Here is a 57,671-nt window from a genome sequence, read left to right on the forward strand (position 1 = left end):
GTCGATGCCGGCTCGAGCGGTGCACGGGCTTGGAACGAGCCGCCGCTTGACGAGAACGAGCGATGCCGCGTGCCTTGAAGGCGTCATCGAAGCCGTGTTCCATCTGGGAACGCGGGCTCGCGAACTGAAACGGACGGCGCTCGAACGGGCGAGCCAGGCTCGATGAACCGGCCGCCTCATCCAGCGCCGCGCACATTGCGCACGACTGACGCGCCGCGTGCGCCAACGAAATCCATCCGCGTGAGCAACCGATCGCGACGATCGACCGAACCATCCGACCGCCGACCGATTTATCACGCGCGCCGCATCGCGCGGCATTTTAGCGAAAGCCAATATAGTCACCATGTCTGATCCCGTCGCCACGAGCACGTCCACCGCACAGGCCGCCGCGCCTACGTTCGACCAGTTCGGCTTGTCCGCCGACATCCTGAGAGCGGTGCGCGAGTCCGGCTACACCACGCCCACGCCCATTCAGGCGCAGGCGATTCCGGTCGTCCTCGCGGGCCGCGATGTCATGGGCGCCGCGCAGACCGGCACCGGCAAGACCGCGAGCTTTTCGCTGCCGATCATCCAGCGTCTGCTGCCCTCGGCAAATACGAGCGCCTCGCCCGCGCGCCATCCGGTGCGCGCGCTGATGCTCACGCCGACGCGCGAGCTCGCCGACCAGGTCGCCGCCAACGTGCAGACCTACTCGAAGCACACGCCGCTGCGCAGCACGGTCGTGTTCGGCGGCGTCGACATGAATCCGCAGTCCGATGCGCTGCGCCGCGGCGTCGAAATCCTGATCGCGACGCCGGGCCGTCTGCTCGATCACGTGCAGCAAAAGACCGTGAATCTCGGTCAGGTGCAGATGCTCGTGCTCGATGAAGCCGACCGCATGCTCGACATGGGCTTTCTGCCCGACCTGCAGCGCATCCTGAATCTGCTGCCGAAAGAACGCCAGACGCTGCTTTTCTCGGCGACGTTTTCGGCTGAAATCAAGAAGCTCGCGTCCACTTACCTGCGCAATCCGCAGACGATCGAAGTCGCGCGCAGCAATTCGACGAACGCGAACGTGCGCCAGATCGTCTACGAGGTGCACGAGAGCGACAAGTCCGGCGCCGTCGCGCAACTGATCCGCGAGCGCGAGCTGAAGCAGGTGATCGTGTTCTGCAACAGCAAGATCGGCGCGAGCCGGCTCGCGCGCGTGCTGGAGCGTGACGGCATCGTCGCGACGGCGATTCACGGCGACCGCACGCAGAGCGAGCGCATGCAGGCGCTCGACGCGTTCAAGCGCGGCGAGATCGAAGCGCTCGTCGCCACCGACGTCGCCGCGCGCGGTCTCGATATCGCCGAGTTGCCCGCTGTCATCAACTTCGATCTGCCGTTCAACGCGGAAGATTACGTCCACCGCATCGGCCGCACGGGGCGCGCGGGCGCATCGGGCGATGCGCTGTCGCTGTGCAGCGCGAACGAGCGCAAGCAGCTTGCCGATATCGAGAAGCTGATCAAGCGTCCGCTCGACGTCGAGCCGCTCGAAGTGACGACGCGCGCGCGCCGTGACGGCTCGGGCTCGGGCTCCGGCTCGTCTTCGCGCCGTGACGAGCGCTTCGGGCGTCCCGAGCGCGGCGAGCATCGGCATGCATCGCGCGACGAAGCCGGTTCGCGCCGCCGCACGACCGGTACGCATGATCGTCCGCGCGGCCGTCAGCAGCCCATCGACGAGTTCTTCCTGAAGCCGTACGAGCCGTCGCCCTCGGCGATGAAGCGCCAGGAGGAGGCGGTCGAGCCCGAGCGCAAGAGCGCGCCGAAGCAGCCGCTTGCGGCGCTGCTGGGCGGCCTGGGGATGCCGCGCAAGTCGTCGTGATCTCTGTGTTCCGAATGTGGTTCGAATGAAAGAGGCAGCCCGCGCGGCTGCCTTTTTTGCATTCGGACGAATCTAGCGCCCGAAGCGCTTTGCCCATTCGGCTGTCGCGGCGCTGTAGAAAGCATCGGGCGTGGCGGCCGATACTTCGATGCCCAGATGCCGCGCCGCCTCGACGAGCGCATCGAGCGGGGCGTGCCGGTCGAGCGGCGCGGCGCCCGTCTGCTTGCTCAGCTTTTCGCCGATCTCGTTGTTGACGACCGGCACGTGCAGATAAGCCGGCGTTGGCACGCCGAGACACTGTTGCAGATAGACCTGCCGCGCGGTCGAGTCGAGGAGATCGGCGCCGCGCACGACGTGGGTGATGTCCGCGTCGGCGTCGTCGACGACCACGGCGAGCTGATACGCCCACAGACCGTCCGCGCGCTTCAGTGCGAAATCGCCGACTTCCGTGGCGAGATCCTGCGCCTGCTGTCCTTGCCAGCGATCCACAAAGCTGATGCGCGCCGCGTCGCCGTCCGGCACGCGCAGCCGCCATGCGCGCGCAAGCTTTCCGTGTAGGCCGTTGCGGCACGTGCCGGGATAGGCGAGCGTGGCATGACGCGCATGGGCGTGCACGAGCGAATCGGCGATCTCGCGCCGCGTGCAGCCGCATGGATAGATGAAGCCCGCCATCTGCAACCGCTCGAACGCGGCCTGATACGCCGCGCCGCGCTCGCTTTGCCAGACGAGCGGCTCGTCCGAATGCATGCCGAAGTGCGCGAGCGTCGCGAGGATGTCATCGGCGGCGCCGGGCATGGTGCGCGGGGCATCGACGTCCTCGATGCGCACGATCCAGCTTCCGCCGTGCGCGCGCGCATCGAGAAAACTCGCGAGCGCGCTGACGAGCGATCCCGCGTGCAGCGGGCCCGTAGGCGAGGGCGCGAAGCGGCCGCGATAGGTCATGGGGCGTTCATTGGGCGTTACGCCGCCTGACTGACCTTGGCCTCGGGATGGCACGCGGGGCAGGTTTCGCCCGGCTTGTAGAACGGCGATTGCTGATCTTCGACGCTGACCACCGCGCGGCAGCCGAAGCATTGCGCGGTCGCGGTCGGCTGCAGGTTCGGATCGAGCGCGGTGCGGTAGTCGAACACGAAGCATTCGCCCGTGTAATGCGCGCCGCCCACTTCCTCGAAATACTTCAGAATGCCGCCTTCGAGCTGATAAACATGCTCGATGCCGACTTCCTTCATGTGAATCGCGGCCTTTTCGCAGCGGATTCCGCCCGTGCAGAACGACACGACCGTCTTGCCTTCGAGGTCCGCGCGATTCTGCTCGATGACCTCCGGAAACTCGCTGAACTTCGTGATGCGGTAGTCGAGCGCTTGATCGAACGTGCCGACATCGACTTCGAACGCATTGCGCGTGTCGAGCATCACGACCGGGCGGCCGGCGTCGTCGTGGCCGCGGTCGAGCCAGGCCTTCAGCGTGGGCGCATCGACGGCGGGCGCGCGGCCGAGTTCCGGCTTGATCGCGGGCTTTTTCATCGTGATGATTTCGCGCTTCAGCTTGACCAGCATGCGGCGGAACGGCTGCTTCGCGGACAGGCTTTCCTTGAATTGAAGATCGGCGAAGCGCCCGCCGAAGAGCGCGTCCGTGCGCAGGTAGTCGATGAACTCGCGGACTTGGGCAATCGGCCCCGCAATGAAAAGATTGATGCCCTCCGGAGCCAGCAGAATCGTGCCTTTCAGACCGAGCGCGTTGCAGCGTTCGGTGACGAGCGGCCGCCAGGCGGGGCCGTCTTCGATGGTGACGAATTTGTAGGCGGAGAGGTTCAGGATGCTCATGGTCGGATGAAGCGCAAAACGGCTGTAACGGGTAAAAAGTGCGGACGGAAATCCGCCGCAAAACCCGTATTATCCCGCAAACGGCGCGCGGCTTTCCCGGATTCGCCCCGGTGCCTCGCGAGGCCTTGCGCGCGCGCAATTTCGGCGGCGCGCGCAGGCCTTATCCGTTCAGCCAACGCACGCGTGGCATCCGTTTTCGAGATGGCCCGCATGTACAATACCGCCATGTCAGATCCCCGCTTCGTTCATCTCCGCGTCCACTCCGAATTCTCGATCGCCGACGGCATCGTGCGGCTGGACGACGTCGTCAAGGCTGCCGCAAAAGACGGGCAAGGCGCGCTCGCGCTGACCGATCTCGGCAACGCATTCGGTCTCGTGCGCTTCTACAAGGAAGCGCGCGGCAAGGGCGTGAAGCCCATCGCCGGCTGCGACGTCTGGATCACCAATCCCGACGATCGCGACAAGCCCTCGCGCCTCCTTCTTCTCGTGCGCGACAAGCGGGGCTATCTCAACCTGTGCGAGCTGTTGAGCCGCGCATGGCTGACGAACCAGTATCGCGGCCGCGCCGAAGTGATGATCGAGTGGCTCGAAGAAGGTCTGGCCGAAGGGCTGCTGGCGCTGTCGGGCGCGCAGACGGGCGATATCGGCATGGCGCTCGCGGCCGGCAATGCGGCCAGCGCGCAACGCAATGCCGAGCGCTGGTCGAAGCTTTTTCCGAACGCGTTCTATATCGAGTTGCAGCGCGCCGGTCAGCCGGGCGAGCAGGGCTACGTTCAGGAAGCCGTCAAGCTCGCCGCGAAGCTGAAGCTGCCGGTGGTCGCCACGCATCCGATGCAGTTCATGACGCCCGACGACTTCACCGCGCACGAAGCGCGCGTGTGCATTTCGGAAGGCGATATCCTCGCGAATCCGCGTCGCCAGAAGCGCTTCACGCAGGATCAGTTTTTCCGCACGCAGGACGAGATGTGCGCGCTGTTCGAGGACATTCCGTCGGCGCTCGCGAACACCGTCGAAATCGCCAAGCGCTGCAATCTCACGCTCGAACTCGGCAAGCCGAAGCTGCCGCTTTTCCCGACGCCCGATGGCATGTCGCTCGACGATTACCTCGTGCAGCTGTCGAAGGAAGGGCTGGAAGTTCGCCTGCAGCAGCTTTATCCCGATGAAAGCGAGCGCGCCGCGCAGCGCGAGACGTATTACGCGCGCCTCGACTTCGAGTGCGGCACCATCATCAAGATGGGCTTTCCGGGCTACTTCCTGATCGTCGCCGACTTCATCATGTGGGCGAAGAACAACGGCGTGCCGGTCGGTCCGGGCCGGGGCTCGGGCGCGGGCTCGCTCGTTGCGTATGCGCTCGGCATCACGGATCTGGATCCGCTGCGCTACAACCTGCTGTTCGAGCGCTTCCTGAATCCGGAACGGGTGTCGATGCCCGACTTCGATATCGACTTCTGCCAGGAAGGGCGCGACCGCGTCATTCAGTACGTGAAGGGCAAGTACGGCGCGGATGCGGTTTCGCAGATCGCGACCTTCGGCACGATGGCCGCGAAGGCCGCGGTGCGCGATATCGGCCGCGTGCTCGATCTCGGCTACATGTTCACCGACGGCGTCGCGAAGCTGATTCCGTTCAAGCCGGGCAAGCATGTGACCATCGCGGATGCGATGAAGGAAGAGCCGACGCTGCAGGAGCGTTTCGATTCCGAAGACGAAGTGCATCAGCTGCTCGAACTCGCGCAGCGCGTGGAAGGGCTCACGCGAAACGTGGGCATGCACGCGGGCGGCGTGCTGATCGCGCCGGGCAAGCTCACGGATTTCTGTCCGCTCTATACGCAGGGCGAGGACGGCGGCGTCGTCAGTCAGTATGACAAGGACGATGTCGAAGCCGTCGGCCTCGTGAAGTTCGACTTTCTGGGCCTGACCACGCTCACCATTCTGGACTGGGCCGAGCGGTACATCCGCCGTCTCGATCCGTCGAAGAAGGACTGGAATCTGGCGCAGGTGCCGCTGGACGATCCGGCATCGTTCTCGATTCTCAAGAAAGCGAACACCGTCGCCGTGTTCCAGCTGGAAAGCCGCGGCATGCAGGGCATGCTGAAGGACGCGCAGCCGGACCGCTTCGAGGACATCATCGCGCTCGTGGCGCTGTACCGGCCGGGCCCGATGGACCTGATCCCGAGCTTCTGCGCGCGCAAGCACGGGCGCGAGATCGTCGAGTATCCGGATCCGCGTGTCGAGCCTGTTCTGAAAGAGACCTACGGCATCATGGTCTATCAGGAGCAGGTGATGCAGATGGCGCAGATCATCGGCGGCTACTCGCTCGGCGGCGCGGACTTGCTGCGTCGCGCGATGGGCAAGAAGAAGCCCGAGGAAATGGCGCAGCACCGCGAACTGTTCGCGGAAGGCGCGGCCAAGAACGGCCTCACGCGCGGGAAGTCCGACGAAATCTTCGACTTGATGGAGAAGTTCGCGGGCTACGGCTTCAACAAGTCGCACGCGGCCGCGTATGCGCTGCTCGCGTATTACACGGCGTGGCTGAAGGCGCATCATCCGGCCGAATTCATGGCGGCCAATATGTCGCTCGCCATGGACGACACCGACAAGGTGAAGATCCTCTTCGAGGACTGCGCGACGAACGGCATGAAGGTGCTGCCGCCGGACATCAACCAGTCGGCGTATCGCTTCGAGCCCGTCGGACAAGCCGACGGCACGCGCTCGAAGACCATCCGCTACGGTCTGGGCGCCGTGAAGGGCAGCGGCCAGAACGCGATCGAGGAAATCCTGCGCGCGCGCGAGGACGGCCCGTTCGTCGATCTGTTCGATTTCTGCGAGCGCATCGACCGCCGCGTGGTGAACCGTCGAACGGTGGAAGCGTTGATTCGTTCGGGCGCGTTCGACACGCTGCACGCGAATCGCGCACAACTGCTCGCGTCCGTCCCGCTCGCGATGGAAGCCGCCGATCAGGCCGCCGCCAACGCGATGCAGGCCGGCCTCTTCGACATGGGCGACGCGCCGCTCGCCAGGCACGAGCTCATCGACGAACCCGAGTGGTCCGACAAGAAGCGCCTGCAGGAAGAGAAGACCGCGCTCGGCTTCTATCTGTCGGGCCACTTGTTCGACGCCTACAAGGGCGAAGTGCGCCGCTTCGTGCGCCAGAAGATCGGCGAACTGAAGGAAGGGCGCGACAAGCTCGTCGCGGGCGTGATCTCCGCGATGCGCACGCAGATGACCCAGCGCGGCAAGATGCTGATCGTCAATCTCGACGACGGCAGCGGCCAGTGCGAAGTCACCGTCTTCAACGAGCAGTTCGAAGCGAACAAGGCGCTCTTCAAGGAAGACGAGCTGCTCGTCGTGCAAGGCATGGCGCGCAACGACGCGTTCACGGGCGGCATCCGCTTCACCGTCGATACCGCGATGGATCTCGAGCGCGCGCGCAGCCGCTACGCGCAGTCCGTGAAGGTCGAGATGAATGGCAACGCCGACGCGCTGCGTCTGCGCCGTGTCCTCGAAGCGCATGCTGCCGGCGCGCAAGCTGAAGCGCCGCCGCCCGCACCTGCAAGAGAGAACGGCCGGCAGCGACAGTCCGCGCCAATTCCGAACGGTCTGAACGTGAGCATCGTCTATCGCAGCGAGCACGCCGAAGGCGAGGTGCGCCTCGGCGACGCGTGGCGGGTCAAGCCCACCGACGATCTCATCACGGCGCTGCGCGGCGAATTCGCGGGCAGCGCGATCGAAATCGTCTACTGATGCGTATCGGCATATCGGCGAATGCGCTGAAGCATTCCGGCGGCCTCGAGCGCTATGCCATGGATCTCGTGCGCGGCCTCGCCGCCGCGGGATTCGACGGCAAGCAGAGGCCCGCGTTCTTCGCGCGCAAGATCGATATGTCTCTGCCCGAAAGCCGGTTGATCGAGCCGCATCGAATCAAGGTGTCGCTTCTGCCCGGCAAGCTGCGCGACGCGTATTTCTCGTGGGCGCTGAAGCGCGCGCGCAGGAAAGCGAAGGTCGATGTGCTGATCGGCTGCAATCGCGTGGAAGGGTCGGAAATCGCCATTTGCGGCGGCACGCATATCGGCTTTCTGCGCGCGACGGGGCGGCGGGAGAAGCGCTCGGACACGCGGCAGATCGCGCTGGAGCGCCGCCAGTACGCGCAGGCACAGGTGATCGTCGCGCATTCGGACATGATGCGCGACGAGCTTCGCACGCTCTATGGCATCGACGATAAAAAAATCCGCGTGCTCTATCCGCCCGTCGACGGCGCGCGCTTCTCTCCGGTCGATGCCGCGCAACGCGCGCGCCTGCGCGGGCAGTTCGGTTTCAAAGCCGATGAAACCGTGCTGCTGTTTCCGTCGAGCAGTCATGTGCGCAAGGGCCTGCCGCTGATCGAAAAGGCGCTCGCCGGCATGAACGTGGTCGTCGCGGTCGCGGGCCGCGCGCCCGAGCATCCCGCGGCGAACGTCCGCTATGTGGGATATGCGAAGAACATCGAGGATGCGTACCGCGCGGCGGATTTCACGATTCTCGCGTCGAGCTACGAGCCGTTCGGGCTCGTCGGCATCGAATCGGTGATGTGCGGCACGCCGGTGATCTTTCCCGCGTGCATCGGCTGCTGCGATGCCATCGCGGATGGCGCGAAGCACGTCTTCAAATCCGGCGACGCCGGCGACCTGCGCCGCACGGTGCTCGATGCCATCGCGGCGCGGCGCGGCGATGCGCGCGTCTCTGGCGAGACCGTGCGCTACGACACGAGCGTCGATTCGCACGTGCGCGCGCTGATCGGGCTCGCGAGCGACATCCGCCAGAAGCGCTGAAACGTTCAGCGCACTTCGTTCAGGTGCGCGAGCTTCAGAAAGCGGTAATAGACGGTCTGCGCGTTGAATGCCGCGATCATGAAGCCGGTCTTGCCGTCGAGAAAACCGCGCCGCAGCACATAGGTTCGCACGAACGCCCACGCGCCGCGCGCGAGCGCAATGCCGAAGCTGCCGCGCTTGCCCGCGGCGTGCCGCTGCTGGGCGCCGGCGCTCGAGTACGCGTCCAGCTTGCGCAAAACCGCTTCGAAATCCTCGTAAGAGTAGTGCATCAGCTTGCCGGACAGGCGCAAGACGGGCTTGCCCGTGGACAGCACGAGCCGCTCGTGCACCAGATCGGGCGAGAAGCGCGCCGTGCCGCGCCGGAACAGCCGCGGAATCCAGTCCGGATACCAGCCGCTGTGCTTCACCCACACGCCGCAAAAGCTCGAGAGGCGGTCGACCGCGTAGACGTCCGCCTGCGGATCGGTGATCGCGGCGCGGATCGAGTCGGCCAGTTCCGGCGACACGATTTCGTCGGCATCGATGGAAAGAACCCAGTCGGTCGAGAGCGCGTCGAGCGCGCGGTTCTTCTGCGGGCCGAAGCCCGGCCAGTCGCGCGCCTCGATCACGCGCGCGCGATGCGCCTCTGCGATACCTGCGGTCGCGTCGGTGCTGCCGCCGTCGACGACGACGATTTCATCGGCGAAAGAGACGGCCTGCAGGCATTGCGCGAGCCGCGCGGCCGCGTTGTAGGTGATGATGGCGATGCCAAGCGTTGTGCGGGACATGGAGCGTGGACCGGCGTGCGTGTTGGTATAATTATTGAATACTGGTGGGGCACGGCGTCATGCGAGGCATTGCGCCATGCTCAGACCAGACGTGAAGAGTAAAGAGGCCGCGGGCCTCTTTTTGTTGTCAGGGTGGATAGAGGCCGATAGTGTGCCTGACTGGCGCGCGTAGCAACAGATCGGCCGAGGCGGGTTTGGTTGCATCACAGCCGTCCTTAATGATCCGATTTTCACTTCGCGAGCCGCATTGATATCCATGAAAACAAAGCGGCCAGGCGAGCTCCACCTGCAAACGGGAGCGCGCATCGCGCCTGTCCCGCCCGCGAGCCGGGCGTGAGCAATCCTGTTCTGATTCTATGAGCCGACTCTCCGGGCGCATCCGCATCATTGCCCGAGCGCTACCCAAGCTTGCGTTCAAGGCGTTCCGCCGTCGCCCGGCCGATGTGTCGAGCATCCTGATCGCGCATCATCTGCTGCTCGGCGACACCTTGCTGCTGACGCCGCTCGTCGCGAAGCTGCGCGATCGCTATCCGCATGCGCGCATCGCGCTCACATGTCCGAAGGCGATCGTGCCGCTCTATGCCGGACGGCCCTACGGCGCCGAAGCGCTGCCGTTCGATCCGCGCGACACCGCGAGCGTTTCGGCCGTGCTGAGGTCCGGCCCGTACGATCTCGGCATCGTCGTCGGCGACAACCGTCACGCGTGGCTCGCCATCGCGGCGAAGTGCCGCTGGATCGTCGGACATGGCGACGATACACCCGCGTGGAAGAACTGGCCGCTCGACGAAGCGCATCCCTATCCGGCGCAGCCCGCCGCATGGGCCGATATCGCCGCGACGCTCATCGAAGGGCCGCCGCCGGCGCGCTATCGGGTAAAGGACTGGCCGGCGCCGGCCGGTGCGCCGCTCGCGCAGGCGGACGCAGCGCTGCTCGCGCGGCCCTATGTGGTGCTGCATCCCGGCGCGAGCACTTCCGTCAAGCGCTGGCCGCACGATCGCTGGCGCGCGCTCGCCGAGCGCGTCGAGCAGATGGGCTACACGCCGGTATGGAGCGGCGGTCCGGGCGAAGTCGATCTGGTCCGCGCGATCGATCCGGAAGGGCGGCACGCGAACTTCGCTGGCCGCGTGGGGCTCGGCGAGCTGTGGCAACTGTTCGCGCGGGCGCGCGCGATCGTCTGCCCGGACACGGGCGTCGCGCATCTGGGGCGCATGGTGGGCGTGCCGACCGTCACGCTCTTCGGGCCCGGCAACGCAATGATCCACGGCGCGGGCGAGTTCTGGCGCGATGCGCCCTTCAGGCCGGTTACCATCGTCGACATGCCGTGCCGCGACGAGCCATTCATCTTTCGACGGCGCGTGTCGTGGGTGCGCCGCTGCGACCGCAACGAAACGACGTGCGTCGCGTGGCGCGGCGATCACGCCGAATGCATGGGCCTCATCTCGCTCGATGCGGTGAGCCGGGCACTCGAGGAGATGTTGACGGAAGGTCTATGACGACAAAATCGTATCGTTTCCAGCCGGATTGGTTTCTTTGGATCGGCGCGCCCGTCATTCTCTTCGTCGTCGCGTTCGCACACATGACGGCGTTCGAGAACATTGCGCTCGGTTTCGTCGGCATCGGCACGATCGCGGTGGCGGTGACGCGCGGCGCGCCTTCGCCGCTGCGCTGGCCGCTGCTCGCGCCCGTCGTGCTCTGGGCCGCGTGGGCGCTCGCATCGGTGTCGTGGTCGGCGTATCCGTCCGAGAGCATGCACGCGTGGCTGGACGAAGTGTTGTATCCGCTCTTCGCCTTCTTCGGCTTCTGGCTCGTGGGCGCGCGCATGGCGAAACCCGAGCGTCTGGTCGTGGCGCACTGGCTCGGCTGCGCGCTCGTCGCCGTGATCAGCGTCGTGTATTGGGGGCAACTGCAGCCGCCCACCGCCGATACCTTCATGCTGCACTACTACAACCGCGTCGGTCACACAAGCACGATCGCGCTCTTCGCGATGGCGCTCTTCACCGGGATGATGCTCGGAGGCAAGTGGCGCGTGATCGGCGTGACGGGCGTGCTGCTCTGCGTGTTCATCGGGGTTGCGACGCTCAACCGCTTCTTCGGGCTTGCAGCGTTCGTCACGCTCGCGATCGCGCTGTATCCGCTCTATCGGCGGCACATGGTGCTTGCGGCAGTGGCCCTTTCGATCGTCGGCATCGCGGCGATCGGCACGCTCGAATTCAGCTCGCGCAGCCGCTTCGCTCAGTTGCCGCCTTCGCTGGCCGCGCACGGCGTGACGATCGAAGGCGATCGCGTTCCGGTGCCGTCGTTCCTGCCGGGCATCGGCGACACCATCGCAGCCGACACGCGTCCGCGCCTGTGGGCCTTCTACGGCAAGGTCGGCGAGCCGCATTCGTGGATCGGCATCGGCTTCGGCAAGCCGCTGCCGGGCGAGGTTTACAGGAAGCAGATGCCGCCGCGACTGCTCGCCGCCGAGCCGCAGGCGCTCACACACGCCCACAACCTGTTCCTGAACACCTGGCTCGAGACGGGCGTCGTCGGCGTCGTGCTGGAAGCGGCGCTTTTCGTCGGGCTCGTGATCCGCTTCTGGCGGCTGAGGCGCGAGTTGCCGTGGCTTGCAGCGGGCGGCATCGCGCTGGTCGGCGGGATGATCGCAAAAAACTCCACCGACGATTTCATGTGGCAGACCACCGCGCTCGCGTTCTGGTGCTTCGCCGGGCTGATGCTCGGCCGCGGCGAACGCCTGACGGGCCGGCTGCCGCCGCCGCGCGGCGCTGCCGCAACCGCAACCGAAACGGCTAATCCGCGGCCATAGGCGCTCCGGACGCCTTCATTCGACCGCGCCGCCCACAGGATTAGAATGGCGGATTCTCGTGTGCTGATCCGCACCGCGAATCGAACCGGCGCACTTTCACGCAAACCGAACACCGAGGAAAGATTTGAGCCAGAAGCAGACATTGCGCAAGACCATCGGCGCGGGCGAAAGCAGCTCGCCGACGGCTGTCATGAAACGGCTATGGCCGTACATCCGCCCGCTGCTCGGCATGGTGTTGCTCGGCCTGTTGACGATGGGCATCGTCGCAGCGACCGAGGCGGGCATCCCGATGCTGCTGAAGCCGCTGCTCGACCACGGCTTCGGCTCGAAGAGCAGCGATCACGCGAAATGGCTCGTGCCGGCCGCCGTCATCGGGCTTGCGCTGGTGCGCGGCGGGGCGCAGTACGCGTCGGGCTATTTCCTCTCGTACGTGACGAACAAGATCCTGCTGCAACTGCGGCTCGAGATGTTCCAGCGCATGATCCACACGAGCGCCGGTTTCTTCCAGCGCGAGACGGCGAGCACGGTTATCAACGCGATCGTCTTCGAGGTCAACCAGATCCTGAGCGTGCTGCAGAGTGTCGTCGTCACACTCGTGCGCGACTCCCTGACGGTCGTGTTCCTGCTCGGCTATCTGTTCATCCTCAACTGGCGTCTCACGCTGATCGTCGCGGTGATTCTTCCGGCGATCGGCTGGCTCGTCAGCAAGATCAACCGCCGGCTGCGACGCCTGAACCGCGAGCATCAGACCCTGACCAACGAGCTGTCGTACATCGTCGAGGAGACGGTCGGCGGCTACAAGGTCGTGAAGGTGCACAACGGCGAGCCGTACGAGACCGGCCGCTTCACGGAAATGAGCTATCGTCTCCGCGGCTACTCCATGCGCATGCAGGTGTCGGGCGGTCTCGCGCAGCCGCTCACGCAGTTTCTCGCGTCGATCGCGCTCGCCATCGTCATCACGATCGCGGTCGTGCAGTCGGCGAACGACCAGACTACCGTCGGCGGTTTCGTCGCGTTCGTCACGTCAATGCTGCTCGTGATTTCGCCGCTCAAGCATCTCATCGACATCAATCAGCCCATGCAGCGCGGCATGACGGCGGCGGAGCTGATCTTCGGCCTGATCGACGAGCCCTCGGAGCCCGAGGGCGGCGGCAAGCGTCTGCCGCGCGCGCGCGGCGAAGTCGAGTTCCGCGACGTGACCTTCAGCTACGGCTCGATCGACCGGCCGACGCTCGATCGCGTGTCGTTCAAGGTCGCGCCGGGCGAGATGGTCGCGCTGGCCGGGCCATCGGGGAGCGGCAAGACGACGCTCGTGAATCTGCTGCCGCGCTTCTTCGATCCGCGCGGCGGTCAGGTGCTCGTCGATGGCGTGCCGATCACCGAATACAACCTGCACGACCTGCGCGATCAGCTCGCGATGGTCAGCCAGGATGTCGTGCTCTTCAACGATACGATCGCGGCGAACGTCGCATACGGCCAGACGCCGGATCGCGAGCGCGTGATGGCGGCGCTCGCCGCGGCGAATCTGTCGGATGTCGTGGCTTCGTTGCCTGAAGGAATCGATACGCTGATCGGCGGCAATGGCATGCGTCTGTCGGGCGGGCAGCGTCAGCGTCTCGCGATCGCGCGGGCCATCTATAAGGATGCGCCGATCCTGATCCTCGACGAAGCCACCTCAGCGCTGGATTCGGAGTCGGAGCGACACGTGCAGTCGGCGCTCGAGACGCTGATGAAGGGGCGCACGACGCTTGTCATCGCGCACCGGCTGTCGACGATCGAGCGCGCGGACCGGATCCTCGTGATGGAGGCGGGGCGGATCGCCGAGCAGGGCAGTCATGCCGAGTTGTTGCGCAAGGATGGCCTGTATGCGCATTTGCATCGGATCCAGTATCAGCAACAGGCGGCGTGACGCGTGCTTTGCCGATGCCGCGGCCGCACGATCCAGTTCATTGTGAGAGTGGCTGGATGCGGATCTTTGTGATCTGTTAGCGGGCGGACTTCACTGTCGTATGCCAAGGGCCGCCCGGCGCGGCCTGAATGAGATACGCGCCGTCCGGCTGAATTGTTATTGCCATGGGCATGGTCGGGGCATGGAACCGCGTCGCGCCGTTGGCGAACAGCAGCACGAGAAATGCGACAGCCGTGTAACGCGACAGCTTCAGCGGACTCTTTGCGGCGGCAATCGCGAGTGTCCAGATGCATAGGACGAAGGGCATGAACGTGTATCTGGCGACGCCATCGTAAAACCACTGCACCGCCACCGTGGGTGCATCGTTTCTCACCACGCCCAGAATCCAGAGAGCCACGGTCACGGCTAGTGCAATGATATTGACGACGCGCCACCATCCTGCTGGCGAAAGCACACAAGCCAGGAAGATCGCGGTGACAACCAGCCCTATGTATGTCATCGAATCGCCCGACGTGGGAAGAACCTGCTGGATAAACAGGGACTCCATCACAAAGTTCTTCAGAAAGGCCTGCATCCACGGGTAATGGATGTACTCTGCGAACGGGTGTTGAGCGTGGCGGTCGTTCGCGAACTTATAGAGCGCCAACTGGACCAGTCCTGACACGAGCACCATGATGAACGGCGCAAGGCGTCCAAGTCCATCCGCACGTTTATATGCCGCGAAGGCGCCAAGAATGGCGAGTGGGACGAGGATGGCGCTGACCGGTCCGGTGAGCGCCAGAATCAATACGATGAAGCAGCGCGCTGCGAGGTAGTCGTTATGCTCGCGGCCGAGCGTGTCCAGCAACATCGCGATCAACAATGGTCCCAGCGTCCATTGCAGATTCGTGAGATTCAGCCAGCTCTCTCCTGTGTGCGGCAACAGAACGGGCGCAAGTGCGATCACGAATGCAGCGGGACGCGGGACATATCGAACGGCCATCGCGTACAGATAGCCGCAGACCAATGCGGTGATGACCGCGCATGTCCACGCAAAAGCTATTGCAATTCCCGTCGGATCTTCGGCGAGCACTCGATAGGCAAGGGCAACTAGCCGCGGAACGACGTGAAGGTATCCCGCGTACGGCATGAGGATGGCGTGCGCTCCCGAGTTGTACGCTTGCGCAATGAATACAGTTGCGTCCTCTGCCCAAAGATAGCCGTGCTGCAGCCTCTCCGGCATGCGATAGAACAGCAGCACGACGGCAGTGAAGAACGTCAGCGCGGCGTCCGGAGCGAGCGAAGAAAGCGCGCGATGGGATTCGCCGGCCGCTATGCACCGTTTCTCATTCAGAGGCTTGTCCATCGCGATTTCCAGGAAAATCGATTCGGAGGCTTGAGAGGCGGGGGAAAGTATAGCGGAGAGCCCCGGACGCGCTGAGCCTGCGGTATTGCGCTGTTAGCGGAATAACGCCTACTCATGGCTCGGCGCTGCCGAAGCGGTAGGCGGGGCGATGCTCGGCGGCGCGCAACCATTCGAATACGTCCCTGACGCGCTCAGCGACATTGCGCGCGGGCTCGCCGCGAGCACGAACAGTCCCAACTTAGCGGCGAAGATGTTCGGATACGACCGCAAGACGTTCAAAGACATCTGGCGCAAGTTCAAGCCGGAAACGGATTGGGGATACGCTCGCGCTTTGTTTCTGGAGGGACTATTTCGGCATTGAAGCAGACGTCGGCATTGTCGAAGGTCAGCCGCTCGTGAGGCCGTCGGGACGATCGAGCCGCGTGGGGCTTTGGGGCGTCAGGAGCAACGAGGCAATATGCAGTGACGCGCAGGAACCGCACCTCCGCTTTCTGGCGATCCGGCAAAATCCTCACATCAACACGATGTCATACTGCTCCTGACTGAGATTGCTCTCGACCTGCAGCGAAACCGGCTTCCCGATGAAGTCCATCAGCATCGCCAGATGCTGCGACTCTTCCTCGAGAAACAGATCGATGACCTGCTGCGAAGCCACCACGCGAAACTCACGCGGATTGAACTGCCGCGACTCGCGCATGATTTCGCGCAGCACGTCATAACACACCGTGCGCGGCGTCTTCACTTGCCCCTTGCCCTGACAAACAGGACAAGGCTCGCACAACACATGCGCGAGCGACTCGCGCGTGCGCTTGCGCGTCATCTCCACGAGCCCGAGCTGTGAAAACCCGTTGACGGTCACGCGCGTGCGATCCCGCGACAACGCCTTCTTCAGCTCGCCCAGCACCTGATCCCGATGCTCGACATTCTCCATGTCGATGAAATCGATGATGATGATCCCGCCGAGATTCCTCAACCGCAGCTGTCGCGCAATGGTATGCGCCGCTTCGAGATTGGTCTTGAAGATCGTGTCGTCGAAATTGCGCGCGCCGACATAGCCGCCCGTATTGACATCGATGGTCGTCATCGCCTCGGTCTGGTCGATCATCAGATAACCGCCCGACTTGAGATCGACGCGCCGCGATAGCGCCCGTTGAATCTCCGCCTCAATGTTGTACAGATCGAACAGCGGCCGCTCGCCGGTGTAGTGATGCAGACGCGACGCAACCGCCGGCGTGAACTCCGCGGCGAAATCAGCGAGCATCTGAAACGTTTCGCGCGAATCGACCTGAATGCGCGTGGTTTCGTCGTTGACGAAGTCGCGCAGCACGCGCTGCGCGAGATTCAGATCCTGATAGAGCAGGGTAGTGGGCGGCACGCGCTGTGCCTGAGCCACGATCGTCGCCCAGGTCTTGCGCAAATACGCGACGTCCGCCGCGAGCTCTTCGCTCGTCGCATCCTCGGCGATGGTCCGCACGATATAGCCGCCTTTTTCATCCGCGGGCAGCACGGCCGTCAGACGCGCGCGCACGGCCTCGCGCTCCGCTTCGCTCTCGATCTTCTGCGAGATGCCGATATGCGGCTCCTGCGGCAGATAAACCAGCGTGCGCCCCGCGATGCTCACCTGCGTGGACAAGCGCGCGCCCTTCGTGCCGATGGGGTCCTTCACGACCTGCACCATCAGCGATTGCCCTTCGAAGACGATCTTCTCGATAGGCACGTGCGGCGTCGACGAATGCGGCTCGCCCGCGATGCGCGGATGCCAGATATCGGCCACATGCAAGAACGCAGCGCGCTCGAGACCGATATCGATGAACGCGGACTGCATGCCCGGCAGCACGCGCACGACCTTGCCGAGATAGACATTGCCGACGCGTCCGCGCGAAAGTGTGCGCTCGACGTGAAGCTCCTGAACGGCGCCTTGCTGAACCAGTGCGACCCGGGTTTCCTGCGGTGTGACGTTGATCAGGATTTCTTCGTTCATGGCCTGTTTAGAATTCGACGCGCGCCACGCGCAAGAGTGCTGCGGTTTCGAAAAGGGGCAGACCCATGATACCCGAATAGGATCCGTCGATTCGCTCGATGAACTCGGCCGCGCGCCCCTGTATGCCGTACGCGCCGGCCTTGCCGAGCGGCTCGCCCGATGCCGCGTAGCGCTGCAGCGCAGCACGATCCGCGCGAGCGAAGCGCACCGTCGAGCGCGAAAGCGCGGGCTCGAGCAGCATGCCGTTGGCATCCACGACGGCGATCGCGGTCAGCACTTCGTGCTCGCGCCCCGCGAGGCGCTCGAGCATCGCGACGGCGTCTTCTTCGTGGAGCGGCTTGCCGAGGATCAGGCCGTCGATGGTCACGGTCGTATCGGCGACGAGTATCGGCGCGCCCGCATGGCCTCCCGCCAAGAGCCGCGCGCGTGCCGCGTGCGCCTTCAGCGCGCACACGCGCACGACGTACGCATCGGCGGCTTCGCCCGGCAGCTCGGCTTCGAGCGCCTCGGCGTCTTCATCGGGACGGGGAAGAAGGAGTTCGTAGCGCACGCCGAGTTGAGCGAGCAACTCCTTGCGGCGCGGGCTTTGGGAAGCGAGATAAACGAAGGGATGAGTCGGCATCGTGATTTGGATTCGAATGGCGCGCCGGGCATTCGATCCAGACTTCCCAGACTCCGAATGGCCTCACGCGCGATGATAAGGATGATTCTGCGTGATGCTCCACGCGCGGTAAAGCTGTTCGGCGAGCAGCACGCGCACCATGCCGTGCGGCAGCGTCAGGCTCGACACGCGCAGCAATAGTTCGGCCCGCGATTTCACATCGGGATGGAGCCCGTCCGCGCCGCCGATCACGAACGCGACGTCACGCCCATCCTGTTGCCAGCCGGGCAGGGCGTTCGCGAGTTGCATCGTGGTCCAGTCGCGGCCGCGCTCGTCGAGTGCGACGACGCGCGCGTTCTTCGGCAAGGCGGCTTCGATGCGCTGCTTCTCGGCTGCCATCACGCTCTCGGCATTGCGTCCCGACGAGCGCTGCTCGGGCTTGATCTCCTTGAGCTCGATGCGCAACTCGGGCGGCATGCGCTTCGCGTATTCGTCGAAGCCATTCGTGATCCAGTCGGGCATCTTGTGTCCGACGGCGAGGATGACCAGCTTCATCGAATGAAGCGGCTTCAGTGCTTGCGCGTGGTCTTGCGCGCGGGACGTTTGACCGCGGGCGCGGCGTCTTCGTCGTCCTCGTCTTCGTCCGCCGTGACGCTCGCGCCGCCGAACATGTTCGGCTTCTGCAGCTTCACGCGCACGGGCTTGTCGCCCCAGACTTCCTCGAGGTTGTAGTACTGGCGCAGCGCCGGTTGGAGGATGTGCACGACCGCGTCGCCGCAATCCACCAGCACCCATTCGCCGATCTCTTCGCCTTCCGTGCTGATGATGTCGCCACCGGCTTCCTTGACCTTCTCGCGCACGCTGTTGGCGAGCGCCTTGGTCTGCCGGTTCGACGTGCCGCTCGCGACGACCACGCGGTCGAACAGCGACGTGAGGTGGGTTGTGTTGAACACCTTGATGTCTTGCGCCTTGACGTCTTCGAGACCGTCGATGATCGCGCGTTGAAGCTTCTGAAGTTCCATAGTTACCGTGTCTTTACCGTGTCCGGTACAGGTGATGTTGAACAATATAGTCCCATACAGCCGATGGGACCTGGGCGCGGGCATCCGTCGTGCCTTTCATCGTGCGTGCTGCCTCGCGGATCGCCGTGGCGGATACGTCGAGCAACAGCGTTTCGTCGATGTGCATGTGGCCGTGCGGGCTCGCGCGCAATACGTCGGGCGATGCGCGGCGCGCTTCGAGTTCGGCGGCGACTGCGGCGGGCAACGTCGCGATGTCGAAGCCCGCGCGCGTTTCCACGCAGATGTGCGCGTAGTCGAAAAGGCGCTTCCATTGATGCCACGAATCGAGCTTGACCAGCTGATCCGCGCCCATCAGCAGCGTGATCGACGCATCGGCGCCTTCGCGTTCGCGCCAGTGCGCGAGGGTGTCGACGGTATAGGTGTCGCCGTGGCGATCGATCTCGTCGGTGGCGACGGTGACCTGCACGCCATCGAGCGAAAGCGATGCCGCCGCCGCGCGCGTCATCGCCAGCCGATGCTCCGGCGCCGATACGCCCGCTTTCTGCCACGGCTGACCGGCGGGCAGGAGCACGAGCTCGGTCAGTTGCAGCAGCTCGACGAAGCGCCCGGCGAGCGCGAGATGCCCGTTGTGAATCGGATCGAAGGTGCCGCCGAAAATGCCGACGCGTTTCGTGCGGGGCGTCACAGCCATTCGCGCCGCACCAGGAAATCGGAGTAGAGGCGCGCTTCCGGCGTGCCCGGCTCTGGCTTCCAGTCGTAGCGCCAGTTCGCGACGGGCGGCATCGACATCAGAATCGACTCGGTGCGTCCGCCGCTTTGCAGGCCGAAGTGCGTGCCGCGGTCGAACACGAGATTGAACTCGACGTAGCGGCCGCGCCGATAGGCCTGAAACTCCCGCTCGCGCTCGCCATACGGCGTGTCGCAGCGGCGCTCGATGACCGGCTGATACGCCTTCAGGAACGCATCGCCGACGCTGCGCATCATCGCGAACGAGCGCTCGAAGCCGGGCTCCGAGTAGTCATCGAAGAAAATTCCGCCGATGCCGCGCTGCTCGTCGCGGTGCTTCAGATGGAAATACTCGTCGCACCACGTCTTGAAGCGCGGGTACAGGTCCGCGCCGAACGGATCGAGCGCGTCGCGGCAGACCCGGTGGAAATGGCGCGCGTCTTCCTCGTAGCCGTAGATCGGCGTGAGATCCATGCCGCCGCCGAACCAGAAGATCGGCGCTTCGCCTTCCTTCGTCGCGGTCAGCATGCGCACGTTCATGTGCACGGTCGGGCAGTGCGGATTGCGCGGATGCATCACGAGCGACACGCCCAGCGCCTCGAAGCCGCGCCCCGCGAGTTGCGGGCGCGCCGCGCTCGCGGACGGCGGCAGCGCGTCGCCTTGCACGTCCGAAAAACCGATGCCGGCGCGCTCGAAGAAGCCGCCGCCTTCCAGGATGCGCGTCACGCCGCCGCCGCGCAGATGCGCGCCGGGCTCGCGGGTCCAGGCGTCCGTGGCGAAGGCGGTGCCGTCGAAGGCGCCGAGCGCATCGGCGATGCGCGTCTGCAGGCCCGTCAGATAGTCGCGGACGGCCCCGATATCGTGGGCGGCGTCGTGTTCTTTGCGTTGTTCCGCGCTGCGGTTCGGTTCACTCATCGATTGCTGCGTGCGCCATGATGGCGGCCATGAATGGGCGGGGGTTAACCCTTCGTGTCAAAACTCTCAAAAGCACGCTGCCGGACACGAGGTCCGGCAGCGCGTGTGCTGGTGCGGCGTGAGCCGCGCGTGCCTGGCCTACTGCTTGTCGGCCGGCTTCTCCGCCTGCTTTTCCGCCGGCTTCTCCGAGGATTGCTTGCGGTTCAGCGCGCGATAGCCAATGTCCCGCCGATACTGCATGCCGTCGAACGAGATCTGATTCACTGTATCGTAGACCACGGATTGCGCGCCGCGCACGGAATCCGCCAATCCGACGACGCACAATACGCGCCCGCCCGAGGTGGTGAGCTTGCCGTCGGTGAGCGTCGTGCCTGCGTGGAAAGTGACGGAATGCTCGGTTTCCGCCGGAATGCCGCTGATGCGGTCGCCCTTGCGCGGCGTCTCCGGATAGTTGTGCGCCGCGAGCACGACGCCGAGCGCCGTGCGGCGGTCCCAGTCGAGTTCCACGGCGTCGAGCTTGCCGTCGATCGCCATTTCCACGACCTTCGAGAAATCGCCCTTCAGACGCGCCATGATCGGCTGCGTCTCCGGATCGCCCATGCGGCAGTTGAATTCGAGCGTTTTCGGATTGCCGTTCGCGTCGATCATCAGGCCCGCATACAGGAAGCCGGTGAAGCGGATGCCTTCGCTTTCCATGCCGCGCACTGTCGGCTGGATGATCTCGCGCATCACGCGCGCGTGCAGTTGCGGCGTGACGATCGGCGCGGGCGAGTACGCGCCCATGCCGCCGGTGTTCGGACCTTTGTCGCCGTCGAGCAGGCGCTTGTGGTCCTGGCTGGACGCGAGCGGCAGCACGTGCTTGCCGTCCACCATCACGATGAAGCTCGCTTCCTCGCCCGCGAGGAATTCCTCGATGACGACGCGCGCGCCCGCATCGCCGAGCTTGTTGTCGGCGAGCATCGAATCGACGGCGGCGTGCGCTTCTTCCAGCGTCATCGCGACGACGACGCCCTTGCCGGCCGCGAGGCCGTCCGCCTTGATGACGATCGGCGCGCCTTTGGCGTCGATGTACGCGTGCGCGGCGGCGGTCTCGGAGAAGGTTTCGTACTCGGCGGTCGGGATGTTGTGGCGCTTCATGAACGCCTTGGCGAAGTCCTTCGAGCTTTCGAGTTGCGCGGCTTCCCTGCTCGGCCCGAAGATCTTGAGCCCGCGCGAGCGGAACAGGTTGACGATGCCCGCGGCGAGCGGCTGCTCGGGCCCGACGAGCGTGAACGCGACATGCTCCTTTTCGACGAAATCGGCGAGTTCCGCCGGGTCCGTGATGTCGACGTTGCGCAGGCGCTCGTCCTGCGCGGTGCCGCCGTTGCCCGGCGCCACATAGACGATCTGCACGCGCGGCGATTGCGCGAGCTTCCAGGCCAGCGCATGTTCGCGGCCGCCGGAACCGACGACAAGTAACTTCATGTGAATCCCCGAAATCCTGACAAAAAGCGGCTTGAGAAAAAGCGGCGGGCGCATCGCGCGCGAAGCGCACGCATGACGGACGTCACGACGTCGCGAAGGCGGCTCGCGCCGACATCGGCTGCGTCACGCGCCTTACCTGACGATGCCGCGCCGCGTCGATGGTTCATCGATTGCCCGGCGCTGCTCCGGCCTGCGAGCCGAAGCGAAAGACATTCCATGCGAGGGCGGGCGGCTTTCGTTCTGCCGCGCGCCCCGGTGCGACCCGAATCAGTCTTCGTCGATCGCGGCGTTCGTGTAGACCTCTTGCACGTCGTCGAGATTTTCGAGCGCGTCGAGCAGTTTTTGCATCTTGACCGCGTCGTCGCCGCTGAACTCGACTTCCGTCTGCGGTTTCATCGTTACTTCGGCGAGTTCCGCCTTGAAGCCGGCGGCTTCGAGCGCGTCCTTCACCTTCTGAAAATCGTTCGGCGGGCAGATCACTTCGATGCTGCCGTCTTCGTTCGTCACGACGTCGTCGGCGCCGGCTTCGAGCGCGGCGTCCATCAGCTTGTCTTCCGGCGTGCCGGGCGCGAACAGGAACTGGCCGACGTGATCGAACATGAACGACACCGAGCCGTCCGTGCCCATGTTGCCGCCGAACTTCGAGAATGCGTGGCGCACTTCCGCGACGGTGCGGGTGCGGTTGTCCGTCATGGTGTCGACGATGATCGCCGCGCCGCCGATGCCGTAGCCTTCGTAGCGGATTTCCTCGTAATTCGCGCCATCCACGCCGCCCACGCCGCGCTGGATCGCGCGGTTGATGTTGTCCTTCGGCATGTTGGCGTCGTACGCCTTGTCGACAGCGAGACGCAGGCGCGGGTTCGAATCGACCTCGCCGCCGCCCATGCGCGCCGCGACCTGGATTTCCTTGATGAGGCGCGTCCAGACCTTGCCTTTCTTCGCGTCGGCCGCGGCCTTCTTATGCTTGATGTTGGCCCATTTCGAATGACCCGCCATTACCTTTCTCCATCGCGCGCGGGCATGAAGCCGTGCGCCTAGTGTGCTGTCGTGCTGAATGTGTCTGTTCGCGGCAGCTTTGCTGCGCGTTCGCGCGCGTGGTTTCCCGGACGGCCGCGGGGTTCGCTCGCGGATCGGCTTGATCCGGCGTAACCCGAATAGGAACAGACCGAAATTTTAGCATGGCGGCACGCGCTCCCTGTACCGCCGCGCGCGGACCGGAACGGGAAAAACGGCGCAAACCGGGTGAAATTTCGGCGAATCGAGGCGAATCCACGCGTAAACGCAAACCGCCGCGCGGTGGCGCGGCGGTCGGAGCCACGAAGGGCGCGCTCAGTTCCGGGTGCCGAAGAGCCGGTCGCCGGCGTCGCCGAGACCGGGGACGATATACGCATGATCGTTCAGATGCGAGTCTAGCGACGCGACATAGAGCTTCACGTCCGGATGCGCGTCCTGGAATACCTTCACGCCCTCGGGCGCGGCCACCAGCGCGACGAAGATGATGTTCTCGGCCTGCACCTTGCGGCGCTTCATCACGTCGACGGCGTGCACCGCCGAGTAGCCGGTGGCGACCATCGGATCGCACAGGATGAAGACACGCTCCTCGAGATCGGGCGGCAGGCGCACGAGATACTCGACCGGCCGGTGATCCTCCGCCCGATACACGCCGATATGCCCGACGCGCGCCGAGGGCACCAGATCCAGCAGCCCGTCCGACATGCCGATGCCCGCGCGCAGCACCGGCACGATCGCGAGCTTCTTGCCGGCGATCACGGGCGCGTCGATCTCGACGAGCGGCGTTTCCACGCGCTTGGTCGTGAGCGGCAGATTGCGCGTGATTTCGTAGCCCATCAGCAGCGTGATTTCCCGCAGCAGCTCGCGGAACGTGCGCGTGGACGTGTCCTTGTCGCGCATGTGGGTGAGCTTGTGCTGGATCAGCGGGTGATCGAGGATGAAGAGATTGGGAAAGCGGCTGTCTTGTTTCATGGGTCTCGCGCGCTGCGCGTCCTGCTCGTGTGAGGTTCTGCTTCTGACGCTCGGGAAATGGCGCGGACGAAACCACGACGGCGCCGGAGCGGGCAGTGGCGACAGTTTACCCAAAAGCCCGCTGTCCCCTAAGAAGATTCGCAAACCGTACGCCTCGAGTGGCCTCCGACGTTTCCGCCCCGATTCTTCTAGAATTGCGCGAGAGGCATGAGAAGACATGAGACCCGCATGCGCCGCAACGCGCGTGCCGAACCAACGCAGCAAAGACAACGGAGGATGTAACGATGGATATGGGAATCGCAGGGCGCACGGCGCTGGTGTGCGCGGCGAGCAAGGGCCTCGGACGCGGCTGCGCCGAGGCGCTGGCCGCCGAGGGCGTGAATCTGGTGATCACCGCGCGCACGGCCGAAGCGCTCGAAGCGACGGCCGCGCACATCCGCGCGCAATATGGCGTCGACGTGAAAACGGTCGCGGGCGACATCACGACGCCCGAAGGCCACGCCGCCGCGCTCGCCGCGTGCCCCGCGCCTGACATCCTGGTCAACAACGCGGGCGGCCCGCCGCCGGGCGACTTCCGCACGTTCACGCACGAGATGTGGATCAAGGCGCTCGAAGCGAACATGCTGACGCCGATCGAACTGATGAAGGCGACCATCGACAGGATGATCGAGCGCGGCTTCGGGCGCGTCGTGAACATCACGAGCTCGTCGGTGAAGGCGCCGATCGATGTGCTCGGCCTGTCCAACGGCGCGCGCTCGGGGCTGACGGGCTTCGTCGCGGGCGTCGCGCGCAAGGTCGCTTCGACGGGCGTCACGATCAACAACCTGCTGCCGGGCACCTTCGACACCGACCGCATCGCCGTGACCATGGAAGCGCAGGCGAAGGCGCAGAACCTTCCGCTCGACGAAGTGCGCGCGCGCCGTGCGGAAAGCCTGCCGGCCGGGCGCTTCGGCACGCCGGAAGAGTTCGGCAAGGCCTGCGCGTTCCTGTGCAGCGTGCACGCGGGCTACATCACCGGCCAGAACTGGCTGATCGACGGCGGCGCCTATCCGGGCACCTACTGAGCAGGCACGTACTGACACGGAGCATCCGATGACCACACGCGTCGCGCTGATCGCGCACGACATGAAGAAGGACGACATCGTCACGCTCGCGGGCGAGTTCGTCGACACGCTCGCGCAATGCAGCCTGGTTGCGACGGGCACGACGGGCGGGCGCATCGCGGCGGCGCACGGGCTGGAAGTCGAGCGCAAGCTGTCCGGCCCGCACGGCGGCGATTTGCAGATCGGCGCGGAACTGGCGGAAGGGCGCGTGCAAATCGTGATCTTCCTGCGCGACCCGATGACCCCGCAGCCGCACGAGCCCGACATCAACGCGCTCGTGCGCGCCTGCGACGTGCACAACGTGCCGTGCGCGACCAACATCGCGACGGCGCGCATGATTCTCGACGACTTGCGCCTGCGTTTCGCGCAGGCTTCCTGACTGAATGCATCTGGAGACAAACGAGCGATGACCAAGGCAATCCGATTCGACAAGGCAGGCGGCCCCGAAGTCATGAAGTGGGTCGACGTGGACGTGGGCGCGCCGGCCAAGGGCGAGATCCGCGTGAAGCATCACGCGGTGGGCCTCAATTTCATCGACGTGTATTTCCGCACCGGCCTCTATCCGATGCCGCTGCCCGGCGGCCTCGGCATGGAAGCGGCGGGCGAGGTGACGGCGGTCGGCGAGGGCGTCACGCAGTTCAAGCCGGGCGATCGCGTCGCGTATGCGTCGCGTCCGCCGGGCGCTTATGCGGAAGAACGCGTGATGTCGGCGGATTACGTCGTCAAGCTGCCGGATTCGATCGGCTACGAGGACGCGGCGTCGATCATGCTGCAAGGCCTGACCGCGCAGTATCTTCTGCGCCGGACCTATCGCGTGAAGGCGGGCGACACGGTGTTGATCCACGCGGCGGCGGGCGGCGTCGGCATGCTCGCGTGCCAGTGGGCGAAGGCGCTCGGCGCGACGGTGATCGGCACGGTCGGTTCCGACGAGAAGGCCGAGCTCGCGAAGGCGCACGGCTGCGACTATCCGATCGTCTACACGCGCGAGAACTTCACGCAGCGCGTGCGCGAGATCACCAACGGCGCGGGTGTGCCCGTCGTCTACGATTCGATCGGCAAGGACACGTATATCGCGTCGCTCGATTGCCTTTCGCCGCTCGGGCTGTTCGTGAGCTTCGGCAATTCGTCGGGTCCGCTGCCGCCGATCGATTCCTCGGAGCTCGCCGGACGCGGCTCGCTCTATTTCACGCGGCCGACGCTTTTCAGTTACATCGCCAAACGCAGCGATCTCGATGCGATGGCCGCCGAACTGTTCGAAGTCGTCGCGTCGGGCAAGGTGAAGACGAACGTGCGCCAGCGTTATCCGCTGTCCGACGCGGCGCGCGCGCACGAAGACCTCGAAGCGCGCAAGACGACTGGCTCGACGATCCTTCTGCCTTGAAACGACGACAAGCCGCACGGACGGCCACCCGATGAGCGAGCCGTCCGTCACCGTCGTCCTGATCGAGGACGAGAAACAGATTCGCCGCTTCGTGCGCGTGTCGCTCGAAGCGCAGGGCATGACGGTCCACGAAGCCGAAACCGGGCAGAAAGGTCTCGTCGAAGCGGCGACGCGCAAGCCCGATCTCGTCATCGTCGATCTCGGCCTGCCCGATACCGACGGTATCGACGTGATCCGCGAACTGCGCGGCTGGACCGGACTGCCGATCATCGTGCTGTCGGCGCGCACGCAGGAGGAAGAGAAGGTCGCCGCGCTCGATGCCGGCGCGGACGACTATCTCACCAAGCCCTTCGGCGTCTCGGAACTGATGGCGCGGATTCGCGCGCATCTGCGGCGGCGCAATCAGGCGTCGGCGAGCGAGACGCCTGTCGTCACCTTCGGCGATGTGACCGTCGATTTCGCGTTGCGCCGCGTCACGAGGGGCGGCGAGCCCGTGCATCTGACGCCGATCGAATACCGGCTGCTTTCGACGCTCGTGCGGCATGCGGGGCGCGTGCTCACGCATCGGCAATTGCTGGTGGAGGTGTGGGGGCCGTCGCATGTCGAAAGCCCGCACTATCTGCGCATCTACATGGCGCATCTGCGTCAGAAGCTCGAGCGCGATCCCGCGCAGCCCGAACATATCGTGACGGAAACGGGCGTCGGTTACAGGCTCGTCGGCGCGGCGTGATGGGCAGCGTGATGGGTGGCGTGCACGGGTTCGAGCTTCAGCGCGTGGAGCACGGTGTCGATCGGCTCATCGCCGCCGGTGAACGCGATCATCCTGTTGCCGATGCAAAGCGTCACGCATTGCACCGCGATGCGCGCGACGTCCGCGCGCGCCACTTCCGGCTTGCTCTTCGTGAGTTCGTTCGCGAGCGCGATCGCGCCGTGCGCGGGCTCGTCCGAGAGCGGCCCGGGCCGAAGGATCGCGTAGGGCACGCCGCGATGCGCGATGTATTCATCGGCTTCGCGCTTCATCCGCGAGTAATGGCGTAGCGCGAAGCCGCTGCGCTGCGGATCGAAAGCCGACAGCGCGCTGATCACGACGAGCTGTTGCACGCGCCGGCGCTTCGCGTAATCGGCGGTGCGCATGACGGCGTCCCGGTCGATCGCGCGCTCCTCGTGCACGCCTTCCGTTTCCGCCGATCCGGCCGCGTAGATCACATGCGTGATGTCGTCGAAGGCATGGGAGAAATCGTTGGTCAGATCGCCGAGCACGATTTCGGCGCCCATTGCCGCGAACTCGCTCTTGTGCGCGGACTTGCGCAGCATCGCGCGAAAGGGCACGGCTTCGTCGTGCAGACGCTGCGCGATCAGCCGGCCCGTGCGGCCGTGCGCGCCGATCAGCAGAACCTTTCGCGTGGTCATGGAGAAAACGCTCCTTCGCCTTGGGCCTTACCCTCTACCTCTACCCGACAAAGTAGGCGATTTTCGAGCGGCTTGCTGCGGTACGCATTTGCGCCCGCAGCATTTTCACTCCGCCGCGTTCGCCGGACGCGCCCGGCGCTGACGGCGCGCGCGCCGTTGTTCCGCGCGAATGCGGAAGCGGTCCATGTAGAGATAGACGACGGGCGTCGTATAGAGCGTCAACATCTGGCTCACGATCAGCCCGCCAACGATCGCGATGCCGAGCGGCGCGCGCATCTCCGAGCCTTCGCCGGTGCCGAACGCGAGCGGCAGCGCGCCGAGCAGGGCGGCGGCGGTCGTCATCATGATCGGGCGGAAGCGCAACAGACACGCTTCGCGGATCGCGTCCTGCGGCGTTTGCGCGCCGTGGCGCGTCGCCTCTATCGCGAAGTCGACCATCATGATCGCGTTCTTCTTCACGATGCCGATCAGCAGAATCACCGCGATCAGCGCAATGATGCTGAACTCCGTCTTGAAGAGCAGCAGTGCGAGCAGCGCGCCGATGCCCGCGGACGGCAGCGTCGAGAGAATCGTGATCGGATGGATGTAGCTCTCGTACAGGATGCCGAGCACGATATACACGGCCGCGAGCGCCGCGAGAATCAACATCGGCTGGTCGTTGAGCGATTGCTGGAACGCCTGCGCGGTGCCCTGGAAGCTGCCGTGGATGGTTGGCGGCACGCCGATCTGGGCCATCGTCTCGTAGATCGCGGCGGTCGCGTCCGAAAGCGACTTGCCCGGCGGCAGATTGAACGAGATCGTCGACGCGACGAACTGGCTCTGGTGATTCACCGAAAGCGGCGTGTTGCCCGGCCCGAACTTCGCGATGGCCGAAAGCGGCACCATCGTTTCCTTCGATGTCGACACCGCCGCGCCCGACGACGAGCCGTTCTTGCCCGTCGCCGCGATCGCGTTGGTGGCCGAGTTCTTGACGGCGGCGAGCGCGAGGGCGGCGGTGGTGTCGGTGGCGCTCGCCGACGAACCGCTCACGCCGGTCGAGCCGGTCGCGGATGCCGAAGCCGAGGTAGTCGTCGATTGCGTCGATGCCGAGCCGCTCGCCGTGCCGCCCGACGTGCTGATGTAGAGCTGCTTGAGCATCTCCGGGTCCTGCCAGTATTTCGGCGCGAGCTCCATCACGACGTGATACTGCGACAGTGGGTTGTAGATCGTCGAAACCTGGCGCTGGCCGAATGCGTCATAGAGCGTGTTGTCGATCTGCGCGGGCTTGATGCCCAGGCGCGCGGCGGTGGCGCGGTCGAACGTGACCATCGCCTCCAGGCCGCCTTGCTGCTGGTCGGAGTTGACGTCGGCGAGTTCGGGCCGCTTTTGCAGCGCGTCGGTGAGTATCGGCCCCCACTTGTAGAGGTCCGAGGTCGTATCGGACAACAGCGTGAACTGATACTGCGCGTTCGACTGCCGCCCTCCCACGCGAATATCCTGCACGGCCTGCAGGAACGTGCGCGCGCCGGCGACATCCGCGAGCGGCTTGCGCAGGCGGTTGATGACCTGATCCGCCGTCACCTTGCGTTCGCTCTTCGGTTTCAGCGAAATGAACATGAAGCCGGAGTTCGTCGAGCGCCCGCCTGTGAAGCCCGCGACGCTGTCGACGGCCGGATCCGCCTCGACGATCTTCATCATCTCCGCGAACTTGATTTTCATCGCCTGGAACGACGTGCTCTGGTCCGCCTGAATGCCACCGACGATGCGCCCCGTATCCTGCTGCGGGAAAAAGCCCTTCGGCACGATGACGTACAGATAGATGTTCAGCCCGATGGTCGCGAGCAGGATCAGCAGGATCGTGCGCGGATGCGCGAGCGCCCAGCCGAGCGTGCGCGCGTAGCCGCGCTGCATGCGGTCGAACTGGCGTTCCAGCCAGCGCGCGATGCGGCCTTCTTCCTTGCGCTTGCCAGGCTCCTGCAGCAGGCGCGAGCACATCATCGGCGTGACGGTCAGCGAGACCACGAGCGATACGCCGATCGCGAGCGAGAGCGTGAGCGCGAACTCGCGGAACAGCCGCCCGACGATGCCGCCCATCAGCAGGATCGGCAGGAACACGGCGACGAGCGACACGCTGATCGACAGCACCGTGAAGCCCACTTCCCGCGCGCCGAGTATCGCGGCCTGCATGCGCGGCACGCCTTTCTCGACATGCCGGGTGATGTTCTCCAACACGACGATCGCGTCGTCGACGACGAAGCCCGTCGCGATAGTCAGCGCCATCAGCGAGAGGTTGTCGAGCGAGAAGCCGAGCAGATACATGGCCGCGAAGGTGCCGATGATCGATATCGGCACGGCCACGCTCGGTATCAGCGTCGCGCGCCAGTTGCGCAGGAACAGGAACACGACCATCACGACGAGCGCCACCGCAATCACGAGCGTCAGCTCGGTGTCGTGCAGCGACGAGCGGATCGTGACGGAGCGGTCGGCGGTCGGCGTGATCTGCACGTCGGCGGGCAGGGCGGCCTGCAACTGCGGCAGCATCGACTTCACGCGGTCGATCGTCTCGATGATGTTCGCGCCCGGCTGGCGATACAGAATCACGAGCACCGCGCGCTTGTTGTTGATGAGGCCGAGATTGCGCAAGTCCTCGACCGAATCGACCACTTCGCCGACGTCCGAAAGCTTCACCGCCGAGCCGTTGCGGTACGCCACCACGAGATCCCTGTACTGCGCGGCCTTGCTCGCCTGATCGTTGGTGTAGAGCTGGACGCGCGTGCCCTTGAACTCGATCGCGCCCTTCGGGCTGTTCGCATTCGCCGATGCCAGCGCGGCGCGTACGTCCTCCAGGCCGATGCCGTAGTGGAACAGCGCGCCCGGCTCCAGCTCGACGCGCACCGCCGGATTCGCGGAACCGCTCACGTCGACTTCGCCGACGCCCGGCACCGTCGACAACGTTTGTTGCAGCACGGTCGCGGCTGAATCGTAGAGCGCGCCCGCCGTGCGCGTGGGCGAGGAGAGCGCGAGCACGAGGATCGGCGCGTCTGCCGGGTTGACCTTGTGATACGTGGGGTTGCTGCGCAGCGAAGTGGGCAGATCGGCGCGCGCGGCGTTGATCGCGGCCTGCACGTCGCGCGCGGCGCCGTCGATGTCGCGGTTGAGGCCGAATTGCAGCGTGATGCGCGTCGAGCCGACCGAGCTCATCGATGTCATCTCGCTCACGTCGGCGATGGTGCCGAGATGCCGCTCGAGCGGACTCGCCACGCTCGTCGCGACCGTTTCAGGGCTCGCGCCGGGCAGCGACGCCTGCACGGAGATCGTCGGGAAATCGACTTGCGGCAGCGGCGCGACCGGCAGCCGCACGAACGCGAACATGCCCGCGAGCGCGATGCCGATCGCGAGCAGCGTCGTGGCTACCGGCCGGTCGATGAAGATGCGCGACAGGTTCATGGCTCAGCGTCCTTCACCGGCGGCCGGCGTGCCCGGCGTATCACGATGAAAACGCGCGCGCAGCCTGGCGCCGAGCGAATCGAAGGCGAGATAGATCACGGGCGTCGTGAAGAGCGTGAGCAACTGCGACACGATCAGACCGCCGACGATCGCGATACCCAGCGGATGCCGCAGCTCCGAGCCCGCGCCCCAGCCGACCATGAGCGGCAGTGCGCCGAGCAGCGCGGCCATGGTCGTCATGAGAATCGGGCGGAAGCGCAGGAGGCACGCCTGAAAGATCGCCTCGCGCGGCGGCTTGCCTTGGTCGCGTTCGGCTTCGAGCGCGAAGTCGATCATCATGATCGCGTTCTTCTTCACGATGCCGATCAAGAGCACGATGCCGATGATGCCGATGATGTCCAGATCGTGTCCGGTGATCATCAGCGAGAGCAGCGCGCCGACGCCCGCGGAAGGCAGCGTCGAAAGGATCGTGATCGGATGGATGAAGCTCTCATACAGCACGCCGAGCACGATATACATCGTGACGATGGCCGCGAGAATCAGGAACAGTTCGTTCGACAGCGACGCCTGGAACGCGAGCGCCGCGCCCTGGAAGCGGATCTGGAACGACGCGGGCAGGCCGATGTCCTGCTTCGCCGCCTCGATCGCCTTTACCGCTTCGCCGAGCGATGCGCCCTTCGCGAGGTTGAAGGAGACGGTCGTCGCCGGGAACTGCCCGAGGTGCGTGACGAGCAGGGGCGCCGCGCGCTCGTGGAACTTCGCGATGGCCGAAAGCGGCACCTGACCGTTGCTCGCGGTCGAGGAGGGCAGATAGATGCCGTTCAGCGTCTCGCTGTAGTGCGCGTCCGAAGGTTCGGCTTCGAGAATCACGCGGTACTGGTTCGACTGCGTGAAGATCGTCGAGATGATGCGCTGGCCGAATGCGTCGTAGAGCGCGTTGTCGACGGTCGCGGGCGTGATACCGAAGCGCGCGGCCGTCGCGCGGTCGATCTCGATGTACACCGACTGGCCGTTCTGCTGGAGGTCGGTGGCGACATCCGTCAGGACCGACGTGTGCTGCAGACGCTCGACGAGCTTCGGCACCCATTCCGCGAACTCGGACGGATTCGGGTCCGTCAGCATGAACTGATATTGCGTCGGGCTGACGGTGGAGTCGATGGTCAGATCCTGCACCGGCTGCATGTAGAGCTTGATGCCGGGAATGTCCGCGACTTCGCTCTGAATGGTGCGGATGATGTCGCTCGACGTGTTGCTGCGGTCGTCGCGCGGTTTCAGGTTGATGAGCATCCGCCCGCTGTTGAGCGTGATGTTGCTGCCATCCACGCCGACGAACGAGGTCAGGCTTTCCACGTCGGGATTCTGCAGGATCTTGGCGGCGAGCGCCTGCTGCTGCGCGGCCACTGCCTGATACGACGCGGCCTGCGGCGCCTGCGTGATCGCCTGGATCACGCCGGTGTCCTGCGTCGGGAAGAAGCCCTTCGGGATGAACACGTACAGCACGCCGGTCAGCACGAGCGTGAGCACCGCGACCACGAGCGTCGCGCGCTGGCGCTCCAGCACCCATTCGAGCGCGACCGCATAACGGCCGATCACGTAATCGATGAACTGATGCGCGCGCGCCTCGAAGCGCTTGCTTTCCTTCGGCGGCGTGTGGCGCAGGAGCTTCGCGCACATCATGGGCACGAGCGTCAGCGAAACGATCGCCGAAATCACGATGGTCACCGCGAGCGTGATCGCGAATTCGTGGAAGAGCCGGCCGACGACATCGCCCATGAAGAGCAGCGGAATCAGCACGGCGATGAGCGACACCGTCAGCGAGATGATGGTGAAGCCGATCTGCTTCGAACCCTTCAATGCGGCTTCGAGCGGCGGGTCGCCTTCCTCGACGTAGCGCGCGATGTTTTCGATCATCACGATCGCGTCATCGACGACGAAGCCCGTCGCGATGGTCAGCGCCATCAGCGAGAGATTGTCGAGCGAGAAGCCGCACAGATACATGACCGCGAGCGTGCCGACGAGCGAGAGCGGCACGGACAGGCTGGGGATGATCGTCGCGTAGACGTTCGCGAGGAACAGATAGATGACCAGCACGACGAGCACGACGGACAGCGCGAGCTCGAATTGAACATCGCGCACGGACGCGCGGATGGTCGTGGTGCGGTCGGTGACGACACGCACGTCGAGCGCCGCCGGCAGCGACTGCTGCAACTGCGGCAGGATTTTCTTGATGCCGTCCACGACCGCGATCACGTTCGCGCCCGGCTGGCGCTGCACGTTCAGGATGATCGCTGGCGTCGAATCGACCCACGCGCCGAGCTTCGTGTTCTCCGGGCCCTGCACGATGGTCGCGACGTCCGTCAACATCACGGGCCGGCCGTTCCGATACGCGACCACCGCGCTCTTGTAGGCGTCGGCGTCCGTCAGCTGGTCGTTCGCGTTGATCGTGTAGGCGCGCGTCGGGCCGTCGAAATTGCCCTTCGGCGTGTTGACGTTCAGGTTCGAGATCGTCGTGCGCAGATCGTCGATGTTGAGGCCGTATGACGCGAGCGCGCGCGTGTTCGCCTGAATGCGTACGGCGGGGCGGTTGCCGCCGCTCACCGACACGAGGCCCACGCCCGCCACCTGCGAGATCTTCTGCGCGAGGCGCGTGTCCGCGAGATCCTGCACCTGCGTCAGCGGCAAGGTTTTCGAGCTCACGGCGAGCGTCATGATGGGCGCGTCGGCGGGATTCACCTTCGCGTAGATTGGCGGCGCGGGAAGATCCGACGGCAGCAGGTTGCCCGCCGCGTTGATCGCCGCCTGCACTTCCTGCTCGGCGATATCGAGCGGCAAGTCGAGGCTGAACTGCAACGTGATGACCGATGCGCCCGCCGAACTCTGCGACGACATCTGGTTCAGGCTCGCCATCTGGCCGAACTGCTTTTCGAGCGGCGCGGTGACGCTCGATGTCATCACGTCCGGCGATGCGCCCGGATAGAAGGTCTGGACCTGGATCGTCGGATAGTCGACGGCGGGCAGCGCCGAGAGCGGCAGAAAGCGCAGCGCGACCAGGCCGACCAGCATGATCGCCGCCATCAGGAGCGCCGTGCCGACCGGGCGCAGGATAAAAATGCGGGATGGGTTCATGCGTTGGCTGACGTGTTACTGCTGCTGCGATTGCTGGCGGCGGTGCCCGCCGTGGCGCGTACCCGAAGCGGCGGAAGCAGGCGCGGCCGCCGAGGCGCCCGACGCACCCGACGCCGCCTTCGCCTTCTCGGCCGGAATCGTGATCTTCGCGCCTTCCTTCAGGCGGTCGGAGCCGTCGATCACCACGCGCTCGCCCGCCTGCAAACCGGACTTGATGCTGGTGCGCTCGCCATCGACCGGGCCGACCTTCACGTTGCGCACGGTGACGGTGTTATCCGGCTTCACGATATACACGAACGCGCCCGACGAGCCGTTCAGCACCGCGGGCGTCGGCACGATGGTCGCGTCCTTGATGACATCCACGAGCAGCTTCGTGTTCACGAACTGATTCGGAAAGAGCATGCCGCCCTTGTTGTCGAAGGTGGCGCGCAGCTTGACGGTGCCGGTGGCCGTATCGATCTGGTTGTCGACGGTTTCGAGGAAGCCGGATTCGAGCGCCGTGGTGTTCGCGCGGTCGTACGCGGTGACCGACATCTTCGTGCCCGCGTGCAGCGGCTTGAGAATGGCGGCGAGGTTGTCCTCGGAGGTCGTGAAGATCACGCTGATCGGCTGCAACTGCGTGATGACGACGACGCCGTTCGTGTCTCCCGTCGTCACGTAGTTGCCCGGGTCGACTTGCCGCAGGCCGACGCGTCCCGACACCGGCGCCGTGATGCGCGCGTAGGTGAGATCGAGCTTGTAGGTATCCACGTTCGCCTGGTCGGACTTCACGGCGCCTTCGTACTGCTTGACGAGCGACGCCTGCGTGTCGACCTGCTGCTTGGCGATGGAATCCTGCGACAGCAGCGTCTGATAGCGCTGCAGGTCGAGGCGCGCGGTCTGCAGCAGCGCCTGGTCCTTCGCGAGCGCGCCTTCCGCGTTGCGCAGCGAGATTTCATAGGGACGCGGGTCGATCTGCGCGAGCACGTCGCCCTTCTTGACCATCTGGCCTTCCCGGAACGCGACATCGACCAGCGTGCCGTTCAACTGCGTCTTGACCGTGACGTTGGCAAGCGGCGTGACCGTGCCGAGCGAATTGATGACGACAGGCATTTCACCCTGCGTGACGGTTGCCACGTGCACGGGCTGCGGCTGATTCATCGCGTTCGGGCCGCCGCGCCTTCCGCCCTGACGCGCTTCCTGCGGGCTGCTCGTGCCGCCGCTGCCGCCCCGGCTCCACGGATGCCACCACGCGATCGCACCGGCGACGATCAATATCGCGACGATGAGCGGCACGATTCTGCGGCGCCGCGGCGCGGATTCGACGGCGTCGGGCGTTGCAGGCTTGGGAGGCGTCGGGCGCGGCTGCCCTAGGGGATTCTTTTGGTCGTCCATCGGTTCTGTGGCTGGGTCTTTCAAGTCTGTCGTACGGGGCGCGGATGGGCGGCGGTTGCGGTTCGGGCGCGACCATGACGGTGCGTCGCGCGCATGAACCGCGACCGGGGCGCAGGCCGTGAGGCTGAAGGCCGTGAATGGGGCGGGGCCATCGAAAGCAGCCGGAAAGCCGCCTCCCGAAGCCGGGTCTAGCCCACGGCGCGGCCCGGTGCGCGCGAAGCATGATGCTACGTCCCGCACCGGAGGCCGTCCACCGGGCTATCTTTCTGTTGATTACGACTGTTACATGCGCGCGGGCGCAGGCTTTCGATGTGCTTCGACCAGTCGACGGCCGCCGCGTAGTCTAACCGGCGGCTTGCGCGTCGTTCGTGGTGTGCGTGCCGCCGATTTCGCGCGTGATGCGCGCGACGCATTCGAGCAGCGCGGGCGCGACGTCGTCGACGAGTATTTCGCGCGGACACTGATGCGCGGCGCCGCCGCAATTGACCGAGTAGCGCTCGCCGGACGGCCCGATGAATCCTGCGGCGACCGCGTTCAGCCCGCGATGCCATTCGCCGACGGACATCGCGAAGCCCAGGCGCACGGCCTCGTCGATGCCGCGCTGCAAGCCGCCGGCGATGGTCGGCCAGTCGTCGCCCGACGCAGTCTGCAAGCTGCCGATGAGCGCGCGCCGGTCTGCTTCCGACAGCACCGAAAGATACGCGCGTCCAACCGCCGTGCGGCTCAGATCCATTCTGCCGCCGACCTCGAGCCGCGATACCAGCACCGCCGATCGCGGCCGGATGGCATCGATTACAACCATCTCGAGACGATCGCGAACGGCGAGGTGCACGGACAGGCCGGTGCGTTCTGCGAGCCGGATCAGGTAGGGGCGCGCCCGTGCGCGGATATCGAAATTGCGCAGGAATCCGTTGCTCAGTTCGAGAACCGACGCGGTCAGCACGAAGCGCTCGCTGTCGGGCAGCCGATGCAGGAGTCCCGCGCCGACGAGCGTCGCGGTGATGCGCGAAATCGTCGGCTTCGGGATACCGGTCCAGTCCGTCAGTTCGCGATTACTCACGGGCGCATCCGCGCCGGCAATCCGGCGCAACACGTCGAGCCCGCGTGCGAGCGCCGTGACTTCCTCGCCGTCCTTTTCGCGGATGCGTTCCCGGGTCGGCGATCGATCGTTGTGCATTGGCATTCTTTTTGTGAAACATCGTTTTGATTGATGGCGGGAGTCATTCTACTAGCGCGGCGCAACAAACTTGCAAACGATGCAAACCTTTCCATTAACCTGCAACGGTAATGGAGCAGCGGCGTTCTGTTGAACGAAACTTGGGCAGTTGCCCGGACCGCGAAATTTTGCTTGACTTGGGCAACGAACCCGTAAAAAATGGAACCGAATTTCGAAACTTGAAACGACGTGCGTATTGGCGCTTTCCGTTCGTGGTTCGGAATACAGGCTCTCAGGTTCTAGCACGGCCCTCGGAATGGCTAGAACTTTTAAGGCGCTACGGCAACGTAGCGCCTTTTTTTTCGTCCGCGCGTTTCGTCAATGCGTTCGCGCGAATATACCTGTAAAGCGTGGGGAGTCGCCTGATCGGGCGCGATGGGCCGTGAGCCCGGGATGGGAGAGGAAGAGAGGCCGGCGGCGATGGAGGAGGGTGTAACCGCCGGCGCTGGAGGACTCAACACATGTTGCTGAACACGCGACGCTGCCTGAGCAGGCGTTTGCCGCGCACGATCCAGTAGATGCTCGCGAATACGAGCAGCGAGGCGACTGACAGCACGATGAGCGGCGAGATGCGCTCGGGCGCCGGCGGACTCGTCGCGATGAGCAAGGCCGCGAAGAAGGCCGCCGCCGCCTGATAGAACGAGCGATGGGCGAGGTTGCGGCGCATGCGGGGTGTGGTGAATCGGGAGACGGGGGCGCGGGTAAACGGCTCGAACAGCATCAGCGCTGCAACGAGGGCGATGGCGGCGTTCATCAGGAGCATGGTGCGGGAATTCGTGGGGGCGGGGACGCCGGCGAATATATGCCAACCGAATATGCCGCTAAAACCAGAAGTCTCTTAAATGTAGAGGGAAAGTTCTATTTCTCGTTGGGCCGCGCGGCGCGGGTCCACAATCTTTTACGTGGACTTGTCGTGGGCGTCCCGCGTCGGCAAGGTTCTCCTATGATGCAAGGTTTCATCGTCGATTCGTGCGTCAGACTCGCGATCGTCGCGACGTCGACCGGCTCATTCGCGGGCCGGTTTTCCCGAAAGCGTATGATGGGCGCCAATTTCAGGATGGAAATCGTGCGCGTGATGCCGTGCGCAGGACGATTTCCGTAGGAGTGCGCGATGACGCGCACGCAGCAGATGGAAGGTAAGACCATGCAGATGACTCCCATGACCCGCATCGCCGTCGCGCTCACGGCGCTCGGCGTGCTGGCCGCTTGCGAGAAGCACGACGCGACCGCCGGACAGGCCGCGAGCGCATTCAACAATTTCGCGAGCCAGACCAGCCAGAAGTTCGACCAGGCGGCAAGCTATGTCGGCCAGAAGGTCGATGCGGCCAAGCAGTCGGCACAGCAGAATCTCGACAGCGCCGGCTCGATGCCCGATATGTCCGCGAGCAGCGCCGCGGCAACCGCGCGGTCGAACTTCGACAGCGCGGCGAGCGCCACGAACGCCGCGATCAACAATGCCGCGAGCGCGACGGGCGCTGGCTTGCAGTCGGCGGGGCGCAAATTGCAGGAATGGTCCGCGAAGGACGGCGGCGCGTCGAGCACGCATGCCGGCGCGCAGGCATCGGGCGCGAGCCCCTCGGCCGACGCCAGCGGCGCGCGCACCGAGATGGACAAATAGCGCGCTGCTTTGCGTGGCCGATGCGCCGATTCGTCTGAAAAAACAACGCGCGAACACTAACATTCGGTTACGTCCGCATTGGGCGGCGTGCCAGTCTCAGCCGCTAAACTGGCGGTCTTTCAGAAATCGAGACCGTTATGAAGTCACGCAAGCTCGCGTCTGAATGTGCGTGGGCGATCGTCGCGATGTCCTGGATGGCGGCGCTCATGCGCCTGCGCCCGTTTTCCCTTGCGGTGTCGTCGATACTCGCCGCGTCGATCGCGCTCGCGGCGCCCGCCGCCCAGGCCGCTCCCGCTCTCACGCTGCCTTCCTTCCAGGAACTGATCACGCCCGCGGCGCCCGCGTCAGCGCCCGCCGCCGCATCGGGCGCGGACGCGCCGGCCATGTCCGATGCCGAGATGGTGCGCTCGCTCGACAACATCATCACGACGCTCGACAGCGACAAGCAGCGCGCTGCGCTCGTCGCGCAGCTGAAGCACCTGCGCGATGCGAAGCGCGCCGCCGATGCCACCGCTCCGGCATCCGGCGCCGCGGCGGCATCGGCAACGACGGACGCCGCGGCAAGCGGCCCGACGGCTGCGGGCGCGACGCCGACATCGGGCGCGACGGCATCGTCGGTGGTGGCGACGATGGCGCAGAACGCGGGCCTGCTTGGCGCGATCGCGTCGGCGCTCACCAACATCGAGGCCGACGTGAAGCGCGGCAAGACGCCGATCGCCTATTGGGGCGGCCGCTTCAACGCGGCCGGCAACGAGCTTTTCACGATCGTCACGAGCCAGAGCCGCGAACCGTTCTGGCGCACCCTCTTCAATTACTTCGCGACGCTCGCCGGCTGGGGCGCGTGCGCCTTCGTGCTGGTTTATCTGCAGCGGCGCGGGCAGGCGCGTTATGGGATCGACACCGGCCTGCATTCGAACCCGACGACGCGCGAGCTGCTGCTCTTCACGCTGCGCCGCGTCGCGCCGTATCTGTTCGCGTTTCTCGCGGCGCTGACCTTCACGCATTACATGCCGCTTTCGCTCGGGCGCACGCTCGCGATGGTCACCGCCTACGCGATGGTCGCGGGCGCGGTGTTCTCCGCGATCTGCCTCATCATGTTCTCGCTGTTCGGCTCGGCGCACCGGCGCGTCGCGGTGAACCTGCTGATCCTCCGCGCGCGGCGGCTGCTGTTTCTGATCGGCACGCTCGGCGCGCTCGGCGACGCCGCCGCCAATTACGATGTCGCGCAGCAGCTCGGCACCAATCTCTCCGCGTTGATTTCGACGTGCGCGAACATGGGCGCCGCGGGCCTCACCGCGTACTTCGCGCTCGCGTTCCAGCGGCCCGTCGCGCACCTGATCCGAAGCCGCTCCTACGAGCAGCGCAACACGCGCAAGGCCGCGACCGAAACCTTCGAAGTGGTCGCGTCGCTGTGGCAGCTGCCGTTGCTCCTGCTCGCGTCGGCTTCGGTGGTGGCGACGCTGATGGGCATCGGCACCTCGGAGAATGTGCTGCAGATGGCGATCGCGACCGCGGGCCTGCTTGTCGTCGCGTTCTTTCTCTCCGCGATCGTCGTGCGCATCACGCGGCCCAAGTCGAGGAAGCCGAGGCGGCAGTCCGCGTACGTGCGCAGGCTCGTCAAGTTCGTCGGCACGATGATCGTGGTCGGCGTATGGCTCGTGTTCCTCGAACTGTCGTCGCGCTTCTGGGGCTTTTCGCTCGCGCACATGGCCGAGGAGAGCGTCGCCGCGCGCGGCATTACGCACGCGGTCGCGATGATCGTTCTGACTTTCTTCGTCGTTTGGCTCGTGTGGATTCTCATCGATACGGGTATTCAGGAAGCGCTCAGGCCCGACGCGGCGCGGCGCGGCGGACGCGGCCCGAGCATGCGCGCGCGCACGATGCTGCCGCTCGTGCGCAACGTCGTCTTCGTGTTCCTGTTGACGGTCGCGGCGATCGTGACGGCCGCGAACCTCGGTCTGAACGTGACGCCGCTGCTCGCGGGCGCGGGCGTGATCGGCCTCGCGGTCGGCTTCGGCGCGCAGTCGCTCGTCGCGGATCTGATCACGGGGCTTTTCATCATCATCGAGGACACGATTTCGGTCGGCGATTCGATCGAGGTCGAAGGTGGCCACGCGGGCATCGTCGAAAGCCTGACGATTCGCACCGTGCGGCTGCGCGACGGCCAGGGGGCGATCCACGCAATCCCGTTCTCGCAGATCAAGACGGTGAAGAACCTGTCACGCGATTTCGCGTACGCGGTGTTCGAAGTGCGCGTGCCGTTCACGGCGGACGTCGACGAAGTCACGCAGATGATCCGCGAAGTCGGCGCCGAACTGATGGCTGATTTCCGCTACCGGCTCGAAATGCTCGGGCCGGTGGAAGTGTGGGGGCTGGACCGCTTCGATCCGAACTGGATGGTCGTGAAAGGTCAGATCAAGACGCGGCCGCTGCAGCAATGGAGCGTCGCGCGGGCGTTCAATCTGCGCATCAAGCGCAAGATGGACGAAGCCGGCATCGAGATTCCCGTGCCGCAAATGCACGTGCAGATGACGCGCGACGCGATGCCGGGCGCCGACGCGGCGGAAGCGCGCGAGCGCGCGCGCCGCATCTGGACCGGCGAAGCGCCGGGGCCGGCGGAAGAGGAAGAGGCGCTCGCGGCGGGTCCCGAGCTTCCGCGCGAGACGAAGGCCGCGGTGACGGCGGCGCGCGATGTCTCCCACGAACCGCGTCCGGCGCCGCCGCCGACCGATCAGTCCGTGCAGATTCCGCCGCAGATTCCGACGGCGTCCGAGCCGGGCAAGGGCTGAGCTTCCCTCAGGCGGCGAGCAGATCGTTGACGTGCGTGGCGATCTGCTCGCCCGCTACGCCATAAACATGCAGCGACACGGCGCGCACGGCGGCATCGGCGGGATTGCCGAGCTGATGGATCGCGCCGCGCCCCGCATCCACATAAGAGACCGCGCCCCGCGCGCGCGGATGACGCCGCGTCTCGATCGCGCGATGCCCCGGCGCATCCCAGCGATACAAGGTTTCTTCGAGCGTGCCGTCGATGACCGCATAGCCGCACCACGTCCGATGACCATGCACCGGGCTCGCTTGCCCAGGCTCCCAGACGAGCGCGGCGATCGCATAGCGGTTGAGCGGATCGGCGGCGAGCAGATGGCGGCAATAGTTCAGCGGATTGCTCGTGCGCTGATCGGGGCTCAACAGTGCCGGATCCGCGATCGCGCGTTGCAGCGCGAGGCGCACGCGCTCCCCGAAGGTCGCGCGCGGGCCGGTATCGGCGGCGGCGAAAGCGGCATCGATTTCGCGGCACAATTGTTCGAGCGCCGCGCTCCGGTTCACGTGCGAAGCCGGCGGAAGGGGCCGCGTCGGGCGGCTGACATGTTCGAGTTGCATAGTGAAAAGGCCGTCACTTTCTTGTTGTCCATTCAGTTCATTTATACCGGCTTGCCTCCAGAATTAGTTTCCATATAATTCCGCTCGAACACACAGAAATAGAATAATTTCCTATAAGGGGTGCGCATGGGAATGGACCTCATCGACCGCAAACTGCTCGAGTTGCTGCAAAAAGATGTGACGATGCCCATCGCGGAACTCGCGCAACGGGTGAACCTGTCGCAGACGCCTTGCTGGAAGCGCGTGCAGCGTCTGAAAGAGACCGGCGTGATCCGCGCGCAGGTCGCGCTGTGCGATCCGAAGAAGCTGGGCGTCGGCACGACGGTGTTCGTCGCGGTGCGCACGAATCAGCACACGCAGACGTGGGCGGACGACTTCACGCGCGCGGTGCGCGATATTCCGGAAGTGGTCGAGGTGTATCGAATGAGCGGCGAAACCGATTATCTGCTTCGCGTCGTCGTGTCGGATATCGAGGACTACGATCGCGTATACAAGCAACTGATTCGCGCCGTTCCGCTTTATGACGTGAGCTCCAGCTTCGCGATGGAGCAGATCAAGTATTCGACGGCGCTGCCGGTACGGCCGACGCTGGAACCCTGAGAAATGGCCGGATAACGCGGAGATCGATCACGTACTTGCGGCGATTGATTGCTCGTCTTCAAATAAACTTAGGACTTTTAAGTGATGATTCGGGGGCGTCTCAGGCGTATTATCAAACCATTCCGGGCCGTTATATTCGATATCCTTATCGATAGAGAAATATACGGCAAGGAAAGTGGGCGGGGCATTTCCCGTATCGTCGCGGCCTGCGGGCCGGAATGTGAATGAGGTTCAAGAAAATGATTGAAATCAACCGTAGTGCATTGGCTCAGTCCCACGTCGCTGGCGGCGCCACGAAAGCGATCAGCTCGGGTTCCCCGGATCCGAAGCCCAGTGCTCCCACGCAGAGCGGTTCGGCCACTTCGGTCATCACGGTCAACGGCAAGACGGTGATCAATCAGTCGGTTACGTTCTGACCGTTCGTCCTGTAGACGAAATAAGCAAGGCGGATCGCATGATCCGCCTTTTTGTTTATTCCGGCATGCAACGCGTTTCGCCCGCCGCGCATCATTCGATGAAGCGCTTTGCCGCTGGATCGCAGCACACAAAAAGCCGCCCGGGGAGGGCGGCGCAACACGTCCGGTCACTAGGTATCCCGGTCTTGCCCCTTGCAGCCCCTGCCGGGATCGGACGCGCATGGAATCGTTAGCAGTATCGCCAAACGGGCATGCCGCATTCAAGCGCCTTGGTGCAGCAAAGAATTTCGCGATGCGCGTTCGGCTATCGAAACGTCCTGACGCGTCGCGCACGGATGCGCGCCAATGCCTGCTTCCCGGCACGCAATCCAACTGAAATCCAACCGGGGTAGGATGTCGGTTCTTTCCTCGAAACCGCGCCGCATCACGCTTCCCCTCATGACCCAAGACCGACACGACCCTCGCCACCCGGACGATAACCGCAAGAAGAATCCAACCCGCGCTGTCAGCGTGTTCATCGTCGTGGTGGTGCTGTTCGTGATCGGCACGATCCTCTTCAATGCGATCCGCGAAAAACGCGAGTTCGATCAGGAAAACGCGCAGCCGTCCGCCACGAGCGACGTGCGTCCGGCCGTGCCCCCGCTCGGCGGTGCGTCGCAATAGCGCGTGTGTTGATTGGCGCCGGTCACACCGGCAGGCGAATCTGCGCGGCGTCCTTGCCGATGAGCGCGGACGCGGTCAGCATCTGCTTGCATTGATGCACGAGCAGCTTGAGGTCGTGCAGCGCGTCGGCGGGAAGCGATTGCGCGCGCTCGGCATCGACGACCATCTTGTCGAGATCGCGCCGCAACGCCTTGAGTGCGTCGGCCTGCGCGGACGGCGCGTCGGGAGCGGGCGGCGAGGGCAGTTCGCCCTCCGCGCCGGCGAGATTCTCGCGGACGACGCCGAAGGTGCGCTGCACCGGCTCGAACGGCTGGCCGCCCGCTTCGTTGAGCGATTGCAGAAGCGGCGTGGCGGCGGTGATCTGCGAGGCGAGCACATGACTCTGCACCAGCAGATCGTTCAATTCGGCGGCGTATTTCTGCTGCGCCTTCGGCTCCAGCATCATGCGCTGGAAGGCCTGCGCGAGATTGGCGAACGCGATGTGCACGTTCTTGCGCGCGAGCCGGTAGCGGAAGTCGCGGTCGAGCGCCGTGGCGGCGACCGTCGCGGCGGCGGACGCGCCCTTGCTCGTCGTGGCCGCCGTGCTTTCGCCGATGCTCACCGAGGACAGGCGTTCAGCCGTCGCGCTTGCGGCTTTCATCGCCGGATCTGCGGCTGGCGCAGGCTCGTTGACCGCTTCGGCGGGGATGGCCACGTTGAGCGCGGAAGCCTCGGCGGTGGCCGACGGCGAGGATGACGCCACCACCACGCCCGCGTTCGCATCGGCGAACACGGCGCGATCGGCCGGGCTTTCCACGGTCGATGAAGAAGCCGCGCGCGCCCTCTCGGGCTGCGAAGCCGTCTTCGCTCTCCACCACCAGCTCGCTTCGAGATAATTGCGCGTTGCGGCGAGCAGATCCTTCACGAGCTTGCCCATCAGGCGATATTCCCAGTACGGGAAGAGGTGACTCGCCGCGATGGCGATCGCGCAGCCGACCACGGTATCGATCGCGCGCTCGCCGATGATCCGCAGGCTGCCCGGCGCGAGCAGATGGAACATCAAGAGCACATACGACGACGTGAACACCACGCTCGCCGCATAGTTGAAGAGCAGCAGGCTGTAGCTCATCACCATCGACGCGAACATCACGACGAGCAGGATATGCGGCTCCTTCACGAAGAGAATCAGCGCGATGGTCACCGCGCAGCCTATCGCCGTGCCGATGATCCGCTGCGTATTGCGTTGCTTGGTGAGCGAATAGCCGGGCTTCAGGATGATGACCGTGGTCATCACGATCCAGTACGCGTTCGTGAGCGGCAACAGACGCCCGAGCCAGAAGCCGATGCCCACCGCGATGGTCACGCGCAGCGCGTGGCGGAAGCTCGGCGAGGCCATCGTGAGATTCGAGAAGATCTGCATGAACGGCACGCGCCGGCTCGAAATGAAGCGCGACAGCGCGTGATCGATCTGCACCTCGGTTTCGATCTGGCCCGCGTCGTCGCGCGTGCGGCGGCGCATCTTGTCGATGAGGCGCGTCGCGCTCCACAGGCGCCTGAAGACGGCCGCCGCCGCCGCGTAAGCCTCGGGATTCTTTTCGGGCAGGCCGTGCTTGCGCATCAGCTCGAGCTCGTATTCGATCGCGCGCAATTCGGCCTTCATGCTGATCTGCCGGCCGGCCGGATGGTTCTGCAGCACGGCTAGGCCGATCTCTTCGAGATCCGCGCTCGCCTTCCTCATCAGGTCGCGATAGAAGATGAGCACGTCCGAGCCCGCGAAGGTCTTTCGCACGAGCGGATAGTCCGTGTGCGCGCCGACGAAGAATTCGTGCAGGTCCACCACGTTGATGAAGAGATTGAAGAGCCGCGCGCGCCGCGCGTTAAGCTTGCCGGTCTTTACTTTCGGCAGATTGCGCAGCACGATGTCGCGCGCCGCTTCCTGCCGCTCGACGGCCGCGATCTGCTTTTCGATCAGCCTGCGATAGCACTCGTCGAGATCGGCGTCGCTGTCGTAGAACTCGGCGCGCGCGAGCAGGTACTCCGCGCAGCTGAAAATGCTTTCGGCCAAGGCCTGCTGCTCGATGCGATACACGAGCAGGTGACTCACGAGCGTCGCCCAGTACGTGTACCAGAGGCCGCCCACGAGAATCCACGATGCGTTGATGAGCGCCTGCAGCGGCGTGAAATGCTCTTCGAGCGTGACGACCATCATGAAGAGCGTCGCGAAGCTGATCTGCGGCCAGCGATTGCCATACACGACGATGAGCGACAGCACGAACGTGAGCGGTACGATGGTCAGCCAGAGCGTCAACGGATGCGCCGTCGCAATGCCGGTGGCGAGCGCCGCGACAAAGCCGATCACCGAGCACGCGAGCATCTCGTTGTGCTTGTGCCGCAGCGGCCCGGGCATGTCGACGACGCACGCGCCGAGCGCGCCGGTTGCGATCGTGAAACCAAGCTCGCGATTGTGAAAGACGATGAGCATCAGCACGGCGGGCAGCGACACGCCCAAAGCGATGCGCAAGCCGCCGAAGAAGTACTGGCTGTAAATGAACTTCCTGATTTCGAACGAATAGCGCATCGACTTCCTGAATTGAAGCTCGTTGTTGTCCTGGGACGAAGGCGAGATCGAGTCTAACTCAACTCACCAGGGCTTCGGACCTCGGCCATTCGGCCAGGTTCTCGGCATCGCGCCTGCTTTGCTATGCTGGCGCCTGAACTTACAAACCTTTTCAAATCGCGCCATTCGAGGCCGCACCGCACGCCGCTTTCCATGCTCGAACTCTTCTATTCGAACCGTCACGAGACGCTCGCCGCCGCGCTCTTCGAGGACCTCGACACGTTCGCCATGCGCGAGGGCGATCCCTTCGCGCGCGAAGCCGTCATCGTGCCGAGCGCGGCCTTGCGGCGGCGGCTCGAGCTCGACATGGCCGAGCGCTTTGGCATCTGTGCGAACGTCGACTTCTGCTATCTCGCGCAGTGGCTATGGGCGCAGATCGGGCGCGTGCTGCCCGTGCCCGCGCATTCGCCGTTCGCGCCCGACCGGCTCGCATGGCGCTGCTACCGGCTCTTCGAAGATCCGTCGTTCGGCGATTCGGCGCGCCTGTCGACGTATCTCCATGCCGCCGACGATTCCATGCGCTACGAGTTCGCGCGCCGCATCGCGACGGTCTTCGATCACTATCTGACCTATCGTCCCGAGTGGCTCACGCACTGGCAGTCGGGCGGCTCGATTCTCGCGGGCAGCGGCGCCGAGATCGATGCGCGCGGCCCGCGCCTCGCGGGCGCGAACGACATCCAGCGCGAGGACGAGCGCTGGCAGGCGGCGCTGTGGCGCGCATTGCTCGCGGATCTTGCGGAACTCGCGCCCGATGCGAACGGCGGCGCGAAAGACCCGACGCCGCCCGCGTACCGCTTTCTCGCCGATGCGCCCGGTCTCGATCTCGACGCCGTGATGCGCGCGCAATGGCCGCGCCGCATCAGCGTGTTCGCGCTGCCGACGATGCCGCCGCTCCACATCGCGCTGTTGCGCGAGCTGTCGCGCTGGATCGACGTGCGCGTCTATGCGCAAAATCCTTGCCGCGAGTTCTGGTTCGATATCGTGAGCGAGGCGCGTGTCGAGCAGCTCGAACTGAAGGGTGAACGGGACTTTCAGGAAGTGGGTCATCCGCTGCTCGCGGAGTGGGGCCGGCAGACGCAGGCGCAACTGCACATGCTGCACGAGCTCACCGAGCGCGCGGCGTCGAGCGAGCGGCAGCTCTTCGAGGACAATCCCGCGCCGACATGGCTCGCGCGCGTGCAGAACGGCATCCTCGCGCTCGATGAAGAGCACGCCGAGCCGCAGCCGGACGCGATCGTCGGGAACGGCATCGAGGTGCATGTGTGCCACAGCCTGTCGCGTCAGCTCGAAGTGCTGCACGACCGCCTGCTCGACTGGTTCGACGAGATCGAAGGCCTGGAGCCGTCGGATGTGCTCGTTGCGTTTCCGGATCTCGCGGTGGCCGGGCCGCTCATCGACGGCATCTTCGGCACCGCGCCCGCGGGCGCGAGCAACGAGCGGCGGCGCATTCCGTATCGCATCACGGGCTTGCCGCCGTCGCAGGCGAATCCCGTCGCGCGCGCGCTCATCGACTGGCTCGCGCTCACCGAGCGCAGCGTCGGCGCGCCGGAGCTCGTCGAATGGCTGCGCGTGGATGCGATAGCGGCGCGTTACGGCATCGACGCCATCGCGCTCGAAACGGCGCAGGCGTGGCTCGCGGCGGCAGGCGCGCGGCGCGGTCTGCGTCCGGACGAAGTCACGGCCGACGATGTGCCCGCCGCGCGCCACACTTTCGCCGATGCGCTCACGCGCCTCTATCTCGGCTACGCGCTGCCGGGCGGCGGCGCGCCGGTGGCCGAATGGCTGCCTATCGAAGGCGCGAACGGCTCGGATGCCGAGCTGCTCGGCCGCCTCACGCGCTTTGTCGACGACATCGACGCGTTCGCCGAACGCATCGCGACGCCGCGCACCGCGCGCGCGTGGGGCGACCTGCTGCTCGATGCGCTCGAGCGCTTCTTCGACGCGGGCGTCGCGTTCACCGATGCCATCGGCGACGTGCGCCGCGCGGTCGATTCGCTCATCCTCGCGATGGACGAAGGCGCGGGCCATACCGAAGTATCGGCCGCCGTGATCCGCACCGCGCTCACCGATACCCTCGACGATCCCGCGCGCGGCGGCGTGCCGTGGGGCGGCGTCACGTTCTCGTCGTTGACGAGCCTGCGCGGCTTGCCGTATCGCGTCGTGTGTCTGCTCGGCATGGACGACGGCATGCTGCCGAGCCTCGCGCGCGCCGACGAGTTCGACCTGATGGCGCGTTTCGGCAAGCTCGGCGACCGCCAGCGGCGCGACGACGAGCGCAATCTGTTCCTCGACCTCCTGCTCGCGGCACGCGACCGGCTGATGATCGCGTACACGGGCCGTAGCATCCGCGACAACGCCGTGCTGCCGCCCGCCGCGCTCATCGACGAATTGCTGGATTATCTGGCGCAGTCCGTCGCGGGCAGGCATGCGGGCCCGGACGAGCTCGAGGAAGCGCGCGCGCGCTTCGTGTTCGAGCATCCGTTGCAGCCTTATGCGCCCGACTATTTTCAGGCGGACGGCAGGCTCTTCACCTTCGAGCCCGAGCGCGCCGAGTTGGCCCGCGCGTTGGAGTCCGGCAAGACGCAGCCCGTTGCGCGATTCTTCGCCGCGCCCTTGCCGCAGGAAGACGACGTGCAGACCGTCGCGTTCGACGACTTCGTGCGCTTCTGGCGCCATCCCGCGCGCGCGCTTCTGCGCGACAGGCTCGGCATCGCGCTCATCGATTCCGAAGCCGAACTCGACGACACCGAGCCGTTCGAACTAGGCTTCGCGGGCCGCGATGCGCTCGCCGCGCGCGTGCTGCCCGCCTTGCTCGATGCCGCGGACGAAGGCGAGCGCGCCGCGCGCGAACGCGCGAGACGCGTCGCGCGCGCGAGTCCCGAAATGCCCGGCGGCGCGACGGGCGGCGTATGGCAGGCACGCGAGCTGCACGCGCTCCATGGACTGGCCGAGCGCGTGCGCGCGTCCACGTCGGCGGGTGTCGAACGCTTGCCGTTTGCGCTGGATCTCACGCCGCGCTGGCCGGATGCCGAAGGCATCGCGCTCTTCGGCATGCACGACGACGCGCTCGCCGACACGCGCCCGATGACGCTCGTCGGCACGCTCAACGCGCTGACGCCGCAAGGCCAGGTGATCTATCGCTACGATGCGCCGCGCGCGCGCGATTACCTGTCCGCGTGGCTCGCGCATCTCGCGTATTGCGCGGCGCTGCCCGACGGGCCGCGCCGCACCGTATGGCATGGGCGCGGCGCGCAATCGGCGGATTTCGAGTTGACGCCCGTCGCCGATCCGCACGCGCACCTTGCCGCGCTCGCGGCGCTCTATCGCGCGGGACGCCGCATGCCGCTCAGGTTCTTTCCGAAGAGCGCGTGGCTCAAGGTGAAGGAGGGCGATGCGAAAGCGCAGGCCGCGTGGGAGTCCGAACGCACGCGCGCCGAATCCGACGATCCGGTGTTTCGCATCGCGTTCCGCGGCGCGGACCTCGCGCTCGACGAGACTTTCGCCGCGCTCGCGCGCATCGTGTTCGAGCCGCTCGTGCAACATCTGCGGAGCGGCGCATGACCAACCTCACAACATCCGTGGGCGGAATCGACGTGCAGGAGCTCGACGTCTTCAATTGCGCGCTCGACGGCGTGAACCAGATCGAGGCATCCGCGGGCACGGGCAAGACCTGGAACATCTGCGCGCTCTATGTGCGTCTGCTGCTCGAAAAGCGGCTTTCGGTCGAGCAGATTCTCGTCGTCACCTTCACGAAGGCCGCGACCGCCGAGCTGCACGAACGCATCCGCTCGCGGCTCGCGGGCGTCGCGCATGCGATCGAAAATGGCGATGCCGCCGGCGATCCGTTCATCGAGCAACTCTTCGAAACCACGCTCGCCGGGATCGACGCCGACGAAGCCGCGAAACGCCTGCGCATCGCGGTATCCACGTTCGATCAGGCCGCGATCCACACGATTCACGCGTTCTGCCAGCGCGCGCTGCAGGAAGCGCCGTTCGCCGCCGCGATGCCGTTCGCGTTCGAGATGGAAGCCGACGACAGCGCGCTGCGCTTCGAACTCGCGGCGGACTTCTGGCGCGAGCGCGTGGAGCCGGTGGCGGCGCGCACGCCGTCGTTCGCGTCGTGGCTCGTCGCGAAGGGCGCGGGCCCGGCATCGCTCGATGCGCAGCTCGCGCGGCGTCTGAAAAAGCCGCTCGCGGCGCTGCGTTTCGGCGATACGGACGCGGCGCAGGCCGCCGACATGCAGGCGCTCTTCGACGAAGCCTGCGCGCTCTGGAACGCCGAGCGCGACACCATCGCGAAGCTGCTCTTCGACGCCGAGGCGATCCTCAACAAGACGACGCACAAGCGCACGATCATCGATGCGGCCATCGACGCGTGGAGCGCGTACTTTGCCGAAGCGGATTGCCATGCGCCGCCGCCCGAAAAGGCGCTCAAGCTCACCGCCACGGCGCTCGCCAAGGGCACGAAGGCGAAGAACACGCCGCCCGCGCACGCCTTCTTCGATCAGGCCGACGCGCTCGCCGCGTCCGCCGCCGCCGCCGAGGCATCGCAGCGCGCGATGTGGCTCGATATCGTGCGCGAATGGCTCGATCACGCGCCCGCCGAACTCGCCGCGAGAAAGCGCGCGCGCCGCGTCGTGTCGTTCGACGATCTGCTCTCGAACCTGCATCACGCGCTCGTGAAACACGCGTGGCTCGCCGAGGCGCTGCGCGCGCGTTATCCGGCCGCGCTCATCGACGAATTCCAGGACACGGACCCGCTGCAATACGCGATCTTCAACCGCGTGTTCGCGCCGCACGGGCCGCTCTTTCTCGTCGGCGATCCGAAGCAGGCGATCTACAGCTTCCGCGCCGCCGACCTGCACACGTATCTCGCCGCGCGCGACGGCGCGAGCGCGCGTTATACGCTCGCGGTCAATCAGCGCTCGACACCGCCTATCATCGAGGCGTGCAACCGCGTGTTCGAAGCGAATCCGGCGGCCTTCATCCTCGATGGGCTCGACTATCAGCCGGTGCGGGCCGGCACGCGCAAGCGCGGGCCGTTCATGGACAACACGCCGGCTGCGGCGTATTCCGACATCGCGGATTTTTGCGTGTGGATGCTGCCGCACGGTGAATCGGCGCTGGTGAAAAGCAATGCGCAGCGCGAGGCCGCCGAAGCGTGCGCCGCCGAAATCGCGCGGCTTCTGCGCGGGGCGCAGCGCGGCGAGGTGACGATCGGCGAAGAGCCGCTTTCCGCGGGCGATATCGCCGTGCTGGTGCAGACGCATCGACAGGGCAGCATCGTGAAGCGCGTGCTCGCGGCGTGGGGCATCGGCAGCGTGGAGCTCGCGCAGGCCTCGGTGTTCGGTTCGCTCGATGCCGAGCAGATCGAGCGCGTGCTCGCCGCTATCGATACGCCCGGCGACTTGCGCCGCCTGCGCGCCGCGCTCGCGACCGACTGGTTCGGCCTCGACGCCGCCGCGCTCTGGCGGCTCGAACACGCGGACGCCGCCGATCCGCACGGCGAGCCGATCGATTCGACGAGCTGGGTCGAGCGCTTCTCGCGCTATCGCACGATCTGGCACGAGCGCGGCTTCGCGGTGATGTGGCGCACGCTCGCGCGCGAGCTGTCGATCGCGACGCGCCTCGTCGCGCGGCCTGATGGCGAGCGCAGGCTCACGAACGTCAATCATCTCGCGGAGCTGTTGCAGGCGCGCTCGGCGGAGCAGCCGGGCATCGCGCCGACGCTGCGCTGGCTCGCCGCGCAACGCGAGCAGCAGGGCGGCGGCGAGGAGGCGCAACTGCGTCTCGAATCCGATCGCAATCTCGTGCAGATCGTGACCGTGCACAAGTCGAAGGGGCTGGAGTACGCGGTCGTGTTCTGCCCGTTCCTGAACGATGGATCCGCGCGGGATGCATCGAAATCGGGCCTGCCCGATGCGCGCGAATATCACGACGATGCGGGCATTGCGGTGCTGCATTACGGCATCGAAGGCGAGGAGGACGATCACGTGAGCGCGGCCATCGCGCGCGAACAGGCGGCCGAGCGCGCGCGCCTCATCTATGTGGCGCTAACGCGGGCGGTGTTCCGGTGCTATGTCGTCGCGGGCTTCTATCTGTCGAACCGGTCGACGAAGGAATCGCGGCGCAGCGTGCTCAACTGGCTCGTCGCGGGCAAGGGTCGCGCGTTCGACGCGTTCTGCGACGAGCCGCCCGAGGAATCCGACATCGTCGCGGCGTGGAACGCGCTCGCGGCACAAGCGAACGGCGCGAACGGCGCGATCGGCGCGATCGGCGCAATCGGTGTTTCGCCGCTGCCGGTGATCGAAGGGCGCGAGCCGCTTGCCGCGCAGGCGGCCAATGAGCATGAAATCGCCGCGCGCACGAATCAGCGCATCCTGCGCGATCGCTGGCGCATGGCGAGCTTCAGTTCGCTGATCGCCGCCGGCGCGCGCGATGAGGCGAATCAGGCGCACCCGGCTGAAGCGCGCCCGGATCACGACGAGCTCGCCGCGCTCAACGACGACACGCGGGCGGAAGCCGCCGCGCGCGACGAATCGCCACTCGCGCACGACGACATCCTCGCGTTCCCGCGCGGCGCGGCGGCGGGCGAATGCCTGCATCGCATGTTCGAGCTCGTGGATTTCACGGAACCGTCGGGGTGGGCCGCTGCCGTCGAGCGCGCGCTGCACGAGCATCCGACGCCCGCGCCCGAGGCGCTCGCACCGCGTCTTCGTCCGATGATGCTGCGTCTGCTCGCCGATACGGTCGGCACGGAAATCGCGCCCGGCATGCAGCTTCGCGATATCGCCATGACGCGCCGCATGAACGAGCTGGAGTTCCTGTTCCCGGCGCAAGCGCTCGATTTCACCGCGTTGCGGCGTGTGCTCGCCGCGCACGGCTTTCCCGACGTCGCGCTCGAGAGCGGCGCGTTGCGCGGATTCATCAAGGGATTCATCGACATGATCGTCGAGCACGACGGCCGCTACTGGATCATCGACTGGAAGTCGAATCATCTGGGCGACACGGTTTCCGACTACGCCGCCGCGCCGCTTGCCGTGGCGATGTCGGAGCACGCGTATCACCTTCAGGCGCTCATTTACGTGGTCGCGCTGCATCGGTACTTGCGCTCGCGCTTGCCCGGTTACGCGTACGACACGCATATCGGCGGCTATCTGTATCTCTTCGTGCGCGGCGTGCGCCCCGACTGGCGCGATGGCGAAGCGGCAAGCGGCGTGCATCGCGGGCGGCCTTCGCTGGAACTGGTCGAAGCGCTCGATCGCCTGATGGCGGGAGTCGCGGCATGAGCACGCCCGATACGCTGGATCGCACGCGCGATGTGCCCGCGCCCGCCGACGAAAGCGCGGCGCTCGCGGAAGGTTTCGCGCGGCGCATGAGTGCGCTCGCCGCGCGCCTCGGCGCGGATGAGCGCGGTGTGCTGTGGGCGGAGCGCGCGTCGCTCGCGATGAGCCGCGCGACCGCGCAAGGCCATGTGTGCCTGCCGCTCGCCGCGCTCGCGCGCCGTCATGGCGAGCGCTTTCACGAGGCGCGCGACGCGCTGCTCGCGAGCGGCGTCGCGTGTCTCGTGCGGGACGATGCACGCGCGGACGCCGCCGATCTGCTGCCGCTCGTCATCGATGAAGACGGGCGGCTCTATCTCGCGCGCTACTTCGACTACGAGCGGCGGCTCGCGCGGGCGCTCGTCGAGCGCTCGCGCGATACGCGCGTGGCGGTCTCGCCGCAGGACATCGCGCGGCAGGCCGAGCGCATCGCGCGCTACTTCGGTCCGCGCGCCGACGACGACATCGACTGGCAGCGCGTCGCCGCATTCGCCACGCTGGCCGGAAGGCTGACGATCGTGAGCGGCGGGCCTGGCACGGGCAAAACGACGACGGTCGTCGGCGTGCTCGCGTGCCTGCTCGACGCCGATCCGGACACGCGCATCGCGCTCGCCGCGCCCACCGGCAAGGCCGCGCAGCGCATGCAGGAGGCGCTCATCGAACGCGCGGACAAGCTGCCGCCCGCGCTCGCGCAACGGCTGCCGCGCACGTCGTTCACCTTGCAGCGGCTTTTGGGCGCGCAGGCGGACGGGCGCTTCCGGCATCATCGCGACAATCCCTTGCCGTATGACGTGATCGTCGTCGACGAAGCTTCGATGATCGACGTCGCGCTCGCCGCGCATCTGCTCGAGGCCATCGCGCCTTCGAGCCGTCTCGTGATGCTCGGCGACAAGGATCAGCTTTCGGCCGTGGAAGCGGGCGCGGTGTTCGCGGAACTGAGCGCGGCGCCGTCATTCAGCAAGGCGGGCGTCGGGCGCATCGCGGCGGCGCTTTCGTTGGACGCGAAACGGCTCGAAGCGGCGCTGCCGCATGCCGAAGCGACGCCGCCCCGTGCGCAAGCGCGCGAAATGAAGCCGCGCCCGGCGAGCGAACCGCAGCTCGGTTTGTTCGATGCCCCGCCCGCCGACGATTCCGAAGGCTACGGCGAGCTTTTCGACACGCTGCCGGAAGACTGGAACGACGCGTCCGCGAAGCATGAGCCCGCGCTTACCGATTGCGTCGTCTGGCTGCAGAAGAACTATCGCTTCGGGCTCGATTCGGACATCGGGCGTCTTTCGATCGCGATCCGCGACGGCGACGAAAAGGCCGCACTCGATGCGCTCGATCCTTCCGGTGAGCGCGCGGCCGTGCTCTTCGACGACGGCGACGCCGCGCTTGCCGAGCGCACGCTCGCGCGTCTCGCCAAAGGCTTCGCGCCGTATGCGCAGGCGCTGTCCGCGGTGCTCGAAGGCGAGGAAGCGGATCACGCGCAACTCTTCGACGCGCTCAATCGCTTCCGCGTGCTCTGTGCGACGCGCAAGGGACCGCGCGGCGTCGATGAAGTGAACGCGCGTATCGCCGCGAAGGTGCGCGAGCAGGCGGGCATCGCGCTCGCGCTCGGCGCGCAGTGGTTCCCGGGGCGGCCGGTGATCGTCACGCGCAACGACTATGCGCTCGGGCTCTTCAACGGCGATATCGGCATCGCGCTGCCGGGCGCGGGCGGCCTCTTGCGCGTCGCGTTCCGCATGGCCGATGGCTCGTTGCGCTACGTGTCGCCTGCCGCGCTGCCGCCGCACGACACCGCGTTCGCGCTGACCGTGCACAAGTCGCAGGGCTCGGAGTTCGAGCACGCGGCGCTCGTGCTGCCCGGCGCGTTCGTGCGCGTGCTCTCGCGCGAACTCGTCTATACGGCGATCACGCGCGCGAAGCGCAGGGTCGAAGTCATCGGCTCGGCGGCGATTTTCGCGCAGGCGGTTCGGGAGCCGACGCGGCGCGATTCCGGGCTCGCCGCGAGAATGCGCCGCCTGGCATGAACCGGGCTTGCGGAATCACATGAAGAAGGAGACGACCGATGACGATAACCGATAGCCTCGCCGTGCCGCCGAACGAAATCGAGCTGACGGCCGTGCGCGCGCAAGGCGCGGGCGGTCAGAACGTCAACAAGGTGTCGAGCGCGATCCATCTGCGCTTCGACATCCGCGCGTCGTCGCTGCCGGAGCACATCAAGACGCGCTTGCTCGCGCTCGCCGACAGCCGCGTCACGCGAGAGGGCGTGATCGTCATCAAGGCGCAGGAGTATCGCACGCAGGACATGAACCGCGCCGCCGCGCTCGCGCGGCTCGACGAGCTGATCCGCAGCGTCTCCGTGACGCGGCGCAAGCGCATCGCGACGAAGCCGACGCGCGCGTCGCAGTTGCGCCGTGTCGAAGGCAAGGTGAAACGCGGCGCGATCAAGGCGGGAAGAGGGCCGGTGCGCGGCGAATAGCGGATCTCTAAAGCGGGCCGTGAAAAGCGTCAGCCTTGCTGCCACTTCGGCGGCACGTCGACGCGCGGCCCGAGGAAATACGATTTGAGCACGTCGCGTCCGATCACGCGGCCGAGCTCGGCGAACGCGCAGTAGTTGCCGATCATCAGAAAAAGAAGAATCTGGATTGCCCAGAATTGCGGCCAGTTGCTGTGCATGATCAGTTCATGCTGCGCCGCGGCTACGTTGTGCGTCTCGTTCCAGAACTCGAACAGACGTTCGAGATAGTGAAGAATGCCGGCCACGATCGTGTAGATCAGTGTTTTCCATCCCGCGTTCCAGATGAGCGGACGATCCGGATAGCGATTGATGAATGGCAGCATGTTGGCGATCAGCACCGCCTTGCCGAAAATCAGCGACGAGACGATCACCGAGACGGAAGTCGGCAGCGAAATGCCGGTGCCTTTCACCATCAGCGCGCGAATGATGACGACGGCATGCAGCAGGATGAAGAAGAAAACGGTGGGCGGGACCATCTTCATCAACTCGTGCTTGAGTTTGGCGAAGGAAACTCCCATATCGGCTCCCGACGCAAAAATGCGAAGGATTAAGCGGCATCGCGAGGCGCGCAACGCGCGTCCAAACAATTTCACGGATGCGCCCGGAGCCGGCGGCTTTGTCGCAGGAAGTCTAGTTCATGGCGCGAGCTTGCGCCGTCCGAAGAAGGGTACGCGTTTCACCACGCCCGTTGCGAGCGCCGTGCCCGCGAGCACGATCGCGCAGCCCGCCATCATCGCGGGCGCCACGTGCTCGCCGAGAAAGAGCGCGCCCCACAGAATGCCGAAGAGCGGGATGACGAAGGTCACGGTCATCGCGCGCGCGGGGCCGGCTACCGCGACCAGATGGAAGTAGATGAAGTAAGCGATGCCCGTGCAGCCGATGCCGAGCGCGAGCACCGCGCCCCACGCGTGCGCCGAAACGGGCGCAGCGGGCCACGTGAGGAACGCGATCGGCGCGAGCGTCAGCGTCGCGCCGATCATGCTGCCGGCGGCGTTGGTCATCGCGTCGACGTCCATCAGATACTTCTTCGCGAAGTTGCCCGCGACGCCGTAGAGCGCCGACGCCGCAAGCGCCGCGGCCGCTGCGAGCAGGCCTTGCACGGGCAGCGCGGCGTCGTGTCCCGCGTGATCGGGCGCGATCTGGTTCCACACCAGCACGAGCACGCCCGCGAAGCCGATCGCCATGCCGATCGTGCGGGTGGCCGTCAGGCGGTCGCGCAGCCACAGATACGCGACGAGCGCGCCGAAGAGCGGCGTCGTCGCGTTGATGACGGAGGTTGCGCCGGCCGAAAGCGTCAGTTCGGCGTAGGCGAAAAGGCAGAACGGCGCGGCCGAATTCAGGATGCCGACAACGAGCAACTGCGGCCAGCGCGAGCGCAGCGTCGCCGCGGTGCCGGCGATCGAACGGCGCGCGAGCAGCATCGCGACGAGAAACACGGCGCCGATGCCCACGCGCAAGGCCATCAGCGGCGCGACGCCGAACTCGGCTACGCCCACGCGGATGAAGAGAAACGATGCGCCCCACAGGGCGGCGAGCACAATCA

At 65.7% G+C, this 57,671-nt stretch carries 43 protein-coding genes (1 of these 43 only partly in view); 20 read left to right on the forward strand and 23 right to left on the reverse strand.

Annotated features, from left to right (window positions below; genetic code table 11):
• Positions 1–343: 343 nt before the first annotated feature.
• A complete protein-coding gene (locus AC1Z32_RS18455) occupies positions 344–1,846 on the forward strand; it encodes a DEAD/DEAH box helicase (RefSeq protein WP_483479971.1) in 1,503 nt (500 codons plus the stop codon).
• A 72-nt stretch (positions 1,847–1,918) separates the two neighbouring features.
• On the opposite strand, the gene gluQRS is transcribed toward AC1Z32_RS18455, so the two are convergent.
• Together gluQRS and AC1Z32_RS18465 are read right to left on the reverse strand one after the other, a co-directional pair.
• The gene (gene gluQRS, locus AC1Z32_RS18460; protein ID WP_483479972.1) at positions 1,919–2,788 is read right to left on the reverse strand and encodes a tRNA glutamyl-Q(34) synthetase GluQRS; all 870 of its coding nucleotides are present in this window, start codon (positions 2,786–2,788) and stop codon (positions 1,919–1,921) included.
• A 17-nt stretch (positions 2,789–2,805) separates the two neighbouring features.
• Complete coding sequence (locus AC1Z32_RS18465) at positions 2,806–3,669, reverse strand: sulfurtransferase (RefSeq protein WP_483479973.1); 864 nt, start codon at positions 3,667–3,669, stop codon at positions 2,806–2,808.
• 210 nt (positions 3,670–3,879) lie between these two features.
• Here AC1Z32_RS18465 and dnaE point away from each other — a divergent pair, with 210 nt between their 5' ends.
• Together dnaE and AC1Z32_RS18475 are read left to right on the forward strand one after the other, a co-directional pair.
• Positions 3,880–7,410, forward strand: coding sequence for a DNA polymerase III subunit alpha (gene dnaE / locus AC1Z32_RS18470; RefSeq protein WP_483479974.1), 3,531 nt, complete (start codon positions 3,880–3,882; stop codon positions 7,408–7,410).
• Complete coding sequence (locus AC1Z32_RS18475; protein WP_483479975.1) at positions 7,410–8,474, forward strand: glycosyltransferase family 4 protein; 1,065 nt, start codon at positions 7,410–7,412, stop codon at positions 8,472–8,474. Before dnaE ends, AC1Z32_RS18475 begins: the two co-directional genes overlap by 1 nt.
• A 5-nt stretch (positions 8,475–8,479) precedes the next feature.
• Here the strand turns inward: AC1Z32_RS18475 and AC1Z32_RS18480 are convergent, their stop codons facing one another.
• Positions 8,480–9,241: a glycosyltransferase family 2 protein gene (locus AC1Z32_RS18480; protein WP_483479976.1), complete on the reverse strand. Its 762-nt coding sequence runs from the start codon at positions 9,239–9,241 to the stop codon at positions 8,480–8,482.
• Between the two features lie 356 nt (positions 9,242–9,597).
• On the opposite strand from AC1Z32_RS18480, the gene AC1Z32_RS18485 reads away from it, so the two are divergent.
• From AC1Z32_RS18485 to msbA, 3 genes are all read left to right on the forward strand, one after another.
• Entirely contained in the window at positions 9,598–10,734 is a 1,137-nt protein-coding gene (locus AC1Z32_RS18485) for a glycosyltransferase family 9 protein (RefSeq protein WP_483479977.1), read from the forward strand.
• On the forward strand, positions 10,731–12,047 hold the full coding sequence (locus AC1Z32_RS18490) for an O-antigen ligase family protein (RefSeq protein WP_483479978.1): 1,317 nt from the start codon (positions 10,731–10,733) through the stop codon (positions 12,045–12,047). Before AC1Z32_RS18485 ends, AC1Z32_RS18490 begins: the two co-directional genes overlap by 4 nt.
• A 190-nt stretch (positions 12,048–12,237) precedes the next feature.
• Positions 12,238–13,956, forward strand: coding sequence for a lipid A export permease/ATP-binding protein MsbA (msbA, locus tag AC1Z32_RS18495; RefSeq protein ID WP_483481675.1), 1,719 nt, complete (start codon positions 12,238–12,240; stop codon positions 13,954–13,956).
• Positions 13,957–14,032: 76 nt separating this feature from the next.
• Here msbA and AC1Z32_RS18500 read toward each other — a convergent pair whose 3' ends face one another.
• A complete protein-coding gene (locus AC1Z32_RS18500; protein WP_483479979.1) occupies positions 14,033–15,301 on the reverse strand; it encodes a hypothetical protein in 1,269 nt (422 codons plus the stop codon).
• A gap of 148 nt (positions 15,302–15,449) precedes the next feature.
• On the opposite strand from AC1Z32_RS18500, the gene AC1Z32_RS18505 reads away from it, so the two are divergent.
• Positions 15,450–15,662, forward strand: a complete 213-nt coding sequence (locus AC1Z32_RS18505; protein WP_483479980.1) for a hypothetical protein — start codon at positions 15,450–15,452, stop codon at positions 15,660–15,662.
• A gap of 150 nt (positions 15,663–15,812) precedes the next feature.
• On the opposite strand, the gene rng is transcribed toward AC1Z32_RS18505, so the two are convergent.
• The 9 genes from rng to upp all read right to left on the reverse strand — a co-directional run bounded on the left by rng (position 15,813) and on the right by upp (position 23,993).
• Positions 15,813–17,282 carry a ribonuclease G gene (rng, locus tag AC1Z32_RS18510; protein ID WP_483479981.1) on the reverse strand — a complete coding sequence of 490 codons (1,470 nt, stop codon included), beginning with the start codon at positions 17,280–17,282 and terminating at the stop codon, positions 15,813–15,815.
• Between the two features lie 7 nt (positions 17,283–17,289).
• Positions 17,290–17,904 carry a Maf family protein gene (locus AC1Z32_RS18515; protein WP_483479982.1) on the reverse strand — a complete coding sequence of 205 codons (615 nt, stop codon included), beginning with the start codon at positions 17,902–17,904 and terminating at the stop codon, positions 17,290–17,292.
• Positions 17,905–17,967: 63 nt separating this feature from the next.
• Positions 17,968–18,438, reverse strand: a complete 471-nt coding sequence (rlmH, locus tag AC1Z32_RS18520) for a 23S rRNA (pseudouridine(1915)-N(3))-methyltransferase RlmH (RefSeq protein WP_061124462.1) — start codon at positions 18,436–18,438, stop codon at positions 17,968–17,970.
• 14 nt (positions 18,439–18,452) lie between these two features.
• On the reverse strand, positions 18,453–18,905 hold the full coding sequence (gene rsfS, locus AC1Z32_RS18525) for a ribosome silencing factor (RefSeq protein ID WP_014190904.1): 453 nt from the start codon (positions 18,903–18,905) through the stop codon (positions 18,453–18,455).
• Positions 18,906–18,918: 13 nt separating this feature from the next.
• Entirely contained in the window at positions 18,919–19,596 is a 678-nt protein-coding gene (locus tag AC1Z32_RS18530) for a nicotinate-nucleotide adenylyltransferase (protein WP_483479983.1), read from the reverse strand.
• Positions 19,587–20,546 (reverse strand): oxygen-dependent coproporphyrinogen oxidase, encoded by a 960-nt coding sequence (gene hemF, locus AC1Z32_RS18535; protein ID WP_483479984.1) that lies wholly within the window; start codon positions 20,544–20,546, stop codon positions 19,587–19,589. The genes AC1Z32_RS18530 and hemF overlap by 10 nt, the downstream gene beginning before the upstream one ends.
• Positions 20,547–20,684: 138 nt before the next feature.
• Entirely contained in the window at positions 20,685–22,010 is a 1,326-nt protein-coding gene (gene purD / locus AC1Z32_RS18540) for a phosphoribosylamine--glycine ligase (RefSeq protein WP_483479985.1), read from the reverse strand.
• A 267-nt stretch (positions 22,011–22,277) separates the two neighbouring features.
• A complete protein-coding gene (locus AC1Z32_RS18545; protein WP_062602829.1) occupies positions 22,278–23,006 on the reverse strand; it encodes a YebC/PmpR family DNA-binding transcriptional regulator in 729 nt (242 codons plus the stop codon).
• 333 nt (positions 23,007–23,339) lie between these two features.
• On the reverse strand, positions 23,340–23,993 hold the full coding sequence (upp, locus tag AC1Z32_RS18550) for a uracil phosphoribosyltransferase (RefSeq protein WP_062602831.1): 654 nt from the start codon (positions 23,991–23,993) through the stop codon (positions 23,340–23,342).
• 284 nt (positions 23,994–24,277) lie between these two features.
• Here upp and AC1Z32_RS18555 point away from each other — a divergent pair, with 284 nt between their 5' ends.
• From AC1Z32_RS18555 to kdpE, 4 genes are read left to right on the forward strand one after another with little or no spacing between them, the layout of a single operon-like run.
• Positions 24,278–25,057 carry an SDR family oxidoreductase gene (locus AC1Z32_RS18555; protein WP_483479986.1) on the forward strand — a complete coding sequence of 260 codons (780 nt, stop codon included), beginning with the start codon at positions 24,278–24,280 and terminating at the stop codon, positions 25,055–25,057.
• Positions 25,058–25,085: 28 nt separating this feature from the next.
• On the forward strand, positions 25,086–25,475 hold the full coding sequence (locus AC1Z32_RS18560) for a methylglyoxal synthase (RefSeq protein ID WP_483479987.1): 390 nt from the start codon (positions 25,086–25,088) through the stop codon (positions 25,473–25,475).
• A 27-nt stretch (positions 25,476–25,502) separates the two neighbouring features.
• Positions 25,503–26,477: a quinone oxidoreductase family protein gene (locus AC1Z32_RS18565; protein ID WP_483479988.1), complete on the forward strand. Its 975-nt coding sequence runs from the start codon at positions 25,503–25,505 to the stop codon at positions 26,475–26,477.
• A 31-nt stretch (positions 26,478–26,508) separates the two neighbouring features.
• Positions 26,509–27,207 (forward strand): two-component system response regulator KdpE, encoded by a 699-nt coding sequence (gene kdpE / locus AC1Z32_RS18570; RefSeq protein WP_483479989.1) that lies wholly within the window; start codon positions 26,509–26,511, stop codon positions 27,205–27,207.
• On the opposite strand, the gene AC1Z32_RS18575 is transcribed toward kdpE, so the two are convergent.
• From AC1Z32_RS18575 to AC1Z32_RS18600, 6 genes are all read right to left on the reverse strand, one after another.
• Positions 27,183–27,887, reverse strand: a complete 705-nt coding sequence (locus AC1Z32_RS18575; protein ID WP_483479990.1) for an SDR family oxidoreductase — start codon at positions 27,885–27,887, stop codon at positions 27,183–27,185. The genes kdpE and AC1Z32_RS18575 overlap by 25 nt on opposite strands.
• Before the next feature lie 105 nt (positions 27,888–27,992).
• A complete protein-coding gene (locus AC1Z32_RS18580; RefSeq protein ID WP_483479991.1) occupies positions 27,993–31,313 on the reverse strand; it encodes an efflux RND transporter permease subunit in 3,321 nt (1,106 codons plus the stop codon).
• Positions 31,314–31,316: 3 nt separating this feature from the next.
• On the reverse strand, positions 31,317–34,439 hold the full coding sequence (locus tag AC1Z32_RS18585; RefSeq protein WP_483479992.1) for an MdtB/MuxB family multidrug efflux RND transporter permease subunit: 3,123 nt from the start codon (positions 34,437–34,439) through the stop codon (positions 31,317–31,319).
• Positions 34,440–34,454: 15 nt separating this feature from the next.
• Positions 34,455–35,813 carry an MdtA/MuxA family multidrug efflux RND transporter periplasmic adaptor subunit gene (locus AC1Z32_RS18590; protein WP_483479993.1) on the reverse strand — a complete coding sequence of 453 codons (1,359 nt, stop codon included), beginning with the start codon at positions 35,811–35,813 and terminating at the stop codon, positions 34,455–34,457.
• A gap of 343 nt (positions 35,814–36,156) precedes the next feature.
• Positions 36,157–36,990 carry an IclR family transcriptional regulator gene (locus AC1Z32_RS18595; RefSeq protein WP_483479994.1) on the reverse strand — a complete coding sequence of 278 codons (834 nt, stop codon included), beginning with the start codon at positions 36,988–36,990 and terminating at the stop codon, positions 36,157–36,159.
• Positions 36,991–37,483: 493 nt separating this feature from the next.
• Entirely contained in the window at positions 37,484–37,792 is a 309-nt protein-coding gene (locus AC1Z32_RS18600) for a hypothetical protein (RefSeq protein ID WP_483479995.1), read from the reverse strand.
• Between the two features lie 381 nt (positions 37,793–38,173).
• On the opposite strand from AC1Z32_RS18600, the gene AC1Z32_RS18605 reads away from it, so the two are divergent.
• Positions 38,174–38,647 (forward strand): BCAL1086 family glycoprotein, encoded by a 474-nt coding sequence (locus tag AC1Z32_RS18605; RefSeq protein WP_483481676.1) that lies wholly within the window; start codon positions 38,174–38,176, stop codon positions 38,645–38,647.
• A gap of 137 nt (positions 38,648–38,784) precedes the next feature.
• Positions 38,785–41,436 carry a mechanosensitive ion channel family protein gene (locus tag AC1Z32_RS18610; RefSeq protein ID WP_483479996.1) on the forward strand — a complete coding sequence of 884 codons (2,652 nt, stop codon included), beginning with the start codon at positions 38,785–38,787 and terminating at the stop codon, positions 41,434–41,436.
• Between the two features lie 7 nt (positions 41,437–41,443).
• Here AC1Z32_RS18610 and AC1Z32_RS18615 read toward each other — a convergent pair whose 3' ends face one another.
• Positions 41,444–42,028: a cysteine dioxygenase family protein gene (locus AC1Z32_RS18615; protein WP_483479997.1), complete on the reverse strand. Its 585-nt coding sequence runs from the start codon at positions 42,026–42,028 to the stop codon at positions 41,444–41,446.
• A gap of 126 nt (positions 42,029–42,154) precedes the next feature.
• Between AC1Z32_RS18615 and AC1Z32_RS18620 the strand changes: the two genes are divergently transcribed.
• From AC1Z32_RS18620 to AC1Z32_RS18630, 3 genes are all read left to right on the forward strand, one after another.
• On the forward strand, positions 42,155–42,628 hold the full coding sequence (locus AC1Z32_RS18620) for an Lrp/AsnC family transcriptional regulator (protein ID WP_483479998.1): 474 nt from the start codon (positions 42,155–42,157) through the stop codon (positions 42,626–42,628).
• A 224-nt stretch (positions 42,629–42,852) separates the two neighbouring features.
• Entirely contained in the window at positions 42,853–43,044 is a 192-nt protein-coding gene (locus AC1Z32_RS18625; RefSeq protein WP_483479999.1) for a hypothetical protein, read from the forward strand.
• A gap of 438 nt (positions 43,045–43,482) precedes the next feature.
• Positions 43,483–43,707: a hypothetical protein gene (locus tag AC1Z32_RS18630; RefSeq protein WP_483480000.1), complete on the forward strand. Its 225-nt coding sequence runs from the start codon at positions 43,483–43,485 to the stop codon at positions 43,705–43,707.
• A 22-nt stretch (positions 43,708–43,729) separates the two neighbouring features.
• Here AC1Z32_RS18630 and AC1Z32_RS18635 read toward each other — a convergent pair whose 3' ends face one another.
• Positions 43,730–46,264 carry an FUSC family protein gene (locus AC1Z32_RS18635; RefSeq protein ID WP_483480001.1) on the reverse strand — a complete coding sequence of 845 codons (2,535 nt, stop codon included), beginning with the start codon at positions 46,262–46,264 and terminating at the stop codon, positions 43,730–43,732.
• A 192-nt stretch (positions 46,265–46,456) separates the two neighbouring features.
• Here AC1Z32_RS18635 and recC point away from each other — a divergent pair, with 192 nt between their 5' ends.
• The 4 genes from recC to arfB are packed head-to-tail and all read left to right on the forward strand — an operon-like array spanning position 46,457 to position 56,089.
• On the forward strand, positions 46,457–49,864 hold the full coding sequence (recC, locus tag AC1Z32_RS18640) for an exodeoxyribonuclease V subunit gamma (RefSeq protein WP_483480002.1): 3,408 nt from the start codon (positions 46,457–46,459) through the stop codon (positions 49,862–49,864).
• Entirely contained in the window at positions 49,861–53,592 is a 3,732-nt protein-coding gene (recB, locus tag AC1Z32_RS18645; RefSeq protein ID WP_483480003.1) for an exodeoxyribonuclease V subunit beta, read from the forward strand. Before recC ends, recB begins: the two co-directional genes overlap by 4 nt.
• Positions 53,589–55,637, forward strand: a complete 2,049-nt coding sequence (locus AC1Z32_RS18650; protein WP_483480004.1) for an AAA family ATPase — start codon at positions 53,589–53,591, stop codon at positions 55,635–55,637. The genes recB and AC1Z32_RS18650 overlap by 4 nt, the downstream gene beginning before the upstream one ends.
• 38 nt (positions 55,638–55,675) lie before the next feature.
• Positions 55,676–56,089: an alternative ribosome rescue aminoacyl-tRNA hydrolase ArfB gene (gene arfB, locus AC1Z32_RS18655; RefSeq protein ID WP_483480005.1), complete on the forward strand. Its 414-nt coding sequence runs from the start codon at positions 55,676–55,678 to the stop codon at positions 56,087–56,089.
• 29 nt (positions 56,090–56,118) lie between these two features.
• Here arfB and AC1Z32_RS18660 read toward each other — a convergent pair whose 3' ends face one another.
• Both AC1Z32_RS18660 and AC1Z32_RS18665 read right to left on the reverse strand, forming a co-directional pair.
• A complete protein-coding gene (locus tag AC1Z32_RS18660) occupies positions 56,119–56,646 on the reverse strand; it encodes a hypothetical protein (RefSeq protein WP_483480006.1) in 528 nt (175 codons plus the stop codon).
• Between the two features lie 117 nt (positions 56,647–56,763).
• Positions 56,764–57,671, reverse strand: partial view of a DMT family transporter gene (locus AC1Z32_RS18665; protein ID WP_483480007.1) — the 3' portion only. It continues 25 nt past the right edge of the window; the window shows 908 of its 933 coding nt (coding positions 26–933); its start codon lies beyond the right edge, outside the window — the gene reads right to left on this strand; the stop codon is at positions 56,764–56,766.

This window comes from Caballeronia sp. 11_S32 (genome assembly GCF_056930355.1).

Bases quoted from the DNA above. Each gene is read 5' to 3' on its own strand.
- AC1Z32_RS18455 (WP_483479971.1), top strand. From the start codon at position 344: ATGTCTGATCCCGTCGCCACGAGCACGTCCACCGCACAGGCCGCCGCG.
- gluQRS (WP_483479972.1), bottom strand. From the start codon at position 2,788: ATGACCTATCGCGGCCGCTTCGCGCCCTCGCCTACGGGCCCGCTGCAC.
- AC1Z32_RS18465 (WP_483479973.1), bottom strand. From the start codon at position 3,669: ATGAGCATCCTGAACCTCTCCGCCTACAAATTCGTCACCATCGAAGAC.
- dnaE (WP_483479974.1), top strand. From the start codon at position 3,880: ATGTACAATACCGCCATGTCAGATCCCCGCTTCGTTCATCTCCGCGTC.
- AC1Z32_RS18475 (WP_483479975.1), top strand. From the start codon at position 7,410: ATGCGTATCGGCATATCGGCGAATGCGCTGAAGCATTCCGGCGGCCTC.
- AC1Z32_RS18480 (WP_483479976.1), bottom strand. From the start codon at position 9,241: ATGTCCCGCACAACGCTTGGCATCGCCATCATCACCTACAACGCGGCC.
- AC1Z32_RS18485 (WP_483479977.1), top strand. From the start codon at position 9,598: ATGAGCCGACTCTCCGGGCGCATCCGCATCATTGCCCGAGCGCTACCC.
- AC1Z32_RS18490 (WP_483479978.1), top strand. From the start codon at position 10,731: ATGACGACAAAATCGTATCGTTTCCAGCCGGATTGGTTTCTTTGGATC.
- msbA (WP_483481675.1), top strand. From the start codon at position 12,238: ATGAAACGGCTATGGCCGTACATCCGCCCGCTGCTCGGCATGGTGTTG.
- AC1Z32_RS18500 (WP_483479979.1), bottom strand. From the start codon at position 15,301: ATGGACAAGCCTCTGAATGAGAAACGGTGCATAGCGGCCGGCGAATCC.
- AC1Z32_RS18505 (WP_483479980.1), top strand. From the start codon at position 15,450: ATGCTCGGCGGCGCGCAACCATTCGAATACGTCCCTGACGCGCTCAGC.
- rng (WP_483479981.1), bottom strand. From the start codon at position 17,282: ATGAACGAAGAAATCCTGATCAACGTCACACCGCAGGAAACCCGGGTC.
- AC1Z32_RS18515 (WP_483479982.1), bottom strand. From the start codon at position 17,904: ATGCCGACTCATCCCTTCGTTTATCTCGCTTCCCAAAGCCCGCGCCGC.
- rlmH (WP_061124462.1), bottom strand. From the start codon at position 18,438: ATGAAGCTGGTCATCCTCGCCGTCGGACACAAGATGCCCGACTGGATC.
- rsfS (WP_014190904.1), bottom strand. From the start codon at position 18,905: ATGGAACTTCAGAAGCTTCAACGCGCGATCATCGACGGTCTCGAAGAC.
- AC1Z32_RS18530 (WP_483479983.1), bottom strand. From the start codon at position 19,596: ATGGCTGTGACGCCCCGCACGAAACGCGTCGGCATTTTCGGCGGCACC.
- hemF (WP_483479984.1), bottom strand. From the start codon at position 20,546: ATGAGTGAACCGAACCGCAGCGCGGAACAACGCAAAGAACACGACGCC.
- purD (WP_483479985.1), bottom strand. From the start codon at position 22,010: ATGAAGTTACTTGTCGTCGGTTCCGGCGGCCGCGAACATGCGCTGGCC.
- AC1Z32_RS18545 (WP_062602829.1), bottom strand. From the start codon at position 23,006: ATGGCGGGTCATTCGAAATGGGCCAACATCAAGCATAAGAAGGCCGCG.
- upp (WP_062602831.1), bottom strand. From the start codon at position 23,993: ATGAAACAAGACAGCCGCTTTCCCAATCTCTTCATCCTCGATCACCCG.
- AC1Z32_RS18555 (WP_483479986.1), top strand. From the start codon at position 24,278: ATGGATATGGGAATCGCAGGGCGCACGGCGCTGGTGTGCGCGGCGAGC.
- AC1Z32_RS18560 (WP_483479987.1), top strand. From the start codon at position 25,086: ATGACCACACGCGTCGCGCTGATCGCGCACGACATGAAGAAGGACGAC.
- AC1Z32_RS18565 (WP_483479988.1), top strand. From the start codon at position 25,503: ATGACCAAGGCAATCCGATTCGACAAGGCAGGCGGCCCCGAAGTCATG.
- kdpE (WP_483479989.1), top strand. From the start codon at position 26,509: ATGAGCGAGCCGTCCGTCACCGTCGTCCTGATCGAGGACGAGAAACAG.
- AC1Z32_RS18575 (WP_483479990.1), bottom strand. From the start codon at position 27,887: ATGACCACGCGAAAGGTTCTGCTGATCGGCGCGCACGGCCGCACGGGC.
- AC1Z32_RS18580 (WP_483479991.1), bottom strand. From the start codon at position 31,313: ATGAACCTGTCGCGCATCTTCATCGACCGGCCGGTAGCCACGACGCTG.
- AC1Z32_RS18585 (WP_483479992.1), bottom strand. From the start codon at position 34,439: ATGAACCCATCCCGCATTTTTATCCTGCGCCCGGTCGGCACGGCGCTC.
- AC1Z32_RS18590 (WP_483479993.1), bottom strand. From the start codon at position 35,813: ATGGACGACCAAAAGAATCCCCTAGGGCAGCCGCGCCCGACGCCTCCC.
- AC1Z32_RS18595 (WP_483479994.1), bottom strand. From the start codon at position 36,990: ATGCACAACGATCGATCGCCGACCCGGGAACGCATCCGCGAAAAGGAC.
- AC1Z32_RS18600 (WP_483479995.1), bottom strand. From the start codon at position 37,792: ATGCTCCTGATGAACGCCGCCATCGCCCTCGTTGCAGCGCTGATGCTG.
- AC1Z32_RS18605 (WP_483481676.1), top strand. From the start codon at position 38,174: ATGCAGATGACTCCCATGACCCGCATCGCCGTCGCGCTCACGGCGCTC.
- AC1Z32_RS18610 (WP_483479996.1), top strand. From the start codon at position 38,785: ATGAAGTCACGCAAGCTCGCGTCTGAATGTGCGTGGGCGATCGTCGCG.
- AC1Z32_RS18615 (WP_483479997.1), bottom strand. From the start codon at position 42,028: ATGCAACTCGAACATGTCAGCCGCCCGACGCGGCCCCTTCCGCCGGCT.
- AC1Z32_RS18620 (WP_483479998.1), top strand. From the start codon at position 42,155: ATGGGAATGGACCTCATCGACCGCAAACTGCTCGAGTTGCTGCAAAAA.
- AC1Z32_RS18625 (WP_483479999.1), top strand. From the start codon at position 42,853: ATGAGGTTCAAGAAAATGATTGAAATCAACCGTAGTGCATTGGCTCAG.
- AC1Z32_RS18630 (WP_483480000.1), top strand. From the start codon at position 43,483: ATGACCCAAGACCGACACGACCCTCGCCACCCGGACGATAACCGCAAG.
- AC1Z32_RS18635 (WP_483480001.1), bottom strand. From the start codon at position 46,264: ATGCGCTATTCGTTCGAAATCAGGAAGTTCATTTACAGCCAGTACTTC.
- recC (WP_483480002.1), top strand. From the start codon at position 46,457: ATGCTCGAACTCTTCTATTCGAACCGTCACGAGACGCTCGCCGCCGCG.
- recB (WP_483480003.1), top strand. From the start codon at position 49,861: ATGACCAACCTCACAACATCCGTGGGCGGAATCGACGTGCAGGAGCTC.
- AC1Z32_RS18650 (WP_483480004.1), top strand. From the start codon at position 53,589: ATGAGCACGCCCGATACGCTGGATCGCACGCGCGATGTGCCCGCGCCC.
- arfB (WP_483480005.1), top strand. From the start codon at position 55,676: ATGACGATAACCGATAGCCTCGCCGTGCCGCCGAACGAAATCGAGCTG.
- AC1Z32_RS18660 (WP_483480006.1), bottom strand. From the start codon at position 56,646: ATGGGAGTTTCCTTCGCCAAACTCAAGCACGAGTTGATGAAGATGGTC.